This window comes from Cyclobacterium jeungdonense (genome assembly GCF_010994275.1).
Lineage (GTDB): Bacteria > Bacteroidota > Bacteroidia > Cytophagales > Cyclobacteriaceae > Cyclobacterium > Cyclobacterium jeungdonense.
In genome coordinates this window covers 230,205-287,875 of the sequence record NZ_WMCD01000002.1, presented here as the reverse complement: position 1 = coordinate 287,875, position 57,671 = coordinate 230,205, and the positions used below count along the sequence as shown (strand labels likewise).

The 57,671-nt window shown below is 43.7% G+C and carries 45 protein-coding genes and 1 tRNA gene (2 of these 46 cut by a window edge); 30 read left to right on the top strand and 16 right to left on the bottom strand.

Going from position 1 to position 57,671, the window contains the following annotated elements:
* From GKS34_RS06285 to GKS34_RS06200, 18 genes are all read left to right on the top strand, one after another.
* A protein-coding gene (locus GKS34_RS06285; protein WP_163383959.1) for a SusC/RagA family TonB-linked outer membrane protein crosses the window boundary here: on the top strand, positions 1-33 show its 3' end. 3,189 nt of this gene lie to the left of the window's left edge; the window shows 33 of its 3,222 coding nt (coding positions 3,190-3,222); its start codon lies beyond the left edge, outside the window; its stop codon occupies positions 31-33.
* Between the two features lie 27 nt (positions 34-60).
* Positions 61-1,545 (top strand): RagB/SusD family nutrient uptake outer membrane protein, encoded by a 1,485-nt coding sequence (locus GKS34_RS06280; protein WP_163383958.1) that lies wholly within the window; start codon positions 61-63, stop codon positions 1,543-1,545.
* 34 nt (positions 1,546-1,579) lie between these two features.
* The gene (locus GKS34_RS06275; RefSeq protein WP_163383957.1) at positions 1,580-2,740 is read left to right on the top strand and encodes a sialidase family protein; all 1,161 of its coding nucleotides are present in this window, start codon (positions 1,580-1,582) and stop codon (positions 2,738-2,740) included.
* A gap of 43 nt (positions 2,741-2,783) precedes the next feature.
* On the top strand, positions 2,784-3,884 hold the full coding sequence (locus GKS34_RS06270) for a sialidase family protein (RefSeq protein WP_163383956.1): 1,101 nt from the start codon (positions 2,784-2,786) through the stop codon (positions 3,882-3,884).
* An 11-nt stretch (positions 3,885-3,895) separates the two neighbouring features.
* On the top strand, positions 3,896-5,065 hold the full coding sequence (locus GKS34_RS06265) for a sialidase family protein (protein ID WP_163383955.1): 1,170 nt from the start codon (positions 3,896-3,898) through the stop codon (positions 5,063-5,065).
* A 53-nt stretch (positions 5,066-5,118) separates the two neighbouring features.
* Positions 5,119-6,615 (top strand): sulfatase family protein, encoded by a 1,497-nt coding sequence (locus tag GKS34_RS06260; RefSeq protein ID WP_240459212.1) that lies wholly within the window; start codon positions 5,119-5,121, stop codon positions 6,613-6,615.
* A 365-nt stretch (positions 6,616-6,980) separates the two neighbouring features.
* Positions 6,981-8,117: a sialidase family protein gene (locus tag GKS34_RS06255; protein ID WP_163383953.1), complete on the top strand. Its 1,137-nt coding sequence runs from the start codon at positions 6,981-6,983 to the stop codon at positions 8,115-8,117.
* A gap of 61 nt (positions 8,118-8,178) precedes the next feature.
* A complete protein-coding gene (locus GKS34_RS06250) occupies positions 8,179-8,940 on the top strand; it encodes an SGNH/GDSL hydrolase family protein (protein WP_163383952.1) in 762 nt (253 codons plus the stop codon).
* 16 nt (positions 8,941-8,956) lie between these two features.
* Positions 8,957-9,859, top strand: coding sequence for a succinylglutamate desuccinylase/aspartoacylase family protein (locus GKS34_RS06245; RefSeq protein WP_163383951.1), 903 nt, complete (start codon positions 8,957-8,959; stop codon positions 9,857-9,859).
* A gap of 1 nt (position 9,860) precedes the next feature.
* A complete protein-coding gene (locus tag GKS34_RS06240) occupies positions 9,861-10,685 on the top strand; it encodes an SDR family NAD(P)-dependent oxidoreductase (protein ID WP_163383950.1) in 825 nt (274 codons plus the stop codon).
* Positions 10,686-10,711: 26 nt separating this feature from the next.
* The gene (locus GKS34_RS06235) at positions 10,712-11,776 is read left to right on the top strand and encodes a pyridoxal-phosphate dependent enzyme (RefSeq protein WP_262888550.1); all 1,065 of its coding nucleotides are present in this window, start codon (positions 10,712-10,714) and stop codon (positions 11,774-11,776) included.
* 27 nt (positions 11,777-11,803) lie between these two features.
* Positions 11,804-12,730, top strand: a complete 927-nt coding sequence (locus tag GKS34_RS06230; RefSeq protein ID WP_163383948.1) for a dihydrodipicolinate synthase family protein — start codon at positions 11,804-11,806, stop codon at positions 12,728-12,730.
* Positions 12,727-13,386: an RraA family protein gene (locus GKS34_RS06225; RefSeq protein WP_163383947.1), complete on the top strand. Its 660-nt coding sequence runs from the start codon at positions 12,727-12,729 to the stop codon at positions 13,384-13,386. The genes GKS34_RS06230 and GKS34_RS06225 overlap by 4 nt, the downstream gene beginning before the upstream one ends.
* A gap of 50 nt (positions 13,387-13,436) precedes the next feature.
* A complete protein-coding gene (locus GKS34_RS06220) occupies positions 13,437-13,814 on the top strand; it encodes a RidA family protein (protein ID WP_163383946.1) in 378 nt (125 codons plus the stop codon).
* Positions 13,804-15,297, top strand: coding sequence for a M81 family metallopeptidase (locus GKS34_RS06215; protein ID WP_163383945.1), 1,494 nt, complete (start codon positions 13,804-13,806; stop codon positions 15,295-15,297). The genes GKS34_RS06220 and GKS34_RS06215 overlap by 11 nt, the downstream gene beginning before the upstream one ends.
* 5 nt (positions 15,298-15,302) lie before the next feature.
* Complete coding sequence (locus GKS34_RS06210; RefSeq protein ID WP_163383944.1) at positions 15,303-16,172, top strand: SMP-30/gluconolactonase/LRE family protein; 870 nt, start codon at positions 15,303-15,305, stop codon at positions 16,170-16,172.
* Positions 16,173-16,189: 17 nt separating this feature from the next.
* Positions 16,190-17,200, top strand: coding sequence for a Gfo/Idh/MocA family protein (locus GKS34_RS06205; RefSeq protein ID WP_163383943.1), 1,011 nt, complete (start codon positions 16,190-16,192; stop codon positions 17,198-17,200).
* Between the two features lie 5 nt (positions 17,201-17,205).
* On the top strand, positions 17,206-19,764 hold the full coding sequence (locus GKS34_RS06200) for a sodium:solute symporter family protein (RefSeq protein ID WP_163383942.1): 2,559 nt from the start codon (positions 17,206-17,208) through the stop codon (positions 19,762-19,764).
* Between the two features lie 66 nt (positions 19,765-19,830).
* Here GKS34_RS06200 and GKS34_RS06195 read toward each other — a convergent pair whose 3' ends face one another.
* Positions 19,831-22,329, bottom strand: coding sequence for a mechanosensitive ion channel domain-containing protein (locus GKS34_RS06195; RefSeq protein WP_163383941.1), 2,499 nt, complete (start codon positions 22,327-22,329; stop codon positions 19,831-19,833).
* A 289-nt stretch (positions 22,330-22,618) separates the two neighbouring features.
* On the opposite strand from GKS34_RS06195, the gene GKS34_RS06190 reads away from it, so the two are divergent.
* Entirely contained in the window at positions 22,619-24,100 is a 1,482-nt protein-coding gene (locus GKS34_RS06190; RefSeq protein ID WP_163383940.1) for a Do family serine endopeptidase, read from the top strand.
* 128 nt (positions 24,101-24,228) lie between these two features.
* Here GKS34_RS06190 and GKS34_RS06185 read toward each other — a convergent pair.
* Positions 24,229-24,303: transfer RNA gene (locus tag GKS34_RS06185), tRNA-Val, on the bottom strand.
* Positions 24,304-24,524: 221 nt separating this feature from the next.
* On the bottom strand, positions 24,525-26,357 hold the full coding sequence (locus GKS34_RS06180; protein WP_163383939.1) for a TonB-dependent receptor plug domain-containing protein: 1,833 nt from the start codon (positions 26,355-26,357) through the stop codon (positions 24,525-24,527).
* A 248-nt stretch (positions 26,358-26,605) separates the two neighbouring features.
* Here GKS34_RS06180 and GKS34_RS06175 point away from each other — a divergent pair, with 248 nt between their 5' ends.
* Positions 26,606-28,558 carry a M1 family metallopeptidase gene (locus GKS34_RS06175; RefSeq protein WP_163383938.1) on the top strand — a complete coding sequence of 651 codons (1,953 nt, stop codon included), beginning with the start codon at positions 26,606-26,608 and terminating at the stop codon, positions 28,556-28,558.
* 63 nt (positions 28,559-28,621) lie between these two features.
* Here the strand turns inward: GKS34_RS06175 and GKS34_RS06170 are convergent, their stop codons facing one another.
* Together GKS34_RS06170 and GKS34_RS06165 are read right to left on the bottom strand one after the other, a co-directional pair.
* Entirely contained in the window at positions 28,622-29,020 is a 399-nt protein-coding gene (locus tag GKS34_RS06170; RefSeq protein ID WP_163383937.1) for a VOC family protein, read from the bottom strand.
* 153 nt (positions 29,021-29,173) lie between these two features.
* The gene (locus GKS34_RS06165; RefSeq protein ID WP_163383936.1) at positions 29,174-30,805 is read right to left on the bottom strand and encodes a S41 family peptidase; all 1,632 of its coding nucleotides are present in this window, start codon (positions 30,803-30,805) and stop codon (positions 29,174-29,176) included.
* Positions 30,806-30,981: 176 nt separating this feature from the next.
* On the opposite strand from GKS34_RS06165, the gene GKS34_RS06160 reads away from it, so the two are divergent.
* From GKS34_RS06160 to GKS34_RS06145, 4 genes are read left to right on the top strand one after another with little or no spacing between them, the layout of a single operon-like run.
* Positions 30,982-31,740, top strand: coding sequence for a hemerythrin domain-containing protein (locus tag GKS34_RS06160; RefSeq protein ID WP_163383935.1), 759 nt, complete (start codon positions 30,982-30,984; stop codon positions 31,738-31,740).
* Positions 31,740-32,153, top strand: a complete 414-nt coding sequence (ruvX, locus tag GKS34_RS06155) for a Holliday junction resolvase RuvX (protein ID WP_163383934.1) — start codon at positions 31,740-31,742, stop codon at positions 32,151-32,153. The genes GKS34_RS06160 and ruvX overlap by 1 nt, the downstream gene beginning before the upstream one ends.
* Positions 32,150-32,701, top strand: a complete 552-nt coding sequence (gene def, locus GKS34_RS06150; RefSeq protein ID WP_163383933.1) for a peptide deformylase — start codon at positions 32,150-32,152, stop codon at positions 32,699-32,701. Before ruvX ends, def begins: the two co-directional genes overlap by 4 nt.
* Positions 32,702-32,738: 37 nt before the next feature.
* Entirely contained in the window at positions 32,739-33,530 is a 792-nt protein-coding gene (locus tag GKS34_RS06145) for an amidohydrolase (protein WP_163383932.1), read from the top strand.
* Between the two features lie 3 nt (positions 33,531-33,533).
* Here the strand turns inward: GKS34_RS06145 and GKS34_RS06140 are convergent, their stop codons facing one another.
* Positions 33,534-35,666, bottom strand: a complete 2,133-nt coding sequence (locus GKS34_RS06140; protein ID WP_163383931.1) for an FG-GAP-like repeat-containing protein — start codon at positions 35,664-35,666, stop codon at positions 33,534-33,536.
* Positions 35,667-35,845: 179 nt separating this feature from the next.
* Between GKS34_RS06140 and GKS34_RS06135 the strand changes: the two genes are divergently transcribed.
* The gene (locus GKS34_RS06135) at positions 35,846-37,138 is read left to right on the top strand and encodes a UDP-N-acetylmuramoyl-tripeptide--D-alanyl-D-alanine ligase (RefSeq protein ID WP_163383930.1); all 1,293 of its coding nucleotides are present in this window, start codon (positions 35,846-35,848) and stop codon (positions 37,136-37,138) included.
* Between the two features lie 247 nt (positions 37,139-37,385).
* Here GKS34_RS06135 and lpdA read toward each other — a convergent pair whose 3' ends face one another.
* The 7 genes from lpdA to GKS34_RS06100 all read right to left on the bottom strand — a co-directional run bounded on the left by lpdA (position 37,386) and on the right by GKS34_RS06100 (position 49,487).
* Positions 37,386-38,783, bottom strand: a complete 1,398-nt coding sequence (gene lpdA, locus GKS34_RS06130; RefSeq protein ID WP_163383929.1) for a dihydrolipoyl dehydrogenase — start codon at positions 38,781-38,783, stop codon at positions 37,386-37,388.
* Between the two features lie 63 nt (positions 38,784-38,846).
* A complete protein-coding gene (gene odhB / locus GKS34_RS06125) occupies positions 38,847-40,406 on the bottom strand; it encodes a 2-oxoglutarate dehydrogenase complex dihydrolipoyllysine-residue succinyltransferase (RefSeq protein ID WP_163383928.1) in 1,560 nt (519 codons plus the stop codon).
* A gap of 87 nt (positions 40,407-40,493) precedes the next feature.
* Positions 40,494-43,286 carry a 2-oxoglutarate dehydrogenase E1 component gene (locus tag GKS34_RS06120; protein WP_163383927.1) on the bottom strand — a complete coding sequence of 931 codons (2,793 nt, stop codon included), beginning with the start codon at positions 43,284-43,286 and terminating at the stop codon, positions 40,494-40,496.
* Between the two features lie 303 nt (positions 43,287-43,589).
* Entirely contained in the window at positions 43,590-44,408 is an 819-nt protein-coding gene (locus GKS34_RS06115) for a Rossmann-fold NAD(P)-binding domain-containing protein (RefSeq protein WP_163383926.1), read from the bottom strand.
* A 132-nt stretch (positions 44,409-44,540) separates the two neighbouring features.
* On the bottom strand, positions 44,541-45,170 hold the full coding sequence (locus GKS34_RS06110; protein ID WP_163383925.1) for a sterol desaturase family protein: 630 nt from the start codon (positions 45,168-45,170) through the stop codon (positions 44,541-44,543).
* 142 nt (positions 45,171-45,312) lie between these two features.
* Entirely contained in the window at positions 45,313-46,455 is a 1,143-nt protein-coding gene (gene bshA / locus GKS34_RS06105) for an N-acetyl-alpha-D-glucosaminyl L-malate synthase BshA (RefSeq protein ID WP_163383924.1), read from the bottom strand.
* Positions 46,456-46,517: 62 nt separating this feature from the next.
* Complete coding sequence (locus tag GKS34_RS06100; RefSeq protein WP_163383923.1) at positions 46,518-49,487, bottom strand: serine hydrolase domain-containing protein; 2,970 nt, start codon at positions 49,485-49,487, stop codon at positions 46,518-46,520.
* A 248-nt stretch (positions 49,488-49,735) separates the two neighbouring features.
* Between GKS34_RS06100 and GKS34_RS06095 the strand changes: the two genes are divergently transcribed.
* From GKS34_RS06095 to GKS34_RS06080, 4 genes are read left to right on the top strand one after another with little or no spacing between them, the layout of a single operon-like run.
* Positions 49,736-50,149 carry a hypothetical protein gene (locus tag GKS34_RS06095; RefSeq protein WP_163383922.1) on the top strand — a complete coding sequence of 138 codons (414 nt, stop codon included), beginning with the start codon at positions 49,736-49,738 and terminating at the stop codon, positions 50,147-50,149.
* Positions 50,142-51,989, top strand: coding sequence for a DNA mismatch repair endonuclease MutL (gene mutL, locus GKS34_RS06090; RefSeq protein ID WP_163383921.1), 1,848 nt, complete (start codon positions 50,142-50,144; stop codon positions 51,987-51,989). The genes GKS34_RS06095 and mutL overlap by 8 nt, the downstream gene beginning before the upstream one ends.
* A gap of 19 nt (positions 51,990-52,008) precedes the next feature.
* On the top strand, positions 52,009-52,800 hold the full coding sequence (locus GKS34_RS06085; protein WP_163383920.1) for a rhomboid family intramembrane serine protease: 792 nt from the start codon (positions 52,009-52,011) through the stop codon (positions 52,798-52,800).
* Positions 52,801-52,806: 6 nt separating this feature from the next.
* On the top strand, positions 52,807-53,733 hold the full coding sequence (locus GKS34_RS06080; protein ID WP_163383919.1) for a rhomboid family protein: 927 nt from the start codon (positions 52,807-52,809) through the stop codon (positions 53,731-53,733).
* Between the two features lie 6 nt (positions 53,734-53,739).
* On the opposite strand, the gene GKS34_RS06075 is transcribed toward GKS34_RS06080, so the two are convergent.
* The 3 genes from GKS34_RS06075 to GKS34_RS06065 form a co-directional block, all read right to left on the bottom strand.
* Positions 53,740-54,357, bottom strand: a complete 618-nt coding sequence (locus GKS34_RS06075) for a TetR/AcrR family transcriptional regulator (protein WP_163383918.1) — start codon at positions 54,355-54,357, stop codon at positions 53,740-53,742.
* Between the two features lie 69 nt (positions 54,358-54,426).
* A complete protein-coding gene (gene rlmN / locus GKS34_RS06070) occupies positions 54,427-55,476 on the bottom strand; it encodes a dual-specificity RNA methyltransferase RlmN (protein ID WP_163383917.1) in 1,050 nt (349 codons plus the stop codon).
* A gap of 81 nt (positions 55,477-55,557) precedes the next feature.
* The gene (locus tag GKS34_RS06065) at positions 55,558-57,027 is read right to left on the bottom strand and encodes a sulfatase (RefSeq protein ID WP_240459210.1); all 1,470 of its coding nucleotides are present in this window, start codon (positions 57,025-57,027) and stop codon (positions 55,558-55,560) included.
* Positions 57,028-57,244: 217 nt separating this feature from the next.
* Here GKS34_RS06065 and clpB point away from each other — a divergent pair, with 217 nt between their 5' ends.
* On the top strand, positions 57,245-57,671 hold the 5' portion of the coding sequence (gene clpB / locus GKS34_RS06060) for an ATP-dependent chaperone ClpB (protein WP_163383916.1). The gene runs 2,189 nt beyond the window's last position; 427 of the gene's 2,616 nt are visible here — the first part of the coding sequence; the start codon lies at positions 57,245-57,247; its stop codon lies off the right edge, out of view.

Sequence of the window (57,671 nt, the reverse complement as noted above, 5' to 3'; positions counted from 1 at the left end):
AATATCATGTTAGGTATCAACCTTTCGTTTTAATAAAGTCCTGATCAAACAGAAAATGTCATGAAAAATTTACTCAATAAAAAGTTTTGCTTACTTGGAATTGTTGTATTCCTTCTTCATTATTCCTGTACCGAGCCCTTGGAGCTGGCCCCGATCAGCTCTATCGGAGCCAACTCTTTTTGGCAATCTGAACAGGATGCTACCGGAGGAGTAATCGGCATGTACAACCAGTTTAGAAACATGGCTTCCAGGTCCTTGTATTATATGGGAGAGGCCCGAAGTGAGGTGATGAGTTTCGGTCTTCAAAATGCAGATTTCAGAATTAAATATTTTGAAAATGATATGAATGAGGGCAATGCGGATCTGGATTGGTTGCAAGCCTACAGAATTATCAATTATGCCAACCTGGTGATAAGAAATGTGCCGGATATTTCTTTTCCTGATGAAGACAAAAAAAATGATCTGCTGGCGCAGGCCTATTCCATGAGGGCATTTCTCTATTTTGTGCTTGCGAAAACATGGGGTGACGTTCCTTTGGTAACGGAACCTGTCGAAGGCTATGATGCGCAGACCACCTTTCAGGAGAGAGTAGCTGTTTCTGCTGTTTTTGACTTGATTAAAAGTGATCTGAATGAGGCCATCAACTTGTTTCCAAACAATGAATTTCCTGCAGGCCGGGCCATGTGGTCAAAGCCTGCGGCCAATACACTAAAAGGGGATGTTTATTTATGGACTGGTAAGACAATGGGGGGAGGAGAAGCTGATATTACCACGGCTTTAAGTGCTTTAAATGAGGCAAAATCCGCGAACCTGGGTCTTTTGGATGATTACTCCCGCATTTTTGATTTTGACAATAAAGGAAATCAGGAAATCATCTTTGCCGTACATTTCAGCGATTTTGAATCTTCTAATAACATGTATTCAGATATGTATATCAATGCATTGGATATAAGGGATACCTATGACCAGCAGACACTGGAAACGATCGGAACCCCTGGAGGATTCAATTGGTGGGCGCCATCTGCCACTATCAGAAATCAGTTTACTGAGGATGATAGCCGAAAGTCAGCTAGCTTTCTTGAAGTATTTTCCAATGAGGAGGAAAATACCTTCATTACCTCAATCGTACTGAAGGGAAAGGGCTATTCTGAGGGCGGCACCAGACGGTTCTTGGATGATATCGTAATTTACCGGTATGCAGAATTACTACTGCTTATAGCCGAAGCCAAAACCGCGCTTGGACAGGACCCATCCACAGAAATAAACATGGTTAGAAGTAGAGCCTACGGGGAAAATTTTGCAATGTATGAATTCGCCAATGGTTCTCAACAGGAAAACGATGAGGCTATTCTGCAGGAGAGGCTATTTGAATTAGCCTTTGAAGGAAAGAGATGGTGGGATCTTATCCGCTTCGACCAGGCCTTTGATAAAGTACCCTCCTTGCAAGACAGGGTGGGACAGAATTATTTGATGTTATGGCCGATAACCCTGGAGACCATCAGTCTTAATTCCAAAATAACCCAAAATCCAGGTTACGAACAATAAAAACGTTGCGGTATATTCAGCAAATAAAATACCCATGAAGGTGACCCACAAGCTCTTTTTTACCACCCTAATTTCGGTCATTCACTGCTTTTCCGGAGAATCCCAACAGGCTTCGCTAAGTGTTGAAAACGGGAAACCGATCTCTATAGGAGCATTGGTTCCCCAGCAGGTAGATGAAATCGAAGGCATGGTGATGGGGCCATTTGTCAAACTGGACAATGGAAATATCCTAACGGTCGATGGAACGGATTGTATTATTAGTAATGACAATGGGAAGACCTGGGAAAGGAGGCCGGTTTTTGAGCAACCTGAGAAATTTCTGATTTCTGATGAACGTGCGATTTTGAAGACGAGCAATGGGGTCATCATCCTCGCTTTTATGAATTTGAAGGAACGGGCCAATTGGAATTGGCAGGAGGCTATTTCTGATTCACCTGGTGCCAGGCTCCCGACTTATACTGTAAGAAGTTTGGATGGTGGTAATACCTGGCAAGACGTACAAAAACTCCACAATGAATGGACCGGTGCTATCCGCGACATGATCGAAACAGAGAATGGGAATGTGGTATTCACCTCCATGATGATGAGGCACTATCCTGGCCATCATACCGTCCTAACCTATAAATCAGGAAATGAAGGAAAAACCTGGGAAAGATCAAATATCATTGACCTCGGTGGTATTGGCCATCACAGCGGGGTGACTGAAGCCACTATCGAATCGCTTGAAAAAGGTGAATTATGGCTTTTAATGCGCACCAACTGGGGAACATTCTGGGAAGCGTTCTCTATGGATGACGGGAAAACCTGGGAGAATATCCGACCTACGAACATTGAGGCTAGTTCTGCTCCCGGGATGCTAAAAAGACTCCAAAGTGGTAGATTGATACTGGTTTGGAACAGAAGATTTCCAGAAGGCACCCGCGAATATCCCCTTAGTGGAGGAGATAATCAATGGTCGGAAGTCGCTGCAAGCAATCACCGTGAAGAGTTATCCATTGCGTTTTCTGATGACGAGGGGCATACCTGGTCTGATCCAAGGGTGATTGCAAAAATAGACAGCCTTCGAAAAATGGATCCGCCGTTGAGAAGGATTTCCTATCCCTATGTCTTTGAAATAAATCCAGGGGAATTATGGATCACTACCATGCAGGGAGGCCTAAGGGTCACACTCAGAGAGGATGATTTTATACTTTAAATCGCACATTAGTGCTAAAGCTAGCGTGACAAAAAAAAACAGATTGTACGCATATGTAGGGTTTTTTCTTGCGATTGTTGTCAGCCCTTCCTTTGCGCAGGAGTTGCTGAACCCATCTCAGGTTGTCCTTCATATAGGTAAGGGTGGGGAGAATCCCCGGAATAGCGAAGGGAGCTTTATCCAATTGGACGAGGGTAAGATTTTATTTGCCTATTCTAAATTTGAAGGAGGGGCGGGTGATCATGCAAATGCCTATATCGCTGGTCGGTATTCTATTGATGGAGGAAATACCTGGACAGATGAGGATAAAGTTATCGTTTCGAATGAGGGCGGAATGAATGTCATGTCCGTTTCTTTTCTTCGCCTACAGGATGGTGCGATTGCACTTTTTTACGCCCGAAAAAATTCGCTGGACGATTGTACCCCGTTTATGCGTCTTTCCCATGACGAGGGCCGTACCTGGTCAGCGCCGGTAGGTATTATTAATGACAGTGAAGGCTATTATGTATTAAATAATGATCGGGTGATTCAGCTTCCCGGGGGAAGACTGTTAGTGCCCGTTTCCCTTCACAAAGTAGCAGGTGAAGATTTTAGGATGCGCGGGCGAATTTATTGCTATTTTTCCGACGATAATGGCAAAACCTGGCAGCGTAGTGTGGAATTGCCAAACCCAAAGGAAGTGGTGGTTCAGGAACCCGGAGTGGTTCTACTTAAAAATGGTACGATTAAAATGTGGCTTCGGACAGATCGTGGGGTTCAATACCTCAGTGAATCTCATGATAAGGGTATGACCTGGGAGGAAGTCTATCCCTCGAACATTCCCTCACCAAGATCCCCGGCATCAATTAAGCGGATTCCTGAGACAGGAGACCTCATGCTTATCTGGAATAACAATGATGGGTCAATAGAGGAGCGCGCCTCTTTTAGAACGCCACTAACAGCTGCTATTTCCAAAGATGAAGGTAAAAGCTGGGTAAACCTTATCACAATAGAAAATGACCCTGAGGGATTCTTTTGCTACACAGCGATCTCTTTTAAGGGCAAGGAGGTCCTCTTAGGATATATGGCTGCCGAGCGTATTGGGCTTAAAGAAAAAATACCTTTAGTGCTGCGGAAAATGAGCCTGAAACAATTTTATGAATAAATGATATGGATATGGTGAAAACTAAATTGAATGGAGTGTTCAGAATACTTCTTTTGACAATGCTGGTAGCATATGGTTGCGGAGGAGATAATAAAAAGGGAGATCAGATAGCTATGGAAAGTAACCCGGAAGAAAATGATAACGGCATTAATAGGACCTTGGTGCTTAACCCAAGCGACAATAATCCCAGAAATAGCGAAGGGGATTTTATTCAACTGAAAGACGGCAGAATACTTTTTGTTTACTCGCATTATTACGGTGAATCTTCCAGTGACCATGCTACCGCCTATCTGGCTGGTCGGTATTCTTCTGATCAGGGAGAAACCTGGACAGAAGAAGATGTTGAGGTGCTTCCCAATGAAGGTGGAATGAACGTGATGTCGGTCTCACTACTTCGTTTACAGAATGGGGATATAGCTATGTTTTACCTTAGGAAAAACGATACGGATGACTGTATTCCTTATATGAGAATTTCGGAGGATGAAACCCAAACATGGTCCGAACCGAAGGCTGTTATCACAGATAATCAAGGTTATTTTGTTTTAAACAACGATCGTGTCATCCAGTTGGAAGATGGGAGGTTATTACTGTCAGTGGCCAAACATGCTGGTCCGGACATGGAATGGAGCGCTAAGGGTGATATTTTCTCTTATTATTCAGATGACAATGGACAAAACTGGCAAAGCAGTAAAGAAGTCCCCAATCCAGAGGATATTGTTCTTCAGGAGCCTGGTCTGGTTGAGTTGGAAGATGGAGCTATCCTGATGTTTATCCGGTCCAATGCCGGAGTCCAATGCTATTCTTATTCCCAAGATAGGGGTGAAACCTGGTCTACGGTGGAAAAAAGCACGTTAGTGTCTCCCGTATCTCCGGCCACCATTGAAAGAATTCCAGGTACCGGAGACCTTCTGGCTGTTTGGAATAATAATTTATCTGACGATCCGGAGATCTCCAAACTCAGAACGCCTTTAAATGCAGCGATCTCAACGGACGAGGGAAAAACATGGAAAATGACAAAAACCCTGGAAGATGATCCCGAGGGTTGGTATTGTTACATCGCTATGGAGTTTGTCGGCGACGAGGTATTATTGGGCTATTGTGCGGGTAACAGACCCGCAGGCACTGGCCTTTCAGTTACTAATGTCAGTAAAATCAGTAAGGATTGGTTTTACGAAAATTAGTTTTAATCATATAACATTAGATGGGAATGGGGCATAGGTTTTTATTTTTGTGTATGGTAATTTCGGTCAGTTTATGTGGCTGTAATTCGGATCAGACTTATGCTGGGAACACACAGCCAAATATTATTCTTATTGTTTCAGAAGATCATGGACAGGACCTGGGATCCTATGGTAATCAGATTGTAACAACTCCACATATTGACTCATTGGCAGCTAATGGAGTCATGTTTCTCAATGCCTATACCACCTATTCTGTCTGCAGTCCCTCAAGGGGCTCCATTTTGACCGGGCTTTTCCCTCATCAAAATGGTCAAATCGGGTTGGCAACCCATGGTTTCGAAATGTATAAGGCATTTGAGAACATACCGTCTTTTTTAAAAGAAAGAGGCTACAGAACCGGATGTTTGGGGAAACTACACATTAATCCGGAATCTGCATTTCCATTCGTTTTTCATGAAATTGAAAGTTCGAATTTTGCTAAGGAAAAAATGAAAAATTATGCCATCAAAGCTTCTGAGTTTATCAAATCAGGAGCAGAACAACCATTTTTTCTTATGGTCAATTTTCCTGATGCCCACTTCCCTCTATTAAGGAAGGTTGAAGGTTTACCCACAATTGAAGTTACTGGAGATGATGTCCTGGGTACCCTTCCTTTTGTCGGTGCAGATACAGAAAGACTTCGAGGACTTACCGCTGACTACTTCAGTCAGATCAATAGATTGGATGAATCCATAGGAATGCTGTTAGATTCAATAAACGCTACAGGTAAAGCAGAAAACACCTTAATTATTTATCTCAGTGATCACGGCGCTCAGTTTTCAAGAGGTAAAACCACCAATTATGAAGCAGGGTTAAAGATACCTTTAATCCTAACCTGGCCGGAGGGCTTAAGCGGAGGGAAGGTGATCGGGGATCAGATGGTATCTGTTATCGACATATTCCCGACTATCATCGATGCTGTTTCAGCTCAGCCATCCCGAGAGTTGCCGGGAAGATCACTGATAAAGATAGCCGATGGCCAATTGACTGGACATGAGTATATCTATGCAGGAGGGATGATAGGAACAGCAAAATATTTTTATCCTAGAAGAAGTGTTCGGGGTAGTAGGTATAAGTTGATTCATAATTTGTTTAGTGGTGAGCCAGATCCCTATTTCCCGGTATATACTGATCATATTTACCCGACGGTTTTGTCTGGTACCTCGAGGGAAGAAATAGCTTCATTGGCGGTTGAACTTAAAGATGTTTATGATAGATGGGAGAATCCACCGGTTTATGAACTATATGATCTGGAAAATGATCCGTGGGAGTTTAACAACTTAGCAGATGATCCCAATCATCAGGAGGACTTGGAGAGGTTAAAGACTGTTCTTAATGATTGGCGGGTGAATACCAGCGATCCCTTTATGGATTCGGTGAATTTTAATAAGATCAGAGCGGAAGTTGACTCAATAAACAAGTATTACCCGGATCATAGCTATCAAAAAGATACAGCCTTTCATTGGGAGTATCCTGACTATTTTGGAGATTATGTTTTAAATACAAAGTAGGAGATTAAAAGTTTCAGGAATGGGTAAGCATGGAACAAAACCTATCGTGAGTACCGAATGAGAATTATTTGTGTTTCTCTCTTTACATAAACTTTTAGGTTGTTCAGAATCAAGGCTAGCAAAGGAAAACTGTCTTGCAATTGGGTCTAAATAAAAATCGGGCTGAATTCAGTGATGGAATGGTGGCAAACAAGCCCCAGGAGTACCAGACTGTTAATTCCTCCTTGTGCGAGTTGTTTGAGGGTATTGGTGAAAAATTGATTTAAGTGCAAAAAGAAGAGGAAAAACGAAGAGAATGAAACCTTTACTAAGACAATGGCTTGAAGTAAATAATGCGAAATTTCCCGAAGAAGGAATTATAAAGCATGAAAAAAATCAACTTAATTTATTTAATAGTGGTTAGCAGCCACTTTCTGGTAAGCATGGAGTGTATGTACGCACAATCTTCTAAAAGTAGCGATATCCGTATGGTGTTAGAACTAAATCCGGGCGAAAACAACCCCAGAAATAGTGAAGGAGATTTCATCCGCTTGAATGACGGTAGGATCATGTTTGTTTATACCCATTTCACCGGCCGATCAGCCAATGATTTTGGTTCTGCGTATTTGGCGGCGAGGTATTCAGAAGATGATGGTCAAACCTGGACGAGTGAAAGCGAGACAGTAGTCTCTAATGATGGGGGAATGAATGTGATGTCTGTTTCTTTATTAAGGCTACAGGATGGAAATATTGCCTTGTTTTACGCCCGGAAAAACAGTATAAATGATTGTATTCCCCTAATGCGGATTTCTAAAGATGAAGGGGAAACCTGGTCAGCCCCCAAACCCTGCATTACAGATAGGAAGGGGTATTTTGTGCTCAATAACAATAGGGTACTACAGCTGGACAATGGCCGGCTGATTATGCCTGTTGCATTGCACGAGACTTTGGAAGGAGACGAATTCAACGATAAAGGGCGCTTGTTTACCTATTTTTCAGATGATAATGGGGCAACGTGGCAGGCGGGGAAAGAGGTAAGGAACCCAAAAAAAGTCACCTTACAGGAGCCTGGTCTGGTTAGCTTAAAAAGCGGGAAATTAATGATGATCATCCGTACTGATGACGGTGTCCAATTTGCCGCCTATTCCAAGAACTCAGGAGAAAAATGGACGGCTGCAAAAGCCACGGATATTCCGTCCCCGCTTTCACCGGCCACAATTACTAGGATCCCGTCCACAGGAGACCTGATGATGGTTTGGAATAATAATGGGGTGAAAAAGGGATTGTACAAAGGAAAACGGACACCATTAAATTTAGCCATCTCTAGAAATGATGGAAAAACCTGGGAAAACGAAAAAGTGTTGGAAGATGATCCCGATGGCTGGTATTGTTATACCGCTATCCAGTTTGTCAATGAGGACAAGGTGTTGTTGGGTTATTGTGCCGGTAACAGGGCGCAGGGCACTGGCCTGTCCATCACTAAAATAGCGCTATTGGACCTTGCCTGGATTTATAGTGACTAAGCATCGTTGTGGTTTATTTCGATCGGGGATTTTGGCATCAAACATTAAATTAAATGAATTAATGCATCTTATAATAGTAGTGTTTTTTCTTAAAGTATTACCACTGACGGTCGTCGGAAATCATTTCGATAACCATTCTGCAATTCATTTAGGTTTAAAAGTTGAAACCGGTCTGTTGCAGGAAAAGAAATTAAAAGTGGTGGCTTTTGGTAATTCCATTACAGCAACAAGGAAAACCATTCGCCAGGTTTATGCACAAAGGCTGCCAAAAATTTTGGCTAAAAGCGGGTTGACGGCTGAGGTGATCAACGCTGGTGTACCGGGAAGTCATACCGGTAGTGTCTCAGACCATTCCCTGTTCAAGATACAACACGGTAGGGACAGAATTAATTCTGACGTATTGGCCCATCATCCCGACTTGGTGATCGTAGGCTTTGGGACGAATGATGCCCACATTGATGGCGAAGACCCCGAAGGTCCATCGCGGATTCCGGTAAAGGATTATGAGATGAATCTGACTTCTATGATAAGAAAATTTCAGGAAAATGGAATTAAGATTATCCTTTTGGCGCCCAATCCATTAGGGGATAAATTCCCCGATTATCAAAATGACAGGTTGATACTGTATGTAAATACAGTAAGGGCACTTTCCAGAAAATACCAAACCGGATTAGTGGATAATTTTAAATTATTTATGGAATATCCTAAAAACGCAGGTATACCAATGGACGATTTATTATTGGATGGCATACACCCCAATGATTTAGGCCATCAATTAATAGCCGGGGCATTGGGAAATGAAATCATCCGAATAATAAATTAGGATTTAAGAGAAATATATGTCGAATCTATTTCCCATTACGACCATTCGCGGGTCAAAACCCGGTCCTGACGGACTTATCATTGCCGGTGTCCACGGTGATGAATATGAACCAATCAGGGCTGTAGTACAACTTTTAAAAGAATTGAGGAATACCTTGCTTTGCGGGTCTCTGACTTTGGTGCCCATAGTAAATATAAGTGCCTACCTGACTGCCTCACGGCTGGGAGAGGATGGCCTTGACCTTGCCAGAACCTGTCCCGGAAACAAATCCGGAAGCATCACAGAAAAGGTGGCCCATGAAATCAGCAATTTGATTAGGAAGACTGATTTTCTAATTGATATGCATACAGGTGGGAATTTATTTGATATCTCACCTTTATCCGGATATATGTTGCACCCTAATTTGGAAGTGCTGGAAACCCAGCGGGCTATGGCTGAAGCATTTAATTTACCCATTATTTGGGGCACAAGTCCGGAACTGAATGGAAGAACCTTATCAGTGGCCAGAGATGAAAATGTTCCGGCCATCTATACGGAGTACAGAGGAGGAGGATTTTATCCGGAAGGAATTACGGATTTAGCAGACGGGTGCAAAAATGTATTGGCCTATTTTGGAATGCTGCCTTTAGAAAAAGGGGTTTCCAAAGTAGCGCTTATCATCGAAGACAATCATCCGGGAAGTGGTCATTTGCAGGAAATGTATCCAGCCCCGGAGGAAGGAATCTTTGTTCCAGAGGTTAAATTGGGACAAGAGGTTAAGCGAGAAGAAATCTTGGGACATATCTGGGACTTTACCGGAAAGAAAAAAACCGACATCTTCGCCCAGCAGGAGGGAACAGTTTTTTTGATCAGGGCAGTGCCTATGGCCAAAAAAGGGGATGCCCTGGCCGGGATTTTATCGAGTGTAAATAAAGATTAGCATGGAGGAATTGGATCGTTTTCGGCCTAGAGTCATTATCATTACAGGCGCTTCCCGGGGAATTGGCAGGGCGGTAGCGCAAAAATTCGCTTGCAAGGGAGATTTTATTGCTTTGGTCGCAGACCAAAAGGATGAATTAGAAGAAAGCGCGGCCCTGATAAAAAACGCCGACAACTATCTCCTACTTCATGGAGATTTGGCCGACGATGACTTCCTAAAACAAGTGGTGGATGATACCCTTGCCAAATGGGGAAGGATCGATGTTCTGGTCAATAATGCAGCATGGAGAACTCTGGAAACCCTGAGGACCATTTCCTTGGAAAATTGGGAGAAAACGCTTAAAATCTGTCTCACAGCACCGGTATTCTTGAGTAAGTTAGTGGCTGCTAATATGGAAAAAAATGGGTCCAAAGGTGTGATTATCCACATCAGCAGCATCATGGCAGACAGAGCCGGAGGGACCAGTCCTGCTTATGTTGCTTCAAAAGGAGCGTTGCTCAGTATTACCTATGAAATGGCCGCTTTGTATGGTCCTTCCGGTATCCGGGTAATTGCCATTTGTCCTGGTAATGTCCACACCAGGATGAGTCAGGATTTTACCGATAGTGAAGGTGAAAATATCAGTGAGGGTCTGGTAGGCGATATGGAAAATTTGACTCCGCTGCAAAGAAGTGCCACCCCAGAGGAAATTGCCAACGGGGTGTTTTGGCTTTCATCTGAAGAAGCCTCTTTTGTAACAGGAACCTCCCTGGTGATTGACGGCGGATTCACACATAACTTTAGCAGTTATAAAAACAAACATTCACAATTTCCCAAAGAGTTTTGAAAGGAATCTGGAAGTACAAAAATATCATGGATCTGCCAGCGGAGCTCCCTCCATTTAGTTTGGGAGAAGGTAGCACACCCTTAATACAATCTAAAAATATAGGTCCGAAAATGGGTATGGACAATTTATTTTTTAAGCTGGAAACCGCGAATCCCTCCGGATCTTATAAAGATCGCTTTGCGGCTTTTGCCATTGCCGAAATTCTGGATAAAAAAAGTAAAATCTGTTTGGCTACAACCAGTGGGAATACCGGGGCTGCGCTTGCTGCCTATGCGGCTGCGGCTGGTTTGCCTTGTAAAATTGCCATTGTGGAGGGTGCTCCCGAGGGAAAGCTAAAGCAAATGAGAGCTTATGGGGCAAAGTTATTCATGATAAAGGGTTTTGGAATTAGCAGTGAAATAAGTGAAAGGGTGTTTGACAAGCTCGCAGAATTGGCCAAGCAAAACCATACCCGGATTCAGGTAAGTGCATTTAAATATTGCCCGGTAGGAATGAAAGGCGTGCAATCCATCAGTTTTGAATTAGCAGAGGACATGCCCGAAGCGGAAAATATATTTGTTCCCGCAGGAGGAGGAGGGCTGGCACTGGCAGTGGCCAGAGGCTTCCAGCTTTGGAGGCAAAGATACCCTGGTTTTGAAGTTCCCAGGATACATTGTGTTCAACCTGAAGGCAATAATACCATTGCTGGCAATTTAAGATTAGGCCTGGATTATGCCCAACCCGTAACAGATGCCGCTACAAAAATTAGTGGGTTGCAGGTGGCCAATGTAATCGACGGGACTGATACGTTAAAAGCTTGTAGAAATACGAAAGGTAACGGTTACTTGGTGACGGATGAGGAAGTGTATGAATGTCAGCGATTACTTGCTGAAAAAGAGGGGGTTTTCGCGGAGCCTGCCGGCGCCGTTTCTCTGGCAGGCTGGTTGAAGGCTGTCCGGTCAGGGGAGTTGAAATCCAGGGATAAGTCCGTATGCATCGTTACGGGAAATGGGTTCAAAGATCCCCCCTCTACAGAAAATTTGATAAAAATGAATCCTGTAAAATACCTGGATGATGAAAAAACAATGGATCACTATTTTGGACTGGAATGATTGAAATCGAAATAATAACAAAATAACATGAATGAAAAACTAAAAGGGGTATGGCCTGCGATGTTAACCCCATTGAATGAAGAGGGAAGGCCAGATATAGGTCAGTTGGAAAAGTGGTTGGAAGTCCTCATTTCACAGGGGATGGACGGGCTATATTTGCTTGGATCCACAGGCCAGGGTTTTTTATTGAGTGAAGGCGATAGAAAGAGGGTCACAGAGGTGTCGGCAGCCGTCAACAGCGGAAGGGTTCCGATTATTGTTCAGGTAGGTTCCATGACTACTAATGAATCGGTAAGACTGGCGAAACATGCAGAAAGCTGTAAAGTAGATGGAATTTCCTCGGTTGCTCCGGTTTATTACGGTTCTTCTGATGGCAGCTCTGCCATGGCGCTGAAGCATTATGAGGAAATTGCCAAATCCACTGATTTGCCCTTTTTTCCCTACCAATTAGGATCCACGGGTTTTTCAGATGGGCTGGTGGGCTTTGTCAATAAACTACTCCAACTTCCCAATATGGCTGGGATGAAATTGACCACTAATAACCTACTGGAAATCAGTACTATTTCGTATAGTTCACGGGGAAAGTTAACCCTTTTCAGTGGGGCGGACGAGTTGATGTGCCATGCGGCACTTTGTGGTACTTCTGGTGCTATTGGTTCTTTTTATAATTTATTTGGTCCGGAATGTCGGTTCGTTCGCAATTCCTTTTTAAATGGCAATGTTGGGCTTGCAACAGACTTTATGCTGGTTTTTCAGGAGATGATTGCAGAGGTATTGCCCAATATATGGACCTTTTTCAGACAGGCCATACAATTCAGGTATACCGTGGATATCGGGCCAGCTATACCCCCGGTGGGGAATACCAACAAGCCCTGGGAAAAAGAAAAAATCGAGGCTTTGGTAGAATTAATTATTGATGCTTCCAGGATTAAAGAATCCCAACACTCCAAATGAAAAAAACAAACTATTCCCTACAGGAGATGGAAGAAAAGCTTTACGTGGCGGTAATCTCGGATGCCTTGGATGGTCTGGGGTTTACGGCTCAATCTCCGGACATCTCCTTTTCCATTCATACAGGAAAGGTTAAACTAGTAGGACGGTGCAAAACCACCCTTTGGTCTGACCTGTACCATATGGATCCCAACCCCTATGAACTGGAACTGAAGGCCGTGGATGACTGCCAGCCAGGTGAAATTTTCATTGCAGCAGCAGCAGGTTCTAATCGATCTGGCATTTGGGGAGAATTATTATCGACCGCAGCGCGTAACAGTGGCTGTACCGGAGCATTAGTGGACGGGAGCATTCGTGATATTTCCAAAATCAACGATATGGGTTTTACGGTTTTTGCCAAAGGGAAACGGGTATACGATAGCCAAAACCGACAGCGGGTAATTGATATCGATGTCCCGGTTGAAATTGGCGGGGTCCGGTTCTGCCCGGGAGATTTGGTGTTCTGCGATGAAGACGGGGTAGTGGTCATACCGCAAGAGGTGGAGGAAGCTGCCATTGAAAAAGCCATGTTAAAGGTAAATGCTGAAAACATCACCCGGGATGAAATTAAAAAGGGGATGAAAGCAACGGATGCCTATAAAAAATATGGTGTATTGTAAATCGATCTATTTATGGGCTTAACAAAAGCCTTTTTTTAAACCAATTAATTATGAAGAAAGAAGTTATTTCGGGGGAAGGAGTACCTCAAAGTTCCTTGCCATTTTCTCCGGCTTTAAAATTAAATAACCTTGTTTTTGTCTCCGGACAAGCTTCTGTGGATGAAAAGGGAAACATTGTGGAAGATGACTTTGAAGGAGAGGTACGAAGGTCTTTTGAAAATGCCCGGAAGATTCTGGCTGGCGCAGGTCTGGATTTTAGTCACGTGGTTCAAGTCAGAAATTATGTTGCCCGGCAGGAGGATCTGGGCCAATTCAACCAAATCTATAAAGAATACTTTCAATCCCCTTACCCTGCCAGGACCACGCTGATCGGGTGCTTGGGAACATTGTTGAAATTTGAAGTTGATTTGATAGCCTATGCAGAATAAACAGCCAAAACGGATCGGTATTATGGGTGTTTACCATGAGTCCAATACGTTTTTGGAGAAACAGACTAATTGGGAGGATTTCCAAAATGGTCATCTGCTTTACGGCCAATCCCTTATTGAAGAATACCGGGATGCCTATCATGAGATCGGAGGAATGGTGGAGGTGCTGGATAAGGAACCGGATTTGGAGATCGTTCCGTTGTTTTACGCAGAAGCCACCCCTGGGGGAACTATTTCGGGGGAGGCAGCAGACCGGTTATTGATGGAAGTGAAAACTTCCTTAACCGATGCAATGCCTTTGGATGGATTAATGGTGGTGCCCCATGGTGCGGCTGTCAGTGCCTCCTATATGGATTTTGATGGTCACTGGCTGAAAATGGTCAGAAAAATGCTAGGACCAAACGTTCCTATCATCGGGACCATTGACCCACATTGCAACTTAAGTGATGCCATGGTGAAGGCCGTGGATGCCTTGATAGCTTATAAGACCAATCCCCATGTAGACCAGAGAAATGTGGGAATAGAGGCGGGAAGGCTGATGATAGACACCTTAAGCGGGAAAATCCAGCCTACCATGCAGGCCGTCCAAACCAAGGTAGCCATCAGCATTGAAATGCAGCATACCGGTTCCAGCCCATGTAAAGAACTGTATCAACTTTCCTCAAGAATAGGCAGCAGGCGTAAAATTTTGTCGGCAAGTGTCGTTCTGGGCTTTCCTTATGCCGATGTTCCGGAAATGGGTACCAGTTTTATTGTAGTTGCCGATGGTGACGAGATGTTGGCTCGAAATGCGGTGAATGAATTGAATGAGTATATTTTTAATAACCATTCGAAATTTTCAGGGGACAAAATCGGTCTCGATCAGCTTCCAGATGAAATCCGCAAAGCGCAGAAGCCTCTCCTATTATTAGATATGGGGGATAACGTGGGGGGAGGATCCCCCGGCGACAGCACTTTCTTATTGGGAATGTTGGAATCACTGACAGGGCAAAGGAGTTTTATTTGTATTTATGATCCGGAAGCGGTTAAGATTATCAAGGAAAGATCGAGTAACGACCCTTTTCTTACCTTAAGTATAGGTGGAAAGACCGATCAGCTGCATGGAAAGCCGGTTGAAGTTTCTGTGGAATTGATTTCCCTGGTGGAAGGCAGATTTTCTGAAAAAGAACCCAGGCATGGAGGGCAGGTCAATTTCAATATGGGAGAAACAGCCATTGTAAAAACCAAATCGGGAAATACGCTGATGCTTACTTCCCTGAGAACAGTACCTTTCAGCCTTCAGCAACTTTTGCATTTCCACATTGATCCGTTTCAATTTGACATCATTGTTGCCAAGGGAGTTCATGCTCCATTGGCTGCCTATCAGTCTGTTTGTAAAAGTATTATTCGGGCAAATACCCCAGGAGTAACCCGGGCGGATATGATTAATTTACCTTATCAGAACAGGAGAAAACCGTTATATCCCCTAGATGATTTAGCTTAAATTAAATGATGCATACCCCAGATAGAAAGTCACTTCCCGACCCAAAAACCACTCATTCAGAGCAGATACTCGAATTGAAATACTATACCGAAGGTCCGGCTGTTGATCATAAGGGTTCCTTTTATTTTACCGATTTGGCAGGTAAGGGAATTCGAAGTTTCCACGGTGGACGTTCATTGGTTTGGGGGAAGGGAGAAAGACCCAATGGGCAAGCCATTTTGCTCAATGGAGATCATTTGGTATGTGACAGTTTTTCTGCCTGCGTTTTGAAATACAGTGCGAATGGAAAACTATTGGGTAGCGTTTCCCCGGAAACCATTGAAGGACATCAGGTTCTTTGCCCCAATGATATTGCTATTGATCCGGACAAGGGTTTTTATTTTACGGATTCTGTCAGGAAGGAAGGAATGGTGTATTTTGTTGGGTGGGACGGATCAGCCAGAATCGTGGCCAAGGGAATAGATTTCGCAAATGGCATCGTTTTTCAAAAGAAAAAAAATGTTTTATGGGTAGCTGAAAGTTATAAAAACAGGATTTTAAAAGTGGATTTAAATGCCCATTCTAAAGATGCCGATTATATGACCGTCTTTGCATCTCTGCCATTCAATAAAAACAACACAGAAACCGGCAACCTTCCTGATGGGATGGCTTTGGACAGGGAGGGCAGGCTTTGGATTGCCCACTATGGGATGCAGGCTGTTCAGGTACTTTCTGAGACCGGAGAGCTTCTGGCAACCTATGATTCCGGCATCCCCCTGACAAGTAATCTATGTTTTGTAGGGGATGAAATCTGGATAACAGGAGGAATTGCAGAGCCGGGTCCCGGAAGGCTGGCAAAAATGAAGGTAGGAATTGAAGGGTATTCCCTTTTGTAAATCGAAAAACTTCTTATATGATATCAATAGGGATTATTGGAGCAGGAAATTTTAGCGTCAAGCATATTGAGGCCATAAGAAAGTTACCTAGCCTTCGGCTAAAGGCGATTTGTAGACGAGATCCTCTCGCCTTGAACCATCAAAAGAAGACTTATGGTGTAGAGGGATATACGGACTATAAAGAGCTGCTGGAGGATCCCACCATCGATGCGGTATTGATTGCTACACCGCATCACCTCCATGCAACAATTGCAATTACAGCCGCAGGTGCAGGGAAACATATATTATTGGAAAAACCGATGGCTTCTACATGGGAGGATTGTCTGGCAATAAATGATGCCTGTGAAAAAAACAACGTGAAGTTGATGCTTGGACAGGTAGCGCAATTTTCCCCGGCCTTCGTAGCAGCCAAGAAATACCTGGAAGCGGGTGAACTGGGCGTTATTCATATGGCGAGGGCTACTTCGGTTTCCTTTTGGAAACATGCAGAGCGGCAGGATTGGCACTTAACGAAAAACACCGGTGGTGGGTACCTGTTGTCCGTGGCAGTTCATCAGCTGGATTTGCTTTGTGCTTTGATTCCATCCCGAGTGCGAGGGGTATATGCGATGATTTCCAATCGTTTTCACCGGGATGAAGTTGATGATGGCGGCATCATTATCTTGAAATTCAGTGACGGACAGCAGGCTTCTTTACATTTCTCTGGATTCCAAAACGGGGTGAATCAAGTGGATGCAGAATTGTATGGAGCAAATGGGATAATTAAAATTAGTCATTCCCAGGGGACTTATCTGGGGAAAAACCAAAAATGGGAATTATTACCTGAATCCTATACCGAAAACTGGATGGCGGATGCTCTGGAGTCCGAGTGGAAAGATTTTGCCCGTGCGATTGAGTTAAATCGGCAGCCCAAGGTGTCCGGAGAACACGGTTTGTATGTAATGGAGGTATTATTTGCCGCTTTAACCTCTTCAGTATCCGGCAAGGAAGTTGCCCTACCCATAAATTTTAAATCAAATTCAAATTAACCCGAATGATTCCAATCAAACCCTTATTGACAATCGCCTTCTTTCTTATGAGTGTATGGGTAACTAGTTTGTCGGCCAAAGAAATTCAATGGAAAGAACTGCCTTCCATTCCCGACAAGGAAGGTTATGCAGGGATGTTTGCCGGGGTGAGCAATGGCGTGTTGGTGGTCGCTGGTGGAGCCAATTTTCCTAATAAGAGACCATGGGAGGGAGGAGAGAAAATTTGGTATGATCACATTTATTTATTAGAAAACAAGGATGAAGTATGGCAATTGGCTGAGCAACGCCTTCCACAACCGCTGGCCTATGGCGTTTCGGTCACTTTCAATAACAAAATTTGGGTGATTGGGGGGAATGATGCGCAGGGACATTACGATAAGGTTTACAGTATATCTTATCAAGCTGGTGAAATTGTAATAGACGTAAATTACCCTTCCCTGCCTGTGGCCCTGGCCAACATGGCGGGAGCGGTGGTGGATGGTGTAGTCTATATTCAAGGGGGTCAGGTAAGCCCGGGAGGGGTTGGTGAGGATTCCTTTTACATACTGGATTTGAAGCAACCTCCATCAGAGATGAAATGGGTGGGGGGGCCGGCTTTTCCAGGTACATCAAGGATTCAGGCAGTAGCAGCCGGCCACAACGGAGAATTTTATGTTTTTAGCGGTTTCCATTTGCTGAAAAACGAGGATGGAGGGTTGGACAGGCAGTTGCTGATTGATGCTTATCGGTATTCTCCCGGCGATTCGTCCGTTAACGGGAAATGGGAACAGCTGGAGGATTTACCAAGAGGGGTGGCGGCAGCCCCGTCCCCTGCTTTTAGCATGGGTAATTCCCATATTTTGATTCCCGGGGGATTGGATGAGGAAACTTTGAGGTTTACAGATCCTTCTACTCATCCTGGTTTTTCAGACAAAATGCTGGCCTATCACAGCAAAGCTGAAACATGGGTAGAAATGGGTGATATGCCGGATGGTATTTCAAGGGTGACAGCACCCACGGCTTTTTGGAAGGGTTACTGGATCGTACCTAATGGAGAAAAAGGACCTGGAGTCAGATCGCCCAAGGTTATGGGAATGGAAACCAAAAATGCTTTTGGTTGGGCTAATTGGACTACTTTAGGGATTTACCTTTGCGGTATGTTGGGAATCGGATTTTATTTTTCTAAAAGAGAAAATACGACTGATGAATATTTTCTTGCAGGGGGAAGGATCCCTTGGTGGGCAGCGGGTTTGAGTATCTATGGCACGCAGCTAAGTGCGATCACTTTCATGGCCATACCGGTAATTGTATATGCCACCAATTGGCGTTTGGCGCTGGGTTCGTTTATGATATTCGCCATTGTGCCCATCATCATCAAATATTACCTGCCCTTTTTCCGCAGGCTGAACATCACCACCGCCTACCAATACCTGGAGCTTAGATTCAATATCCATGTCCGGCTACTTGGCAGCGTGACCTTTATTATGTTGCAATTAGCCAGAATGGGGGTGGTGGTCTACCTCCCTGCAATTGCCATTTCATCCGTCACGGGAATGGATATTTTACTTTGCATTGGAATCATGGGCCTCTTTAGTACGGTGTATACTGTAATGGGAGGAATGGAAGCAGTAATCTGGACAGATGTGATTCAGGTTTTGGTATTGCTGGGAGGAGCATTGCTTTCCATTTTTATCGCTATTGCCAATATTGAAGGGGGATTGGGAACAATTTTTCAGGTGGCCACGGAGCACCAGAAATTCAAATTGATCGATTGGTCGTGGGATTATACGCAGTTGGTTTTCTGGGTAGCCATTATCGGATTTTTCTTTTTGAACCTGATTTCTTATACCTCCGATCAGGTGGTCATTCAGCGGTACCTCACCGTTAAAAATGAGGATGAAGCGGCTAAAAGCCTTTGGACGAACGGCATCATCACGTTGCCCGGAATACTATTATTTTTTGGTTTAGGGACGGTGCTTTATGTTTTTTATTATAGTAATCCCGATAAGATTGGAAGCGTCAACCCAGAAGAATTGCTGCCTTATTACATCGTGGCAGAGCTTCCCGTTGGTATAGCAGGACTGGTGATTGCAGGGATATTTGCCGCAAGCATGTCTTCACTGGATAGCAGTATGAACAGTATTTCAACCGCCTATATCACCGATATCCATAAATTTTTCAACGCAAAACTGGGTGATCGGGAATATCTGAAATTGGCGAAAATCACTACGGTAGTGATGGGTGTTTTTGGTACACTTACAGCTATGTGGATAGCCGTATCTGAGGTAGGGTTTATCTTTGACCTTTTCCAAAAACTGCTCGGAATGATTGGCGGTAGCCTTGCTGGGGTCTTTGTGCTGGCCATTTTTAGCCAAAAGGCAAATGCAACAGGTGTGATTATCGGCACCATTTCAGGTGCGTTTTGTACCTTTCTGGTAAGCAGGTTTACCGACATAAACGGCTATTTATATGGAGCTATCGGCGTTTTAAGTTGTGTGCTTATTGGCTATACCTTCAGTCTACTTTTTCCCAAAGGGAAAAGCCAGCCCCAGGGTTTTACCTATAAATCCATTGTAAAAAAATGATTTATTCAAAAAGAAAGTAGCAGGAACTGAAAGGAGAGTTTAGAAAACAGCTGGTTTATTCTTCCTTTACCCCTCGCTTTTATTATTGGGAGGTTTTTTTTGGAGTTGTTCCGTTTTAATATGCAAATCCCGCTGGGGAAAAGGGATTTCAATTTTTTCAGAGGCGAAAGCCTGGTAGATCTCACGAAGAACTTGATTTTTTACCTGTAGCCATTGATCAAAATTGGCCACCCAAAACAATATTCGGAATTCAACAGCACTGTCGCCAAAATTGTGAACGAAAATATTTGATTTAGGGAAAGAAAGAATTCCTTCTTGATCAAGAATTTTATCAATGACTTTATGGACCTTTTCTAGATCCGTACCATAGGCCACTCCTATCATTAGTTCTATCCGCCTGCTTTTATTCGATAAGGTCCAATTTACGAGATGCTGTGAAAGGAGATCTCCGTTTGGAATGATCACTTCAGAACCATCATAGGCCTGAAGGGTACTGGACCGGATTCCTACCTCCTTCACTACTCCAGACCGGTTTCCTACCTCAATGGCGTCACCTACTTGAATGGGGCGCTCAAAGGCAAGGATGATTCCCGAGACAAGATTGTTGACAATGGTTTGTAGTCCAAATCCTATTCCTACACTAAGAGCTCCCAATACAATGGCTACCTTATCCAGGGATAAACCGGAAGCAGCTATTGCCAGGAAAAAGCCAATAGTAAGAATGGCGAGCCGAATAAGCAATATGGAGGAACCCAGGCGTTTATCTCGCTGCTCCAGGTTTTGATTGTCACGAATGGATGCGAAATAGGCAATGTTTTTTGCGAGTACCGAAGATACCCAAATCAACAGAAAAAAGGTTAAGATACTCCCATAAGTAAAACTCGTGTTACCAAATGATCTGTCTTTCTGCAGGAAGGTAATCAATTGATCTCCCAGGGTTTGGTTAAGAGATATATTTACAAGCAGTAAATAAAGCCACATCAGCAAGGCCAAAAAGGAGAAAATCTTCTTTAAGCGACTGTAAATGGCTTGGTAGTTAAGGAAATTGGCATAGTCTTTTTGGTTTTCCTTACTTAATTCGGATTGCAGATAAATTCCTTCCATAACCACCAGGACAAATACATATAGGGATATGCCTTGCATGGTACTGAGTGTGGAGGCAACTCCCAATATTTTCCCCAGGCTAAACCTTCCTATGATATGAAACGCAATAGACATGAGTTGCATTGCAAGGAAAAAATAAATCAGGTAGGGTAAATTTACTGGAAACAAATGCTGTTTTTCTTTGATCAGTTTCAAAAGCTGAATTCCCATAATGATACCCACCATAGAGAAACCCAGCAGGTACCATTTTTCCTGGTGGGCCAATTGGGTAATAAGATTACTAGACCCGAATACCAAAAAGGAGACTACCATTACCGACCATAGGACCATGGAAGGGCGATCGAGGACTATACGAATAAGAAAAGTAGTCACCAAAACGCTACCAAACAAAAAGCTTAGGATCAATAAATAAGGGGGGAAACTAAACAGGTACGGGCCAACCGTCAAAAGAATAAGGGCTGTTCCCAAGAAGGGGGAATACCTCAGGTATTTGCTACGTTGAAGGATAAGGCTGGAAAAATCTTTGGTTTGACTGATTTTTTCAATCATAGTTCGAATCCAGAAGTAAATAAGTAAAAAAGCAGCTATCAAAAAAATAAGCCAACCATACTTGGTTTCCAGATAATGTTTCAAAATCACCCGGTTGAGAATCAGGGTTTCGTGAATAACCTCTGAAAATGGTTTTTCCGAAGCAATGGCATGAGATTGCCAGAGGTAAGGACTGTCTCTTTTCAAAAGATCCCGCCTGAATTCGGCTTGTCGCAAGCGTACCGACTCCAGCAGTTCGTCCAATTGAATTTTTATTCCGGAAAGTTGCGTCTGAATCCGAAGCCCTGCAAATCGCTTTATCCTGTACAGGCTGTCTACGGTATGGAACTTTTTCTCTAGCGCTTCCTTTTGCTGGGAATAGCCCTGCAAAGATTCCGGTTCACCCTTACCTATATCCTCATTTAAAACCTGGTTAATTCTGGTTAGCTTTTCTTCAGCATCAATTAAGTCGGTTGATCTTTTATTGATGCTTTCTTGCCATTTGTTTACTTGTTGGTTATACCCAATAATCAGGTTTTCCAATTCATTCAAAAACCGTAGATTCACTGTGCTTTGCTCCGTCAGGGATTGTTCGCGAATCCGATTGAGTACCATTTCAATGACAGGAAGCTCTTCCTGAAGGAAGGAGGTATCCTGAGCCTGCCGCAACCTTGACTGTATTTCTTGCAAGGTATTCAAGAATTTTTGGTTCTGCTGGATGCGTTGCCCCATACTCAACGGTTCTTTTCCCAGTGAGTCAGTCAGATTGACAGTGTCATTTTTTACTTCCGGGATTAGATCAAGAAGCTGATTACTATTTTGGGAAAAGGCAGAAACCGAACTAATTATACAAAAAAGGCAATAAAAAAGACTGTAGTATACTATCCTCACTTTTTTTGAAGTAGCTGCTAAGATGGAGGTATGCGTGCTCATAAGTTGAATTGAAAGTAGAGCAAAAGGAAAACCGACATATTTTAATTAAAATTAATAGAAAAATATCGGATCAGGTGATTTAATTCAACAAGATTTTTGTTTAGAAGAAGCGCTAAGGGTTTTATCGACTTGAGTAGTTGTCATTTTATTGGTTTCGAACCATTAAGAGAAGAATGTATGTTAATTGCTGTTAAAATCATTTGATTTTAGTGTAGTGGCATTGTTTTGGCAGCAACTAATTGCAAAAAAAGTCGTGTATAATTGATGTAATCTAAAAGAAAGGTATACAATGAATAGAAAACAATTTTTCCTGGGAATGATCCTGGCTTCCCTTATTGGTGGTTTAGTAGCCATATTGGGTGTCAGTTTGTTACAAAACAACCAGGACTCATCCACCAATTTTACAGAAAAACAAGACACAAGTTTCGTTAATTGGTTGGCAGATGACCGATTTGTGATTCCAGAAGGAATCAACTTTGTGGCTTCTGCAGAGCAGGTAACTCCGGCCGTGGTGCACGTAAGAAGTACGGTTACCATGGGTAGTAGAGAAAGTGGCGTGGATCCAATGGAAGAATTCTTCGGATTTCGGTCTCCGAGAGGGGAAGCTCCGCCAAGACAGGGAAGGAGTTCCGGATCCGGAGCCATCATTTCTGAGGATGGATACATCGTGACCAACAATCACGTGATAGAAAATGCATCCAAGGTAGAGGTTACCCTGGAAGACAACAGGCGTTTTACAGCAAGAGTGGTTGGGACGGATCCAACGACTGATTTGGCATTGCTAAAAATAGAAGCAAATAATTTACCATTTATTCCATTTGGTGATTCGGATCAGGCTAAAATAGGCCAGTGGGTATTGGCAGTAGGGAATCCTTACGAGCTGAACTCCACAGTTACTGCCGGGATTGTCAGTGCTAAATCCAGAAATATTGGTATTCTGCGGGACGAGAGTGGCCTCCAGGTAGAATCATTTATTCAAACTGATGCAGCTGTGAATCCGGGAAATTCCGGAGGACCGTTGGTGAATTTGAATGGAGAAATCATCGGTATCAATACGGCCATAGCTTCCAGAACGGGAGGTTTTAGCGGTTATTCCTTTGCAGTTCCTAGCGCGATTGCCAAAAAAGTGATGGATGACTTGCTTGAGTTTGGAACGGTCCAAAGAGGCTTGTTGGGAGTAATCATTATGGATGTTAATGCCGATTTGGAGGAATTCATCGGAGAAGAGGTATCTGTGAATAGAGGAGTTTATATAAGAGAGGTCAACGAAGGCAGCGGGGGAGAAGAAGCCGGGTTGCAAAAAGGCGATATCATTATCGGTGTAGATGGTTTTGATACGTACACTACTTCCGCTCTGCAGGAAAGGGTTGCCAGAAAACGTCCAGGAGATCAGGTGGAAGTAACCTTCTTGAGAGATGGAGAGGAAATGACAACCAAGGCTACCTTGAAAAATATTTCTGGTGATACGAAAGTCGTCATTAAAGAATTACCAAAAACGACCTCGTTTGAAGGAGTGATTTTTGAGGATTTGAATGCGACCATTAAAGAAAGGCTTGAACTGGAAGGCGGAGCATCCATTTCGGTAATTGATAATGAAGCCTGGCGAGAAGCGGGTGTTAATGAAGGATTTATCATTACCAAAATTGGCAGAACCAAAATCCTGAGTGGAGCAGATGTGTTAGAAGCACTCAAAAACTATAAAGGCGAAGAAGTAACCATACTGGGAGTTTATCCCAATGGTCAAAGGTCCTACTACGAGCTGGACTTATAATTATTGAAGCAATAAACATTAAAGAGGCTGTTCTGTAATTCGAACAGCCTTTTTTTTTTTACTTTCAGGAAACCGGATAAAAAGTAACGAAGCATAACAAAAAAAAGCCTCAGAAAGGAGGCTTAATGTGGGAGTTGAGGGATTCGAACCCCCGACCCTCTGCTTGTAAGGCAGATGCTCTGAACCAACTGAGCTAAACTCCCAAAATATCAATAAGTCAATTGGTTTTTCCGGGATTCGAACCCCCCAACCCTTCCGATGGTCATCGGAATGTGCTGAACCAACTAAGCTAAACTCCCAATATATCGTCGTCAAAATAAATCTAAAACGTTTGATTTGGTTTCGTCTAAACCAGATTGGAATGCAAATGTATGTTTAAATTTTTCTGATGCAAAACTTTGAAGCCTTTTTTTGTATTGTCTTTTTATTTTTTACTTAGATTAACAGAAAGGCCTCCTCTGGCCCATCTTCCAGGCATTTGAACGGTACCTGCTTCTATATAGTCGGTGTTGCTTAGATTTGATATTTCTGCAAAGAAACCCACCTTTTTCAGGCGATTGTAATCTAGCCTGATGTCTAAAAGAAAATAGGGGTCCAGTTTCATTCGTTCTATGTAGCGGCTTTTCACTGTTAATTCCAGGCTTTCTTTAAAGGAAGCCTGAAGACTGCCTATTAGCTGATGATTTAGTGCATTTAGGGAGTATTGCGTTTCCTGACCCTCACGTTCCACCAGGTTGGCATCTATGTAATTGTAACTGATTGAGATTTCATCCATTTTAATAGTTCTGTCCTGATCCCCGAAAGAATAATGGAGGCCCGCTTCCAATCCTTGAAAGACGACCTCATTAAAATTTTGGGGTTGCCAGGGTGCGTCAGCGTCTGGTCTGGCCCATTCTATCAGGTTTTTGGTATGCCGATTAAAATAAACCAGTTCAGCCTGAATTCCTTTTTTAAATAGTTTAAGGCCCCCTTCGTAATTCATGGCTTTTTCGGGCTCCAACTTATCGTTACCGATGTTGGTGGGGCCTTGGTAATACAGATCTGTATAAGTGGGGATCCGAAAACTGCTACCAAAATTGGCGTAAGCCCTAATCCATGGTTGGAGTTGGTATCCCACTTCTGCACCCGGGAAATGTTTCCAGCCATATTCAGAGTAGTAATTGGAATAGATCCCGGCTCGGATGTCTCCCTTCTCCGCAAATTCAAGGCGATGTTCAAGGAAAGCACCCATTAGGGTTCTGTCCCTTTCGCCCAGATTATTGCTATCAATACTTTCCTTTCTGCCTTCTAGTCCCAAACCAAGGGTACCCACCGCGAGCTCCCTCCGTGCGTTTATTTCAAGGGCGACCACGTCCGTGGTATGTTGGTTTTTAAAAAAATCAGGTTCGTACCTACGCAACCTGAATTCATCCTGATTTTTTCTCCAGTAGGTACGTGTTTGAACGTAGGTTTTGTCGTTTTCAAAAGTATGGCTTAGGGAAGCCAGGGTAGTTTGAATGCTTTCCCATTGGTCGGGGAAAGAACTGGTATAAAATCCATTTGCACCAAAATCTCTGGTGGCATAGGCAATCATGGTTTTTATTTCCTGGTAAGGAGTTAGTGAAAATCCTCCTTCATAAAAAAGGTTGGTAATCCGGTAATCGGAATTGTACCAATGACCCTCACTTCCATCATGGGAGATTGCCAGACTTTGTTTGTATTTCCCCAGCGGTAGACCGAGTTGAATGGTTCCGCCCCGCATACCAAAATCTCCACCATAAACACTGCCATGGAGATTAAACTTCTCGGGTAGTTCGGTGATGATATTGATAGCTCCGGCATACGCGTTTTGTCCATAAATTCTTGAAGCGGGACCTTTGAGTACGTCGACACGCTGAATTCCTGCTAGCGGAACAGGAATATTGACCATGTGGTGACCGGTCTGGGGATCGGAAAGTTTGATCCCATTGACCATCATCAGGGTTTGTTCAAAGGACCCGCCACGAATGCCGATATCTGCTTGCACACCACTTACTCCTCTTTGCCGGACGTCAACGCCTGGAGTGAAAGAAAGGATTTCTTGAAGGCTCCTTGCGGGAGTGGTTTCGATGGCCTTTCTGTGGATAATATGGATGTTTCGTGAACTTTTGGAAAAGGGAATTTCCATTCGGTTTTCTTTAATAATGACTTCATCCAGAGTGTGGGAAACACTGTCTTCTTGCCCCAGTAGCGGCATGAACGTTCCAGCAAAGACGAACATCAGGAGAAAATATTTCATTGGTAGATTCAGGTTAGGTGGGCCAAAGTACTTTCCTAAAAAGCAAAAATACAAATCAGAAAAAGAAGAAGTTTTAATCCGAGTAAAATATTGAGGTAGTAGGATAGTGAAAAATAGAATAATATATCGAATAAGGTTTTTTTAATACACAAATTGAGGGAAAACCACTTCGTTTCCGATGGATATTTCTTGCGTTGGATCTTTCTCTTTTTCTGCGTAAATCTATTAAATTAGCAAAAAGAAAAATTATGACGAATACGCACTTCGGTAAATGGCTGGTTGTGATAATCCTGTTTTCCGCCAATTTGTTGTCGGCTCAGGAGACCGAAAATAACCAGGAAGATTTCAATGACTTTATGTACAAACGAGGCTCTGCCTACCGCTCGGCATCAGGTGTGCCGGGACCTGAGTACTGGCAGAACGGGGCGGATTACCTGCTTGAAGTTAGCCTGGATGAAACGGAACACGTTCTGGCGGGGAGGGTAGTCATTTCCTATACCAATAATAGCCCGCATTCCCTGCCTTTCATCTGGTTGCATTTGGAGCAGAATCGGTTTAAAGCAGATTCAAGAGGCTCCCTAACTACACCTATTCAAGGAAATCGCTATTCAGGAGATATGGATGGGGGATATGCTATTAGCAATGTATCTGCTCAATTGGACAAAAGGGGAAGCAACCCTTCTTCACGATATCTGATTAATGATACTCGCATGCAGGTTTTTTTCGATGAGCCTATTTCAGCCAATGGAGGAAAAGCCAGCGTTTCCATGAATTTTGAGTTTAAAATACCTGAGAAGGGAATGGACCGGATGGGCCGACTGGCAGTGGAAGACGGCACCATTTATGCCTTGGCACAGTGGTATCCGCGAGTGGCCGTGTTTGACGATGTGGTAGGATGGAATATTGAGCCGTATCTCGGGGCTGGAGAGTTTTACCTTGGATATGGTGATTTTGAGTACAAAGTGACGGTCCCCTACGACCACATTGTGGTAGGTTCCGGAGCACTTCAAAATCCAAAGGAGGTGCTTAGCAATGAATTGCAGGAGCGAATGGAAGCAGCAGGCAATAGCGATACAACGGTTTATTTGGTTCGGCCCGAAGAGATAACTCAACCAGAAATTACCCGTCCTAAGCAAGAAGGAACGAGTACCTGGCATTTTAAGATTGAGAATGCCAGGGATGTGGCATTCGCTTCATCCAAAGCCTTTATCTGGGACGCGTCCATGATTCGCTTACCGAGTGGGAAAAAGGCCATGGCACAAAGCGCTTATCCTAAAGAAAGTGATGGCCAGGAGGCCTGGGGAAGGTCTACTGAATACAGCAAGGCATCCATAGAGCATTATTCTCAAAAATGGTACGAATACCCTTATCCGGTAGCCGTAAACGTGGCTGCCGATATCAATGGGATGGAGTATCCGGGCTTGAACTTTTGCAGTTATAAAAGTACAGAGGGATCTCTTTGGGGAGTGACAGATCATGAATTTGGGCACAACTGGTTCCCCATGATTGTAGGTACGAACGAAAGAAGGTATGCTTGGATGGACGAAGGGTTCAATACCTTTATCAATCATTACAGTTCAGAAGCTTTTAATGATGGAGAATATGGATCCAATTTGGAACAGACCCGTCGTTATGTAAATTGGCTTACCAATCCAGAGAGAGAAGGCATCGACACCTATCCCGATGTGGCCAATACTTCTAATTTAGGCATGATTGCTTATATGAAACCCGCCATGGGGTTGCTCATGCTTCGGGAGTACGTTTTAGGACCGGAGCGGTTTGATAACGCTTTTAAGGCTTATATTGAAGCCTGGGCCTACAAGCACCCACAACCCAGTGATTTTTTTAACATCATGGAAAACGTGGCAGGTGAAAATTTATCCTGGTTTTGGAAATCCTGGTTTTACGGCACCGGCAATATTGATTTGGCCATCGAAAGTGTGGTGTCCTACGGAAACGACCAGGTGATTATCCTTTCAAACAAAGGAGAAGTACCCATGCCTGTAAAACTAGGCTTAACGTACGAAGATGGGTCCAAAGAGACCGTCATGCTCCCTGTCGAAATTTGGCAGCGAGGAGATCGATGGAATTACCAGCACCGATCGGAGAAAAATGTAACGAAAGTAGAGATTGATCCGGATAAATTGCTTCCAGATGTAAATATTGCCAATGATTCCTGGCCAGCGGCTATTTATGAATAGTTTTCCCAACAAATAAAAAAGGCTGAACCATTGTTTGGTTCAGCCTTTTTTATTGAGATTTGATTAGTATTCATCGTTGATTTCAATCCAATATCCATTCGGGTCTTGAATGTAGATTTGCCGAACTCCATCCGGACGAATGTTAATTTTGCCCTTGTTGTCTACGGCATCTTCAAAGGGGATGTTGTGCCGGCCAAGTTTTTCAATAAAACTTTCCAGGTCTTCCACACTAAAGCAAAGATGATTTGTTTTGTCTATTACCGGTTCCTTCCAAGGCTTTTCCCGTTCAATGAGGTGCATGGAGAGCCCATACCCTATGTCATACCAGGCATGAAGTCCGTCTTTAAAAGGCTCCTCAATAGTAGTCAAGCCCACAACCTCTTCGTAAAATTTGCTACTTTCTTTGAGGTCTTTGGCATACACGGCAAAATGATTGATTTTGGTTTGACTGTATGCGTTCATAGAAATGAAAATTAATAAAATGATTACCGAAGCAATACTGCTTTTCTGATTCATGGCTTTTGGGTGTTGTTCAAATTAATGTACAACACCAAATCTAAGAAATAAAAAAAGCCAGGAGGGCAATTCCTGGCTTTTTTTAAATGTTATCCTAGATTATTCGTCGAAAAATGCCAGGTTTTCCGCTTTGTCCAACAATTTAATTGCTTGCTGATAAACTTCGTTGATATCATTGATAACTTTATAAAAGGCATTATCATCGTAGATGTTTCGAGCCATGTGAGCTTTGAGAAGTATTTTCAAATAAACTTTCGATTTATTAAAATCTTTCTCGTTGTAAGTAACATCGTATTTCTCTCCAGTTTTCACCAAGGAATTCAGCATGGCATCCGACACGTTAAAATCGTTGTCGAATTCTTCAAAGGACATGTTCTCGAACGTTCGTTTATTTGTATCCAGGTAATCCAGAATGAACTCTCTCCAGGATTCAGAGCTAAATAATCTACTTACATAAGAACTAGTCATACTGGTGTCCAGCGGGACAAAGTAATCTGGCATGATCCCTCCACCACCGTACACGGTTCTTCCTTTTACTGTCTCGTATTTCAAACTATCGTTAAATTCTATACTATCAGCATTGAAAAATTCTCCATGCTCCAAGCGGTTATAATAATCCATGGCATATTCTTCTTCATCTTCACCATAGGGCTTTTGAATGGATCTGCCCGATGGGGTATAGTATCGGGCTATAGTGAGCCTCAACTCGGCGCCGTCCGACAAATCTATGGGCATCTGCACTAACCCTTTTCCAAAAGTCCTTCGGCCCACAATTAACCCTCTGTCGTTGTCTTGTAAGGCACCGGCAACAATTTCTGAAGCTGAAGCACTTCCTTCGTTTACAAGTACTACCACGGAACCATCTTCAAAGGCTCCGGGTCGTATAGCCCTTGCTTTTTGACTGTAGCGTTTGAGTTTGCCCTCTTGAGATACAATAACTGCATTATCACTTAAGATTTCATCGGCGATGTTAATGGCTGCCCCCATGTATCCTCCGGGGTTGCCCTGAAGGTCCAGAATTAGGCGTTCCATTCCCTCTCCTTTAAGTTCCTGTAAAGCCGATCGGAATTCCTCGTGTGTATTGGCAGCAAATCGAGTTATCTTAATATACCCGGTTTCATTGTCAATCATATAGGAAGCATTGACACTGTATTGAGGGATTTTATCTCTGATAATTTTGTATTCGAGCAGGTCGGATTCGTTTTTCCGTTTGATATCAATCACAACCTCACTCCCTTTAGGACCCCTCAATAGATCGAAAACGTCCCGGTTGGTAACCCCGGTGCCCGCAACCGTTTCACCATCTACTTTTACGATCTGGTCGCCCGGCAATAGGCCGACTTTTTCGGATGGTCCTCCCGTAAGAGGTGAAACAACGTAAATGGTATCTCTTAAAATACCGAATTCGATTCCAATTCCATCAAATTCTCCTTCCAATTGGGATTTGGCTAAAGCGGCATCTTCGGCAGGAATGTAGCTGGAATGTGGGTCCAGCTTTCCCAACATTTTTTCTATGCCAAATTCCACCAACTCGTTGGTGTCCACACTGTCCACGTAATCTCTGTTGATATAGGTAATGATTTCTTGCACCTTGTAAATAGCCGACTTTAAATCATTCCTGTCTGTTTTGGGTTCTGCAAAGGTAGCTCCTATCCAAATTCCTGCTGAAATACCCAGTGCAAGAAATAGGGGAAGTCTGATCTGTGCTTTGGTGTTTTTCTCTATACTCACGTTGTCTCGGTTTTATTTTTACTATGCAAGGAAATGCATCGTTTAATTTAATTGATTTTAATCGAATATACAATTAAACATGCATTGAATGCGTTTCGTTTAAATTAACGCAATTAAATTCAAATCGATGCCGCAACATCCCTTTTTTTACGTTAAATTATTTTAATTTTGTAACCATGCATCCCTTTGAAGACAACCATAAAAAATCCGTAGCGGATCTAGTCAGTGAAAACCACATTCTGGCGGGGGTATTGCATTATTTTGGAATTAGTTTTTTTCAGCATGAAACGCATTCCTTGGAAGAGGCTTGTCAGGCTCATAAAGTAAATCCCGCACAGGTGATAGCAGCCCTGGAAGACTGGGCGTCCAGAAAGGAGCCTACCAAAGAAGAATTATACCTGCACCCCATTGAGCTGGTAGTGGGTTACCTAAAGAAAAAGCACCGGTATTTTGTGCGGCAAGCCCTTCCCTTTTTGTCAAGTATGGTGGACGGGATCGAATTGGCTACGGGACACAAAAACCTGATGACGGACCTAAGGTTGATGTTTCCTCTTTTTGTGGATGATTTTATACACCATATCCACGAAGAAGAAGATACCCTATTCCGGAGAATTGACCTTTTACAGGATATTGATGCTGCTGTATTACCACTTGCAGAGGCCATTCAGGTATTCACCCTGCCTTCAATTGCGATCATGGCCTCTGATCACGAAGCCCATGACGATGAAATGGAGGGTATACGGAAACTCACCAATGATTACCAGATACCTGTTAGTGCTACGGTGTCTTTGAAAGTTCTTTTCCATGAATTGCAGCAGTTGGAAAAAGAGCTGAAAATCCATGCAAAAATTGAAAATGAACTGCTTTTCCCCAAAGCAATTGAGTTGGAAAAAGAAGTTAAGCGTAAAATCACCCTCCAAATTAAAAGTAATTGATGGGCAGGATACTGGCCATAGACTTGGGGACTAAGCGAACAGGTCTTGCCGTTACTGACCCCCTGGGCATGGTTGCCAATCCATTGGAAACTATCCCAACTCATAATTTGTTGGGTTATTTGAAATTATATTTGGAAAAGGAAAAGGTTACAGCCATAGTAATTGGTTTTCCAAAATCGTTGGACGGGAAAGATACCCAAATGACCCAGCCAGTGCTGGCTCTGGAAAAAAAACTAAAACGAAGCTATCCAGCAGTCGAGGTAATCATGGTGGATGAACGCTTCACTTCCAAATTAGCTATGCAAACCATGATTGAAATGGGAAGCAGAAAAAAGGACAGAAGAGAAAAGGCTGGCAATCTGGATAAAATAAGTGCTGCCATTATATTACAAACTTACCTGGAAAAGAAATGATATATCCCATAGTCGCGTATGGAAACCCTATTTTGAAAAGAGAAGCCGAAGAAATTCAGGAAGGTGACGATGTAAAAGGATTAGTCAAAGACATGTTTGAGACCATGGGATTGGCAAGCGGAGTAGGGCTGGCCGCCCCTCAAATAAATAAGGGAATCCGCTTGTTCGTAATCGATAGCAGTTTGATGCTGGATGAGGGTGACACTGAAAAGGGAGTAAGAAAAGCTTTTATTAACCCCATCATTCTGGATGAATACGGTGATAAATATGTTTTTGAAGAAGGATGCCTGAGTATACCTGAAGTACGCGCAGAGATTACTCGTCCCGAAAAATTGACCATTGAGTATTTTGATGAAAACTGGAATCTGAAAGAGGAGGAATTTTCAGGCATGACCGCCCGGGTGATTCAGCACGAATACGATCATCTGGAAGGGATTCTCTTTATTGATTACCTCAAGGGGTTAAAAAAACGGATGGTTAAAGGGAAATTAATGGATATCAGCAAAGGAAAAGTTCCTACTGACTACCGCATGGTCTATCCCGGCTAACAGGCCGTCGTACTTATTTATTAGTAGTGATCCGTTTATGGAAAATATTACCTTAGCTTTATTTCAAACCGAGCTTCATTGGGAAGATTCTGCGGCCAACCTGGCCATGTTTGAGGAGAAAATATGGCGTATGGAGGATAAAGCCGACCTATTGGTCCTTCCCGAAATGTTTACGACAGGCTTTACCATGAATACCGCTAGTCAGGCTGAACCGATGAACTTGCACAGTACCCGGTGGATGCAGCAAATGGCTGGGCAAATGAGTGCAGTAGTTACCGGAAGTATAATTATCAAAGATGGGAAGGACTTTTATAATCGCCTGCTTTGGGTCGAACCCGGTGGAAAAGTATCCTGTTACGATAAAAGACACTTGTTTCGAATGGCTGACGAAGACGACTTTTATTCGATGGGCACCAAAAACGAGTTCTTTTCGCTGAAGGGCTGGAAGATACGCCCGCAGGTTTGTTACGACTTACGATTCCCGGTCTGGTCCCGAAACCAGGCCTCCAAGGAGGGGGTTATGGACTACGATCTGATCTTCTATGTGGCTTCATGGCCTGCTCCCAGGGTTCAGGCATGGGATATTTTGCTGCAAGCCAGAGCGGTGGAAAACCTGTCTTATTGCGTGGGTGTCAATCGTGTCGGTCAGGATGGAAACGGAGTAAATTATTGTGGCCACTCCGCAGCCTATGATTTTAAGGGGAATTGCCTGGCCAGCGGGGGAGAGAAAGAGGGAATTGTTCGAGTTACACTTGAGGGCGACGCGCTTATCGAATACAGAAAGAAATTTCCTGCCTGGAAAGATTCGGATACCTTCATTTTAAAATAATGCCTAACGGCGCAACCACAGCTTTTTGTAAAGCCTTGGATGGTTTGGAGCAACAAATTCCAACATATACAATCCCGGAGGGAAACCCCAGAGTTCAATTTCATTTCTTTCGTTTTCAGTAAGTTCAAAGCCCGATTTTATAAGCTTTCCGTTGCTATCATAGACCGACAAGATTACGTTAGGTTGATTGACAATCAATTGAATCTTTTTTCCATTGCTGGGGTTCGGAAATACCAATGCATCCATACGTTCGGGAAACTCATTATCGGGATTCTGAATCCTGCTTAAATATTCCAGCCCTCCCGCCCGGTTCCCTACGATCAGGTCGGCTTCCTCTCCCAATAGTCCCGGGACAAAACTGAGCCAGGTATTTCTACCGTATCGGGTGTTTTCAAAGGTCTGCTCCTTTACCTGAATGGAAACCGGAGTGATTTCCGGCATTCCTAAAATATCCGCCGCAGCGTACAATACTCCCCGTTGATCAATGGCCACCAAATGGGGCTGGGGACCGGAACTCACAGCTACCGAAAGGTTTCTGCTTACCGGATTATCCGCAAAATTAAGAAACTCCCGCTCCAGTAGTTTTACCTCCGGAACGATGTCACCGGAGATTGAAAACAAAACCAATTCCCCCGTTTGACGGGCCAATAGTAGGTAATTATCCCTCGAATCATGAAACAGGTATACCTGATCTGATCCCCGCAAGGTGAATTCAGGCAATGAAATCTCTATTCTTTCTTCAGGAGAGGAAAAGGGAGAAATCCATAGTTTTTTCTCCGGAATCTGATTGGTATATACTTCTACACTGAGGACATGAAATGCTTTGCCAGAGGCATTGGTGAATTGCTGATACCCCGGTTCCAGGACGGTCGTTTTTGACAATTCCATATGGTCATCGTTAATCAGCCGAAGGGTATTATCTTTCAGCTCAAATTCAAAAATCCGGCCCTGAACGCCTTTATTGGTAAGCAGGTTCGCACCTACATATAAATTTCCCTGTAATCTATTTCCTGTAAAGTAGGGACGAGAATTTTCTCCAAAATCCAACATTTGCTCTTGTAAAAAAGCCGAAGTTTCAACGGGGTCTGACTGGCCAGGTTGAAGCAAATACACGCTTTCCGAAAAATCTGCTCCGCTATTTAGAGCAGGTTCTGAAGAATGACTGGAAACTACCAACTTTTCTTCTAAAGGAAATGCACTATGAAAAATCGGAAATTCAGGTAAAGTGCCAAAATCCGGAAGGGATTTGGAAAAAGTTTCGAAAAGAGGCTCGTTGTCTGTCGCCTTATTTGGAAGAAAATACAGGGTTTGGCACAAATCCTGGCCGATGAGCAAATCTCTGGTCCCATCTTTATTAAAATCCTGATAAAGCAGGGTATGGCCTCCGGAATGCATGGTACGGAGCGAGGTCGGAGGGAAATTCTCAGTGATGGGCTGTCCGCCACAGGTCACTCCAAAACTAATCGCATCACAACCGCAAAACTCAAAATTTCCCCATCGATTTACGGCAGAGGCAAAACCGTCAATCCCCGGTGCTCCGCTGCGCTCTACACTGGAATTTCGGTAATATTCCAGGTAATCCCCGGTAGCAAAATTAAATGTGAGTACATCCAGGTCTCCGTCCCCGTCCAGGTCTTCGATCAGTGGTACATCCAGTATATTTGCCGTCAAATTGGACCCGTTTTCCAGCCTTAGGAACTCTTCAGCCACTTCCCAGTTAGGAAATGGCCCCTCGCCGGTACTAGTGTTTCGGTATGCCTTGATACCAAAGGGAGAACCGGTAAACAAATCTTTTTTCCCGTCTTGGTCAAAGTCTGTCAGCAGCAGAAAGCCATTGACGTCCTCCGGAAAATAGTATTCCGCTCCGCGAAAATACCCGTACCCGGTATCCGTTTTCTCATACGCATGAATTCTCCCCGCATTGATATCCCAAATTACCAATTCTTCCACTCCGTCATCATCCAAATCAAATTGCTGGAATTGCGCGGCGTTGATGCCTCCGGCAAAAGGCATGGTTAGCTCTTCTTCAGCGGTGGAAATAACCCGGATGTTGGAATCTATCTGAAATACATCCTGGGACTGGGTCTTTATTACAAGCCCTATTGCCAGAAAAAGGAGTAGGTACGTTCGACGCATCAAGAGTTTGGTGTCTGTTGGTAGTTTTTAAGCTTGGAGGTGAAAGTAATGGTTTACCAGCCATTATTATAGTTATTTTTGTTCTTTAACGATAAAAATTGAAAACGGATATATTACTTTTGCCTGAAAGGGGAGCTATACATCCCTAATTTTTAGCATTTGGAAGCAAAGAACCAGCAATGGAAAAGATTACACAATTGTACAGCCACTTTCAGGCAGCAAAAGGAGCCTGTACGGATACGCGAAAACTACAAGTAGGGGAACTGTTTTTTGCCCTCAAGGGACCGAATTTTGATGGGAATCGTTACGCAGCAAGGGCTTTGGAGCGTGGCGCCTCTCTGGTGGTCGTAGACGATCCGGAAGTAGTGGCAGGAGAGCAGTATTTTCTGGTAGAAGATGTGCTGAAAGCGCTTCAGGACCTTTCTACTTTTCATAGAAAAAAATTCGATGTGCCCGTCATTGGCCTTACCGGGTCCAATGGAAAAACCACCACCAAAGAATTAATGCAGTCGGTCTTGTCGCGTAAATTTCAGGTACATGCGACAGTGGGCAATCTGAATAACCACATCGGAGTTCCATTGACCTTGTTGGGTATTACAGCTGAAACAGAAATGGCAATCATCGAAATGGGAGCTAATAAACAGGGGGATATAGCAGAACTATGTCAAATCGCTTTGCCAACCCATGGATTGATTACCAATATTGGGAAAGCCCACCTGGAAGGGATGGGAGGCCCGGAAGGTGTTTTGAAGACCAAAACCGAACTTTTCCAGTTTCTTCGGAAATCAGAAGGGACGGTATTTATCAATACAAGACAGCAGGTTTTCTCGCAAATGATCCGACGGTTTAAAGATCCGGTATTATTTCCGGGCACGGATGATTTTTGTTCGGTAACCATGTTGGATGCAGATCCTTACGTGAGGTTTAGCGTTGGAAGGGATTCGCAGTCCTATACTTCCGGTCTGATAGGAAGTTATAATTTTGATAATATAGCAGCCGCCATTTGCGTAGGTACTTTTTTTGGTGTTCCGGCCGAGGAAGCTGCCAAAGCAGCGGCAGGCTATGTCCCTGCCAACATGCGCTCCCAGATTATGGAAAAAAGGAGTAATTGGATTTTTCTGGATGCCTACAATGCTAATCCTTCCAGTATGGAAGAAGCCCTTAAAGCTTTTGAAAAACTGAATAAGCGCCGTTATAAAATGGTAATTCTCGGCGACATGTTAGAGTTGGGCGCCCATACCAGGGAAGAACATGAAAAACTAGGAGAATTGTTGCAAAGGATGCCACTGGATAAGGTCTGCCTGACCGGCGAACAAATACATCATGCCTTACCGAAGGTACCCAAAGCACTGTACTTCCCGGACCCTTTTTCCTTGAGAAATTGGCTTCAGGATTCTTCCCTGGAGGACTATCAGATTCTGATCAAGGGCAGCCGGGGAATGAAACTGGAAATGCTTATGGATTTTATCTAATGTTTCACCAACTTTACCGGTTAAATTTTTGAAGTCTTTCCCTTTTTTCACCAGTTGAGATAAGTCTCCAGGCTCGAAATTACTTTTCTGTAATTCATTTTGAAGGGGAGAAGTTCGATAGTTGGAATTTTAAGGGTTTTTATTTTGACAGGTCACTTTCCCAAAGATTCTTGATGCTTAGTCTTTGAATGGATTATAAAAAAAAGCCCTTGATTGGGTCAAGGGCTTTTGATCAAAGTCGGGAATTTTACACATGAAGTGCCCGGTTATCCGTAGCTGCCAGGCAAGCTTCTCGAAAAGCTTCCGTATAAGTAGGATGGGCGTGGGACATTCGGGAAATGTCTTCAGCAGAGGCCCTGTATTCCATGGCCACCACTGCTTCCGCTATCATATCTGCAGTACGGGGTCCGATCATATGCACCCCTAAAATTTCATCCGTTTCCGCATCTGCCATCACTTTTACAAGCCCGTCGGTATCTCCGCTGGCCCTAGCTCTGCCAGAAGCCATGAAGGGGAATTTTCCGCTTTTATATTTAACACCCTTTTCCTTGAGCTGTTCTTCTGTGTAGCCCACAGAAGCTACTTCCGGCCAGGTGTAAACCACACCGGGGATCAACAAATAATTGATATGCGGCTTTTGACCTGCCAGTTTCTCAGCTACAAAAACGCCCTCTTCTTCTGCTTTGTGGGCAAGCATGGCCCCTTTTACCACATCTCCGATAGCGTAGATGTTGTCTGCCGATGTTTTAAGGTGTTCGTCTACTTCTACCTGACCCTTATCATTCACTTTTACACCGGCAGCTTCTGTATTCAAACCTTCGGTATAGGGTTTCCTTCCGATGGAGACCAGTACATAATCTCCTTTGAGATTCACTGTTTCCTCTTTCGAAGTCTGGGCCGTAACGGTCACTTCTTTGCCCTTTTTTTCTACTCCGGTCACTTTGTGCTTGAGGTAGAATTCCATTCCTAACTTTTTGAGGGATTTTTGGAGTTCTTTGCCCATAGTTTTGTCCATGGTGGGGATAATGCTGTCCAGGTACTCAACAACCGAAACCTTAGCTCCCAGTCTTGCATATACAGAACCCAGTTCCAAACCAATAACGCCTCCTCCAATGATAATCAAATGCTTGGGTACCTCTTTTAGCTCAAGTGCCTCGGTGGACGTGATGATTCTTTCCTTGTCCAGCGAGATGAAAGGCAAGCTGGCAGGCTTGGAGCCGGTAGCGATGAGAATGTTTTTACCTTCAATCTCTTCCTTTTTACCATCCTCTTTGGCGATGCTTACTGTGTTTTTATTTTTAAAAGACCCTAACCCCTGAAAAACATCAATTTTGTTTTTTTTCATCAGGTACTGGATACCTTCCACATTTTGCTTGACAACCTCCCGCTTCCTTTCGATCATTTGTTTGAAGTTCACTTTCAAGTCCTTCAGGTCGATGCCATGATTTTTGAAGGTATGGGCCGCATTGTGGTAATGCTCGGACGAGTCCAGCAAGGCTTTGGATGGGATACAGCCGACGTTCAGACAGGTGCCTCCAAGCGTGGAATATTTTTCGATTATGGCGGTTTTCAGGCCAAGTTGAGCAGCCCTGATAGCAGCTACATAACCACCTGGTCCGGAACCGATTACGATTAAATCATACATACTTGATCGTGGTTTAAGTCCCTGCCTTAACGACGTGTCTGGGCAGGAGTACGTGAGAAAAAGTTAAATACCTAGTAATAATCGGGAAGGATCTTCCAGTAGTTCTTTCACACGCACCAGAAAACTTACCGATTCCCTTCCGTCAATAATTCGATGATCGTATGAGAGAGCCAGGTACATCATGGGAAGAATCTGAACTTCACCATTCACAGCCATTGGTCTTTCCACAATATTATGCATACCCAAAATGGCGGCTTGCGGAGCGTTGATGATTGGTGTGGACATCATGGATCCAAAGATCCCCCCGTTAGTTAAGGTAAAGGTGCCTCCGGTCATTTCATCAATGGTCAGTTTGCCTTCTCTCGCCTTAATCGCCAGTCGTACCACTTCTTTTTCAATCTCTGCAAATGAAAGTTGCTCTGCATTTCGGATCACCGGAACTACCAGCCCTTTGGGGGAGGATACGGCAATGGAAACGTCACAGAAATCATGGTAAATGATTTCATTGCCATCTATTTGAGCATTGACTGCAGGCCATTCCTTCAAGGCGATACATACCGCTTTGGTGAAGAAAGACATGAAGCCCAGATTTACTTCATACCGCTCTTTAAATTTATCTTTATATTGCTTTCGCAGATCCATGATGGGTTTCATGTTTACCTCGTTAAAGGTGGTTAACATGGCCGTTTCATTTTTTACCGAAACCAGGCGCCGGGAGATGGTTTTTCTAAGCGAACTCATTTTCTCCCTCCGGCTATCACGCGTTCCCTTTTTAGCTGACGCAACAGGTGGTTGCTCAGATTTATCCTTTTCAGCTGATGGAGATTTGCCGGGGCTTGGTGTTGCTTTCGGTTTCTCAGCTTTAAGCGCATCGTCTTTGGTGATACGACCATCTTTGCCCGTGCCATTTACTGATTTGGGATCGATGTCTTTTTCGGCCAAAATTTTTGATGCAGCAGGTGAAGCATGGCCGGTGGCATAATTTCCGTCCTTTTTGCCACCAGCATGGTCGGATTCCTGCTTGCTTTTTTCGTGCGTTTTTCCCTCGTCTTCATCAGGAACTCCGTCCGTTACCTCAATTTTACATATCAGTCCCCCTATTTCCAGGGTATCTCCTTCTTTCGCTACCTGCCTTAATATACCGGTTGCTTCTGCCGGGAGTTCAAAGGTAGCTTTATCGGAATCCACTTCAGCGATAATATCGTCAAGGGATACATGATCGCCATCTTCTTTGAGCCAGGTCGCCAGCGTTACCTCGGTAATGGATTCGCCCACTGTGGGGACCTTCATTTCTTTAACTTCCCCGGATTTTTTCGGGCCTTTTTCACTTTTTCCGGAGGGTTTGGTTTCTTCTTCAGCTGGTTTTTGGGATGCAGCGGATTCTGTTCCTTCCGGATCGATTTCACAAATGACTGCTCCTATTTCCAGGGTATCCCCTTCTTCAGCTTTTGTGTGTAGCGTTCCCGCCGCTTCCGCAGTCAACTCAAAAGTAGCTTTGTCAGATTCCAATTCACATAGAACTTCATCCATTTCTACAATATCGCCATCATTTTTAAACCACTGCCCTACAGTAACCTCAGTGATGGATTCGCCCACGGCAGGCACTTTGATTGTTATACTCATCGGTTATTTGATTTTTACCGGATCATGCATAAGTTCCGGTTAGCATTTATCTCGATTAATGTTATAAACTGAAAATGAAAAGGGAAATTAAGAATTAATTTTTAAAGCTTTTTCCAAAATTTGCTTTTGTTCTTCCAGATGGACCTTATGATAGCCGGTAGCGGGAGAAGCACTTGGCTTTCGGGCTATGACATCCATGTTGAGATCTTTAAATAAATTCCTGACAATAAAGGCCCAGTAGCCCATGTTTTCCGGCTCCTCCTGAACCCAAATGGTTTCGGCTTTCTTTCCGTATTTATTTACGGCATCTAATAGCTGGTTTTTGGGAAGTGGGTGGATTTGCTCCAGGCGAATGATAGCCACATCTTCTACCTTTTCTTTTTCCCGCATCTCAATTAGGTCGTAATAGATCTTTCCCGAACAAAGGACGATGCGTTTTACTTTTTTTACATCGACCTGATCGTCTACCAGGACTTCCCGAAATCCACCCTTGGTGAATTCTGCAATCGGGGACATTACTTTAGGATGTCGTAGCAGAGATTTGGGAGACATGACAATGCAGGGCTTTCTGAAATTCCACGCCAGTTGACGTCGCAACAAATGGAAGAAGTTGGAGGGTTCCGTGATATTGGCAACGATTACGTTGTACTCTGCTGCCAACTGAAGAAAACGTTCCGGTCGGGCATTGGAATGTTCCGGACCCTGCCCTTCATACCCATGAGGCAAAAGCATGACCAATCCATTCATTTTTTGCCACTTGGATTCCCCTGAGGTGATGAATTGGTCGATCATGGTTTGGGCACCGTTGGCAAAGTCACCAAACTGGGCTTCCCAGACCGTCAGTGCATTCGGGTTTGCCATGGCATACCCGTATTCAAAGCCCAAAACAGCGTATTCTGATAACAGTGAATTGTAAATGTAAAATTTCCCTTTACTTTCTTTGAGTTCTTTCAGGGAATTATGTGGCTTGTTGGTGTTGGCGTCGTGTACTACCGCATGCCGATGGGAAAAGGTGCCCCGTTGGCAATCCTGACCGGTAATTCGAACGGTTTTGCCATCCAAAAGCAAGGATCCATAGGCTAATAGCTCCGCCGCCGCCCAATTCAGGGTTTTGGTTTGGAAAAACATTTCCTTTCGTTGCTTAAGCTGGGCTTCAATCTGCTTGATGGGTTTAAAGCCTTTTGGCAGATAGGTAAGTGCTTCGGCGACTTTTTCAATATATTCCAGAGGAATGGCCGTTTCCGGGGATTTCTCAAAATCCTCCGGTTTGGCCCTTTCTAACGCTTTCCATGCTTTTTCAAAAGGGGAAAAGGTATAGGGCAAGGGTTTTTCTTTGACCATATTTAATCGATCCTGAAGCAGTTGCCGAAACTCTTTATCCATTTGCTTGGCCAGCTTCGCGTCTACCTGCCCCCTTTCGAGTAAGGTTTTATTATAAATCTCTCTTGGGTTGGGGTGTTTGGAAATCAGATTGTATAATTCCGGCTGCGTAAATTTGGGTTCATCCGATTCGTTGTGACCGTGTCTTCGGTAGCAGACCATGTCTATAAAAATGTCCTGATTGAATTTCTGGCGGAATTCAACAGCAAGTTTGGCAGCATAAACCACCGCTTCCGGATCATCTCCATTCACATGAATGACCGGGGCATCAATGATCTTGGCTACATCCGTACAATAAATGGAACTTCGGGCATCGTCAAAATCCGTCGTAAACCCTACCTGGTTATTGATAACGAAATGTATAGTACCACCGGTATAATAGCCTTTTAGATTCGCCATTTGGGTAACTTCATACACGATTCCTTGTCCAGCTACGGCGGAATCGCCATGAATCAGGATCGGAATCATTTTGTCTTCGTCACCCTGGTAATGGTCGTCGATTTTAGCACGTACAAAGCCTTCTACTACTGGGTTGACCGCTTCCAGGTGGGAGGGGTTTGGCGCCAGTTTCAGGATCATCAGCTTTTCGTTTTTAGCAGGAACCTCGGAAGAAAACCCCATATGGTACTTCACATCCCCATCCCCCATGGTCAGGTCCGGTTTTGCCGTTCCCTCAAATTCCGAGAAGATTTGCTCATAGGTTTTTCCCATGATGTTTGCCAGGACATTCAGACGCCCCCGGTGGGCCATTCCGATCATCACTTCATCCACTCCCAGATCAGCCGCTTTATTGATAAGGGCATCCAAAAAAGGGATGGTGCTCTCTCCACCTTCCAATGAAAATCGCTTTTGTCCCAAATACTTGGTATGGAGAAAATTTTCAAAGACAACAGCCTCATTCAGCTTGGATAAGATTCTCTTTTTATCCTCCAGAGGAGGATTGAATTCCAGGGCTTCCTTTTCTACTTTGATCCGAAACCAATCCAGCATTTCGGGATCGCGTATGTAGAGGTATTCAAACCCCATGGATCCTTCATAGATGATTTTCAGGGATTCAATGATTTTGGATAGCTTGGCATCACCTATACCGATCTCGTTCCCGGCCTGGAATACAGTGTCCAGATCATTCTTATCTAACCCAAAATCATCCAAATCCAAAAGCGCCTTCCGGTCTCTTCTTTCCCTTACCGGATTGGTTTTGGAGCGCAAATGCGCCCGGGAACGGTAGGCATGGATCAGCGCTCTGACTTTTATTTCCTTTGGCAATCGCTCCATGTCCATGATGGTGCCTTTGGTAGCCAGGTTGCCATTAATGGCAGTACTGCTCCCTGCTTCGGCACCACCATTTTCATCTTCCCCGTATTTGTTTATTGCAAATTCAAATCCATCGAAGAATGCCTTCCAACTGCTGTCAACGGATTCTGGGTCCGTTCGGTAATCTTCATAAAGCTCGTCGATATAGGCTACATGGGCATTGGAGATATAAGAATATTTATCCATAGTTTGATATGTTCAGAAATCAAAATTAAGTCATTATGTTATTTAATAAAAACCGCATATGCGGTTATACAAATATTACTGATAATCAGCATTTCCGTTTTTTGGTGTCCATATAATAGTTTGTATTTATAAATATGGTAGTATATCCTTTTTTTCTTATGTCTTTCGTAAAAGTTGATTCTGAATTCCTTGATATCAGGACTAGGATTGAGTCAAAAAAAGATAAGATTTTCAGAAATGGGCTGATTTCGGGGTAATAAACCCGAAGGGGATCGTGGGTCGGGAAATGAATGCCTGGCATCTTTATCCGAAATAGGAAAAATCCAAAGGGTTTGGATATTCAAACTGAAAACCGGTTTGCTGCCATTTTTCACTGGAAATTTCTTTCCATTTTTGCGCAGGAGGACTTTCATAACTGGCAGGAGGCGGAAAGCCTAGTTCTGCTGCATTTTTTTCGAAAAGGACTTTTTTAGCGGGGTGCTCGGGGCTGACAATGTTAAATGTTTCATTCCAGAGATGTTGGTCGATTAGCCAATAAATGGCCTGGACCGCATCTTTTCGGTGAATGTAATTGACCGGAGGGTGCCCGGGAACTTCTTGTTTTCCGGAGAAATACCTTCCTGGAACGCGGTCATCCCCCAATAGTCCTCCAAACCGAATAACCGAAAGGTCATAGGTTTTTTCTTCCCACAAAAGCCGCTCGGCATGCCATAAAGCGGGGTTACCCGTAGTTTCCGCAGTAAGTGGATCAGTTTCTCTGGCGATTTGGTTTTGGCTGGGGTAAACGGAGGTAGCACTCACATACACTACTTTTCCAATGCCAAATTCCCTGATTACTTGCTTAAGGTACTGAATTTGCTGCGGATGAAAATCATCTGACTTGGTGCGGCGAGCTGGAGGGATATTAATAAATAATAGATCTGTCTCAAAAAGCCTGGAGGGAAAGGTTCCCTCCAGGTCGGGATTTAGAGACAGTTGGTCCGCCACAATTCCCTGACGATCCAGTTGCTCCTTTTTGTTTAGGTTTCGGGTACTTCCCTTTATCGAAAACCCTTTCTGCTGAAGAAATTTGGCGAGAGGCAGTCCCAACCAACCTAATCCAATTATACTTATCGTCGTCATTAATAGTGTTGAAAAAATGAGCAATTTCTTTAGAAATCGGGATTGATGATTTGACCCATTTTGAAAAGACCATCACAAACACCTTTATGAATGATCAAATTCAGCCCCAGTGTATTGGCGATAAAGTGCTTTTTATTTAGTGTTTTTCGGAGCAGTGCCAAATACATAATCCCAAAGCGGGGTGCTAACCCCAAATGCTACGTCTGGGTCTTTGTAATGGTGAATGGCATGATTGACCCATAAAATTTTTAGGAAATTTTTTGGCGGCTGGTAAGCGTGGACTGTATAATGGACCCCCAGGTACAGCGCGTAACCCAATAAAAATCCAGGAAGAAAATAAAAAACCATCTCTCCCATGATGAAATCAAAAAGGAAATATAGGATAACCGCATATAGGCTGGAAATAAGAGGAGGCATGGCCAGCCGGTCTTTGTCTTTCGGGTAGTCGTGGTGTACCCCATGGACGGAATACTGCAATTTGTCCTTCCAGTGGGTATCGGGTACCATGTGATAAAGATATCTGTGCAACAGGTATTCCACGAACGTAAAGAACAAAAAGCCACTCAATAGTAATCCTGCTCCTGTCCAGAAGGAGATGGTGGATGTAAAAACTCCAAAATACAGCGAAAAAACACCTACACCTATAAAAATGGCGATGGGTATGCTGATATGGGTTCTGCTAAGTTTTTCCAAAACTGGATTGGTAAACATTTTGGCGGAACCGTTATTATCTGGCCGATCCAATCTTCCAATTTTTTTCATTCTTTATATAACTTTTGGTCAATGTGCGTTCTTTTACTAACTAATGTAGGCATTAAAACCATCATTTGGTATTATTTGTCAATTTAACGTATTGAGGACCGCAGCTGGTTTCAAAAAAAGCAAAAAACATACCTGATTTTAATCATTGATTTTGCGCAAGCAACGTATTTTCTATCGTTTTTGTGTAAAATGCCTCGTATAAGGGTAAAACTGCAGAAACATCGAATTTCTTGGCTCTGGCAAGGGCATTTTTTTTAAAAACAGGAAGGTTTTTATCGTCCAGAATAATGAGTGCTTTTTCGGTCATTTCTTCGATATTTCCGACTTCGCATAAAAAACCGGTTTCTCCATTAATATTCAATTCTGGAATTCCGCCAACATTACTGGTCAACAAGGGAACTTCACAGGCCATGGCTTCCAAAGCGGCCAATCCGAAACTTTCTTTTTCGGAAGGCATGATAAACAGATCTGCAACAGAGAGCACTTCTTCTACAGCCTCCAATTTACCCAAAAATCGGATATCATCGCAGGTACCCAGTTGTCGGCATAGCCTTTCCATTTTATCTCTTTCCGGACCATCCCCGACCAGTAAAAGTTTGCATGGGATGGCCTTTCGTACTTCAAAAAAAACCCGGATCACATCATCCACCCGTTTCACTTTGCGGAAATTGGAGGTGTGCACCATGAGTTTTTCATCATGTGGGCAAATGGCCCGCTTAAAATGTTCTTTCTTTTGTTTTTTAAATCGGTTCAGGTCAATAAAATTGGGGATAACTTCTATGTGATTGTCTACATCAAAATGCAGCAAGGTGTCTTTTTTTAGGTCTTCCGACACGGCTGTTACGCCATCCGATTCATTGATGCTGAAGGTGACAACGGGTTCATAGCTTGGGTCTTTTCCCACTAGCGTAATGTCTGTGCCATGTAAGGTAGTCATTACCGGAATGATAATTCCCTGCCGCTTTAAAATTTGTTTGGCCATGTAGGCCGCAGAAGCATGGGGAATCGCGTAATGAACGTGAAGCAAGTCCAATTGTTCGTATTTTACTACGTTTACCATTTTGCTGGCCAGTGCCAGTTCGTAAGGGGCATGTTCAAAAAGTGGGTAGCTCTTTATATCCACCTCGTGGTAAAAGAGATTTTCGCTAAAAAAATCTAGTCTGGTTGGTTGGCTGTAGGTAATAAAATGAATCTGATGACCTTTAGCGGCTAGCGCTTTGCCTAATTCAGTTGCGACTACTCCGCTGCCACCGAAGGTGGGGTAACAGACGATCCCGATTTTCATCCTATAAGATTTTTGTGAAGTCTATTTTATCCCTGATCAACACACTAACTATATTGTTTTGTTCATTTTCCAGCCAAAAGGAACTCACTTTTTATGGATTTATAGATAATGTCTTGAATATCTGAACGAATGTTTTCTCGTAGCAGGCGGTTGTTTCCTGCGTCGGGATGCACCCTGTTGGATAGGAAAACATAAATCAACTGGTTTTCCGGATCGGCCCAGGCAGCGGTGCCTGTAAAACCGGTGTGGCCAAACGTACTTAAGGAAGCCAGATTACCGGTGGGCCCTTTGTCTTTTTCCGGGTCCGGTTTGTCCCAGCCTAATGCACGTCGGCTTCGAAACGATTGTTTGCGGGTGAATTTTTCTATCGTTTCCGAACTAAGAAGTTCTACCGGACCATATTTTCCGCCTTGAAGCATCATCTGCATCATTTTGGCCAGGTCATTTGCCGTGCCAAAAAGTCCCGCGTGACCTGCCACCCCGCCATATAATGCTGCTCCGGGGTCATGAACGTATCCCTGGACCAGGGTTTTTCTAAATATTCGATCGTCTTCCGTAGGAGCTATTTCATTTGGATCGAATTTTTGCAGGGGTAAATAACCAAACCGGTACATACCCAATGGATCGTAAAAATGTTGTTCCAAAAATTCATTCATAGGTTGGTTTACCCGGGTCTCAATCAAGCGGTGTAGCAGGTACATGCCCACGTCTGAATACCGATAACTGTATCTCCCGTTTCTGGGTCGGGCATACCTCAGATTGGATGCAAGGGTCCATTTCCATACACTGTCCGGCAGGGCATGATGAGCAAAAACCCCCTTGGCTACAGGAATGGTATACGGGGACTTCCTTTCATTGCTATAGTATTCTTTCTTCCATTCGGTCCCTTCCAGGGTATTGGTGAAATGGGGTATGTAAGGGACCAAGCCGGCTTCATGGGTCAAAATATCCCGGATGTGTAGCGGGGCTTTGTTGGTTCCTTTGAGTTCTGGAAGGTATGTTTGTAACGGTTCATCCAAATCAATAAATCCCCGGTTTTCTAAAAACATGATGGCTTGCGTGGTAGCCAAAACCTTGGTAAGAGAAGCCAGATCGTACATGGTTTTGTCCGTGACGGGCAAGTTCTGATCGTAATCCAGGTGTCCATAGAATTTTTCGAAGACCACCGCACCATTTTTAGCGACGAGAACGGTGCCTCCAGGTGTAGCTCTCGTTGAAATAGCCTTCTCCATCAGGTCATCAATTTGTATTAACACCCTGCTGTCCATTTGCTGGGCTTCGGGGGTGCTGTAGGCCAATCGGTCCAGATGCGGTGTGCCTATGCCGTGCCCCTGACTCCAGGCTTGCGTGGTACTAATAGGGAGTCTTCCTGTTGCTGCTCTTCCCCCAAAAATTACCTGCGGCGCAAGGCTTTCCGTGAAATCATTTTCCTCATAGGCTAAAATCAGATTTTCCTGGTCCTTGAAATTTCCTGCTGCATAGGCATTACCGAAAACCACTGTGATAACCGTGTGGTCGTTCTGTAAACGGTTAATGAACTCGATTTCCTCCGTATTTAATCCAAAGTTTCTCCTAGGGTTATTGCTCATGCCCATCACGCCTACTACTATGGTGCCGAAATCCTTCAAGTTTCGCTCCATTGCAGCGTAATTGTCCCTATTACTGTTGGAACGTAAAGTGAAATGAGTGAATTCAGTGTATTTATCCAGATAGTTTTTAAACGTTTCTCCCCTGCCTCCAAGAGTAAGGGATGCCATATGTTCCATGTCCAGATGCCTCACTGGGATGGCTTGTTCCTGGTTGTTTACTACCGTGATGGAAGCAGCATAGAGCTGTTCTATCAGTGCCTGCGTTCCAAAATTACTGATCCTTTCTACCAGTTTTTGAGTAGCAACCTCTTGTTTTTGATGCAATCCGGCCCAGTATTTGGCATGCAGTATTTTTCGTATACGAAGATCTATTTCATCCTTGGTTATTATTCCGGATTCCACTGCTTCCAGAATAAGGGCTTTGGACTTGGGTACATCCTCCGCATAAAGCAGGATATCATTCCCAGCTAGCAGGGCCTTTAAGTCCACCTGCCCAGGCTTGTACAGGTTGCTGACCCCTTTCATATTTAGGGCATCTGTGAAAATCAGCCCCTTAAATCCCATTTCTTCCTTCAGTAATTCGGTGACGACCTTTGGTGACAGGGTGGTAGGAAGGTTTGCTTCACTTCCCAGACTGGGGATATGCAGGTGGGCTACCATGATGCTCATTAATCCCCCATCGATTAGCTCCCGATAGGGATATAAGTCAATATCCAAAATCCGTTCCTTACTGTTGTAAATTACAGGAGTGGTATAGTGAGAGTCCGCATTGGTGTCCCCATGTCCCGGAAAGTGTTTTGCATTGGCCATTACGCCATTATCCTGCATGCCTTTCATATAGGCCAGGGATTTTCTACTAACCAGGTTTTTTTGTTCACCAAAAGACCGGTAACCAATAACCGGGTTCTCCGGATTCGAGTTGACGTCTACTACCGGGGCAAAATTAATATGCATGCCCATTTCCTTAAACTGCCTTGCGATTTCCTGACCCATTTGGTATACCAATCCATCATCTGTGGCCGCACCCAGTGTCATTTGCTTTGGGAATTGCAAGACGCTGTCCAGGCGCATGCCCATGCCCCACTCAGCATCCATGGCTATAAAAAGGGGAGTTTTAGCCAGATCCTGGTAATGGTTGGTCAGATGGGCCTGTCGGACAGGACCTCCCTGGAAAAATATCAAGCCTCCCAAATTTTCCTCGCGGATCAGGCGAGAAAGTTCCTCTTTGTGTTCCGGGCCTTTATTCGAATAGGCTGCCACCATAAATAGTTGCCCTAACCTTTCTTCAAAAGTCAGTGAATTAAAAATACTGTCAACCCAATGCTGCTGTTTAGGGGTGTTTTCGTTGGGAAAAGGATCGGAAGCGGCACGCAACCCATCACCGGTAATCGAAGCTAGCAGCAACAGGAAACAAAAAGACAATGTATAAACTTTTTGACACATGGGGGTGTTAAAATTTTATTGATTATAATAATAAGAATAACTTTGCAGTCAATTAGGCTAAAGAGTTAATCAAAATTACATAAATTCCGATCAGCTACCTACTTAAAAGTGATGAGCAGAATTTATTTTATTCAAAAAACAATAGTTAAGTAAGTTCGGTTTCAGACTCTTTTGGTTTGACCTTCAGGGCAAGAGAAAACCTGAGGTAATTTACGCTGGCAAATCACGGGCATTCAACCTTTACAACCATGAAATTTCCATCTATATTCCGGACCAACCAACCCAGAAGATTTCAAATAAATCCAAGGCATTACGATCCTGTAAGAGAAGAAATTGATCAAAGAACGCAAAGCATCAAAAGGGAATTGGAAGCCAGAGGAGTTCTTGAATCCGAACAAAAATTGAAGGAGGATAGGGGGTACCGTCACGGATCCAGTATCAGGGGTGCGTTCACAAGTGGAAGCCCTATCAAAAAGCAGCCCTCTTCAGTGATGCAAAGTGCCGGCTTGATGCGAACGATCATTTTTGTTCTGCTGGTTGGAGGCTTCGGAGGGTACCTGTACCTGGGTCCCGATTTTTTCTATTACGTGTTATACCTGGGAGTCTCAGTGGCCTTACTCATTGGCTTGTTTAAATTAAAACCCAAAAAAGCGAATGAATGACCTGATTCAGCTATTGCCTGATGCGATTGCCAATCAAATTGCCGCTGGCGAGGTGGTGCAGCGCCCGGCTTCTGCTTTGAAAGAATTATTGGAAAATGCCATTGACGCCAAGGCAAAGAACATTTCCGTGGTGGTAAAAGACGGTGGTAAATCGTTGATTCAGGTAGTGGATGACGGCATGGGGATGTCCATCACCGATGCACGGATGTGTTTTGAAAGGCATGCGACCTCCAAAATCAGAAAATCAGATGACCTGTTTGCCATCCGAACTCATGGATTCAGAGGAGAGGCCATGGCGTCTATCGCTGCTGTGGCACAGGTAGAAATGAGGACCAAACGCGCAGAAGACGAATTGGGAACCTGCATCGTCATTGAAGGATCTATGGTGAAAAAGCAGGAGCCGGTGGTTTTTCGCGACGGTTCTTCTATTTCAGTCAAGAATTTGTTTTTCAATGTACCAGCCCGAAGAAATTTCCTAAAGTCCCATGCCGTTGAAACCCGACATTTGGTCGAGGAGTTTCAGCGCGTAGCGCTGGCTTATCCGGAAGTAGCCTTTTCATTCTTTCAAAATGACCTGGAACTCTTTAACCTGACCGAAGGAAAACTCAGCAAAAGAATAATCGGAATTTTTGGCAAGCAATATCGGAATCAACTCATTGCTTGCCAGGAAGAATCACCCCATATTTCCATAAAAGGGTATATTGGAAAACCAGAACAAGCCAAAAAGACCAGGGGGGAGCAATACTTTTTTGTCAATAATCGGTTTATTAAAAGTAACTACCTGGCCCATGCCGTGCAAAATGCGTTTGAAGCCCTGATCAGCTCCGATCAACACCCGTTTTACGTGTTGTTTCTGACAATAGATCCCAAACACATTGACATCAACGTCCATCCTACCAAGACCGAGATCAAGTTTGACGATGAACGAACCATTTACGGAGTAGTCCGATCTGCAGTCAAACAAGCCCTGGGAGCACATCATGTAGTCCCCATGATTGATTTTAGCATGGATGTGAATTTAACCGACAACTGGAGTGCCGATGGAGCGAAAAGACAGGAAATAGGAGCTGAAAACGATTACCGGACATACAGAGGGCCTGCGTTGGCAAACAAAAATGCCAAGGGTTGGGAGCAGCTATTTCGCCAGAATCCGGAGGACCGTGCCCTACAATTTGACCCGGATAAAGGCGATCCGGAAGAGGGGCAGTTGATGACCTTTCCCAGTAAAGCAAATGAAAAGGAGGACTCCCAATCGCCTTCCCGGGAAGTATCCATGGGATACGGAAAGACCTTTCAGGTAGAACAAGCTTACATTATAGCGCAGACTTCCTCTGGATTACTTATCTTTGACCAACAGGCAGCTCATCAGCGCATATTGTACGAACGCTATTTCCGGCAGCTAGAACATTCCGGAGGAGCTTCTCAGCAATGCCTTTTTCCACAAACTATTACGTTGAGTCCTGCAGATTTTGCGCTGGTGATGGATTTAAAAGAAGAACTAAGTGATTTGGGGTTTCTGTTGACGGTTTTTGGCCAGCATTCTCTATTGATTAACGGGGTTCCGGCAGATATTTCGATATCCAGTGAAAAAGTGTTATTTGAAGAATTGCTGGAGCAATTCAAACATTTTAAAAATGAACTTTCGCTCGGGAGAAAGGAAAATCTGGCAAGATCCTTGGCTAAGAAAACGGCAATTAAAAAAGGGGATTTGTTGAAAACCCAGGAAATGGAAAATCTGGCTGGACAATTATTTGCCTGCCAAAATCCAAATTACAGTCCGGAGGGCATAAAGACCTTTGTTAAATTAGATGTAAACAAAATAGAGCAATTTTTCTATTGATTAAGTAAAACGGAATCCTATGTTTAGAGCCCTCACCCCCATTGTGAAAAACTTGCTATTAATCACCGTGGGGATGCATGTAATTGCTTCCTTTTTTATCCCACAGTTAAAAAACCTTTTTGCACTCTATTATGTAGAAAGCAGGTTTTTCATGCCTTTTCAGTTTGTGACGTACATGTTTATGCATGCTGACTTCTGGCACTTGATTAGTAACATGTTTGGGTTGTTTATTTTTGGCCCGCTGCTGGAGCAATTCATGGGGCCGAAAAAAATACTGATCCTTTGGATGGTGTGTGGCATAGGGTCCGGTGTCTTGTATTCCGGATACAATGCGTACAAAATGGGAAATTTAAACGACCGGATAGAAGCCTTTACTAACGACCCGGACCCGGAAACATTCAATCGCTTTGTTTCCGACAATCGGCATTTGTTCAATCCAGCTATCTATGACTTTGTCGACAAATACAGCAGAAATCCGGAAAGTACAGAAATGGTATCCGCAGCCAAGCGAACCATGCTGGATATTCGTGATCGTCAGGTGAACGTGCCTATGGTGGGGGCTTCGGGAGCATTGTTCGGTATTCTTATTGCTTTCGGCATGCTTTTCCCCAATACCCAGCTATTTTTGCTTTTTCCACCCATGCCTGTAAAAGCAAAATACCTTGTTTTGTTCTATGGACTATACACGGTTTATAATATATTTGTATCGAATCCGACGGATAATGTGGCGCATTTTGCGCACCTATCGGGCTTGGTCATTGGTGCGGTCTTGGTCACCTATTGGAAGAAGGACAGGAGAAATTTCTATTAACAAATCATGTACGGAGGATTTTGGTATCATATCAGGCATGCCTTTGACCATAAAGACAATGGTCTGTATAAAATCATAGCCATAAACTTGCTCGCTTTTCTGGTTTTGATGATCATGCGGGTTTTTCTCACCATTGGAGGGGCTGAGGACCTGTACCGTTCCATCGTTTCCTATTTTATGATGCCTGCTTCCTTGCCCAGATTGTTGACCCAACCCTGGACGATGTTAACCTATATGTTTTTGCATGAAGGGTTCTTCCACATCATTTTTAACCTGCTTTTTCTATACTGGTTTGGCTTGTTGGTTCAGGAGTACCTGGGGAATAGAAAATTGGTCAATCTTTATATTCTAGGAGGAATAGCAGGTGGTTTGTTATATGTAATTCTTTACAATATTGCACCTTTTTTTAGTGATAGGGTTGATGGTGCCTTGATGCTGGGAGCCAGTGCAGGGGTGTATGCCATCGTGGTAGCCGCCGCAACCCTCAGACCGGATACCCAGTTTCACCTCATTTTGATAGGCCCGGTAAAAATAAAATACATCGCTATATTTTATGTGTTGATTGCTTTTGCCAATTCTGCCGGCTCAAATGCTGGTGGGGAATTAGCTCATTTGGGAGGTGCAGCCTTGGGATACTTTTATATTTTACAACTCCAGAAAGGAGTCGATTTGGGGAAGCCTGTTCAAATCGTCGGGATGTTTTTTGAAAACCTCTTTTCACAAAAATCTAAGGTAAAAGTAACCTACAGGAGGAGCCCGGAATCCACCAAAAAGAAAGGCAGTAACAGCTCAAGTACTACGACTTCGGGTGGAGGAAAAAGTACTCAGGAAGAAATCGATCGTATTCTCGATAAAATAGCGGAAAAGGGATACGATAATCTGAGCAAAGAGGAAAAACGGAAGTTATTTGATTTTAGCAATAAAGACGTATAAGCCCTGCTATCGGTCGTATCCCAAGATTTTTTTGTATAGTCCCAATCCACTTTCAGTCAGAAATGGCAATACCATGGAAAAGACCAGTTTGCTGTAATACTGATAATGGAAGGTTTCCTGACCAAAAATTATTTGGTTATGGCTGGGCCAATAATCGGAAAGCATGGTCATCTGGTTGGCCAGGTTTTCATAACTCCCGGTAAAATTTTCTTTTTTAAAAATATGCTCTTCTTTCAGTTTTTGAAAGAGTTGGATCAGTTGCGCTTTTCGTAAAGAAATCAATTCGAAATAACGGTCTTTTACCCTTTCATGCCGTTGGATGACACTTCCCAGGTCCGTGAACAAAAAATGATATTTGACCTGTATACGGTAGGAACTAATAATACTGGAATATAAAATCTCAAGTGAAGGGCTGGATTTATCAATGGCTGCCGATGCTGCATCTGATTCGTTGCACAAGCTGTAAAATATCCGTACGATTAAATCATCAAAGTCCCTTATGTCCCGGTAGAAATCCGATGGCCTGACCTGCAGATTTTCCAAAAGTCGGTCGATATCCATGTCGTGATACCCACGTTCATTAAATATAATAAGTGATTTTTCTATGATGGTTTGAAGATTCATTCCTGTACTTTAATACGTATTTCAAAGTTAAAAAAAAGGAATTCATATCCCCTATAAGTAAGCCTCTAATTACCAATCAATTTTGTTGGCCAATTGCCCACAGGCCGCATCAATATCCTGCCCCCGGGACTTTCGTACCTTAGCGACAATACCGGAATCTTCCAGTATCCGCAGGTAAAGAGAAACTTTTTCCGGAGACGCTTGCCGATATTCCCCTTCGTCAATCGGATTGTATTGAATGATATTCACCTTCGAAGGTATGTGTTTGCAAAATTTAGCGAGCGCCCGGGCGTGTCTTTCGTCATCATTGATGCCATCCCAAATGACGTATTCAAAAGTAACCTTTCTTTTGGTTATCGAATACCAGTATTTCAATGCTTCCGCCAACTCTTCTACGGTATTGGTCTGGTTAATAGGCATGACCCGGGTTCTGGTTTCATTAATTGCCGAGTGAAGGGAAAGTGCCAGATTGAATTTGACTCCGTCATCAGCTAGCTTTCGGATCATTTTCGCAATACCTACCGTTGACAAGGTAATGCGTTTTGGCGAGATCCCCAAGCCTGTAGGAGAACAGATTCTCTCAATTGCTGCCAGCACATTCTGATAGTTGAGTAAGGGCTCCCCCATTCCCATAAAGACAATATTGGTCAAAGGGCGGTCAAAATATAAACGAGCCTCTTCCTGTATAGCTACTACCTGATCGTAAATCTCATCCGGATTTAGGTTACGCATTCGCTTAAGCCTGGCCGTAGCACAAAAATTACAATCCAGACTGCATCCAACCTGCGAGGAGACGCAAGCGGTAATCCTCTTTGAAGTAGGGATTAGAACCGACTCCACGATTTGATGATCAAATAGTTTAACGGCGTTTTTGATCGTCCCATCACTGCTCCGTTGGAACTGGTCGACTAAAATGTGGTTGATATCAAAGTTTTCTTTTAAATGCTCTCTGGTGGCCTTCGATAGATTTGTCATGTCATCAAAGTTTTTAAGAGATTTGCTCCATAGCCATTCATAGACTTGTTTGGCTCTGAACCGTTTTTCTCCCACCGATTCAAAATACTGCTCTAACTCCTGAAGATTTAATTTACGAATATCTTGTTTGTTGACTTGTTGCATAATTTTCTTTTCATTCAGGATTTCTAAAAACAAAATACCCCGGTAAATTGGTTCAAATGCCTCTCCCTGATACCTGAAATTTCATTTCTCGCGGATCTTGCGCTGCGGAAACCTGGCCCCCGTTTCTTTCAAATGTCGCATCAGACTGTACTGCATGGCATCCGTTTTTTGCGGATACACCTTAGCCAGATTTTCCGTTTCCCCCGGGTCTTTTTCCAGGTCAAAGAGTTCACTTATTCCCGATTCATAAAAGTGAATTAATTTCCACTTACCTTCCCGAATGGCAGATCCAGGTTTCCAGGCACTTCCATGGTAGTGCGGATAATGCCAAACCAGTGATTCCCGTTCAATTTTATCATTGTTACGGATCAGTGCTGACAGATCCTTGCCATCGTTGGCGTCGTGAGGAATTTGGGCCAGACTAAGCAGGGTGGGGAATAAATCCATGCTGACCACTGGAATTTCCGATACCCTTCCAGGGCCGGAAAGCCCGGGACCCTGAATGATCAGCGGCACCCTGATACCCCCCTCATAGCACCAGCCTTTGCCAGCGCGTAAGGGCCCATTTGCTGTAGGAGCCCCTTCATTAAATAAAGTGGATAGTCCTCCGTTGTCGCTGGTTAAAATTACCCAAGTATTTCCATCCAATCCTTCCTCTTCGAGCGCCTGTAGGACTCTTCCAACATTTTCATCCATAGCGGCAACCATAGAGGCGTAGGCCGCATTGTCCTGTATGAGTTTCGTCTTTCCTTCGCCCTCCTGCCGGTAAGTTTGCACTCCTGGTGCTTTGGCCATGTTTTCTTTTTTACGAAGGAAATAATCGTACTTTTTAGGGGCTGGCTGAATGGGCGTATGGACGGTGTAAAAGGAAAGGTATAGAAAAAAGGGATCCGTTCCTTTTTCCCGGATAAACCGGATGCTTTCATCGGTAAGTCTTTCCGTTAAATATTCGCCATCCGGACCGTCTTCCAGCCTGGGGTTTCCATAGGGAGCGTAATAGCCGTTAGCTACCCCTTTCTTTAACTGAGGAGCGCCTACACTCCACCCACCCATATTCTGCTCGAAGCCCTGGTGCTCGGGCCAATACTTATCTTCTTCCCCTAAATGCCATTTGCCTGCGAAAAAAGTTTGATACCCGGCTGCTTTAAATTTTTCGGCAAGAGTTATTTCTTCCAGGGCCAACTGATGGCTTATCTCCGGCGTGGATAGCGGCCAATCTTCCTTATTTCTGCTAAAGCCAGGGATCCAGTCGGTTATGTTTAGTTTGTTGGGATGTAATCCTGTCATTAATGCCGCTCGCGTGGGACTGCAAACCGGATGTGCCGCATAGGCCTGGGAAAAACGCAAGCCATTGGCTGCCATCCGGTCAAGGTTTGGGGTTTCGTAAAAGGTATCGGGGAAATTGGCTCCTACATCTGCCCAACCCAGATCATCTACCAGAATTACCAGAATATTTGGTTTTTCTATTTCCTTTTTTTTACAAGAGGAAAGGCAAAACAGGCAACAGAAAAGCAACACACCTTTCATCGAATATGGGATGGCTTTTTTCACCTTGTAAAGATATAAAAATGAAAGAATAGATGTGATTAACTTCTCTTGATTTTCTAATTACTACAACCTGAAATCCTGCCAAAAAGTCTGTAAATTCATGTTTTTTGTTCGAAAACGGACATTTTTTCAGGTTTTTAAAGGAAAGCCGGTTTGGTTACATATTTGATTCAGATATTGAAAGGAAGAAAGAACAACAAAAAACATAACCCAAACCACTATGGATTTTAAGCAATTTACCATCAAGTCTCAGGAAGCCATTCAAAAGGCGCTTGAGCTATGTACAGCCGAGCAGCAGCAAATTATAGAACCCGCGCACCTGCTCAAGGGGATCATTCAGGAAGATAGCAACGTTACTGACTTTTTATTTAAAAAGTTAGGAATCAATTCAGGGCTGATTGTTCAGAAGTTGGAGGAAATCATCCATCAACTCCCAAAGGTAAGTGGGCAGCAGCCTTATCTATCCAATGCTACCAATCAGGTATTGGAAAAAGCAAAGGGATACTTGAAAACCTTTGGCGACGAATACGTGGCTGTGGAGCACCTGGTATTGGGTGTCTTGGCAGGTTCGGATAAAACCGCCCAATTGCTAAAGGATCAGGGATTAAATGAAAAGAAGCTTATCGAAGCCATTAAAGAACTTAGAA

Coding starts and splice junctions, on each gene's coding strand:
- GKS34_RS06280 (WP_163383958.1), top strand. CDS start 61: ATGAAAAATTTACTCAATAAAAAGTTTTGCTTACTTGGAATTGTTGTA.
- GKS34_RS06275 (WP_163383957.1), top strand. CDS start 1,580: ATGAAGGTGACCCACAAGCTCTTTTTTACCACCCTAATTTCGGTCATT.
- GKS34_RS06265 (WP_163383955.1), top strand. CDS start 3,896: ATGGTGAAAACTAAATTGAATGGAGTGTTCAGAATACTTCTTTTGACA.
- GKS34_RS06260 (WP_240459212.1), top strand. CDS start 5,119: ATGGTAATTTCGGTCAGTTTATGTGGCTGTAATTCGGATCAGACTTAT.
- GKS34_RS06255 (WP_163383953.1), top strand. CDS start 6,981: ATGAAAAAAATCAACTTAATTTATTTAATAGTGGTTAGCAGCCACTTT.
- GKS34_RS06250 (WP_163383952.1), top strand. CDS start 8,179: ATGCATCTTATAATAGTAGTGTTTTTTCTTAAAGTATTACCACTGACG.
- GKS34_RS06245 (WP_163383951.1), top strand. CDS start 8,957: ATGTCGAATCTATTTCCCATTACGACCATTCGCGGGTCAAAACCCGGT.
- GKS34_RS06240 (WP_163383950.1), top strand. CDS start 9,861: ATGGAGGAATTGGATCGTTTTCGGCCTAGAGTCATTATCATTACAGGC.
- GKS34_RS06235 (WP_262888550.1), top strand. CDS start 10,712: ATGGATCTGCCAGCGGAGCTCCCTCCATTTAGTTTGGGAGAAGGTAGC.
- GKS34_RS06230 (WP_163383948.1), top strand. CDS start 11,804: ATGAATGAAAAACTAAAAGGGGTATGGCCTGCGATGTTAACCCCATTG.
- GKS34_RS06225 (WP_163383947.1), top strand. CDS start 12,727: ATGAAAAAAACAAACTATTCCCTACAGGAGATGGAAGAAAAGCTTTAC.
- GKS34_RS06220 (WP_163383946.1), top strand. CDS start 13,437: ATGAAGAAAGAAGTTATTTCGGGGGAAGGAGTACCTCAAAGTTCCTTG.
- GKS34_RS06215 (WP_163383945.1), top strand. CDS start 13,804: ATGCAGAATAAACAGCCAAAACGGATCGGTATTATGGGTGTTTACCAT.
- GKS34_RS06210 (WP_163383944.1), top strand. CDS start 15,303: ATGATGCATACCCCAGATAGAAAGTCACTTCCCGACCCAAAAACCACT.
- GKS34_RS06205 (WP_163383943.1), top strand. CDS start 16,190: ATGATATCAATAGGGATTATTGGAGCAGGAAATTTTAGCGTCAAGCAT.
- GKS34_RS06200 (WP_163383942.1), top strand. CDS start 17,206: ATGATTCCAATCAAACCCTTATTGACAATCGCCTTCTTTCTTATGAGT.
- GKS34_RS06195 (WP_163383941.1), bottom strand. CDS start 22,329: ATGAGCACGCATACCTCCATCTTAGCAGCTACTTCAAAAAAAGTGAGG.
- GKS34_RS06190 (WP_163383940.1), top strand. CDS start 22,619: ATGAATAGAAAACAATTTTTCCTGGGAATGATCCTGGCTTCCCTTATT.
- GKS34_RS06180 (WP_163383939.1), bottom strand. CDS start 26,357: ATGAAATATTTTCTCCTGATGTTCGTCTTTGCTGGAACGTTCATGCCG.
- GKS34_RS06175 (WP_163383938.1), top strand. CDS start 26,606: ATGACGAATACGCACTTCGGTAAATGGCTGGTTGTGATAATCCTGTTT.
- GKS34_RS06170 (WP_163383937.1), bottom strand. CDS start 29,020: ATGAACGCATACAGTCAAACCAAAATCAATCATTTTGCCGTGTATGCC.
- GKS34_RS06160 (WP_163383935.1), top strand. CDS start 30,982: ATGCATCCCTTTGAAGACAACCATAAAAAATCCGTAGCGGATCTAGTC.
- ruvX (WP_163383934.1), top strand. CDS start 31,740: ATGGGCAGGATACTGGCCATAGACTTGGGGACTAAGCGAACAGGTCTT.
- def (WP_163383933.1), top strand. CDS start 32,150: ATGATATATCCCATAGTCGCGTATGGAAACCCTATTTTGAAAAGAGAA.
- GKS34_RS06145 (WP_163383932.1), top strand. CDS start 32,739: ATGGAAAATATTACCTTAGCTTTATTTCAAACCGAGCTTCATTGGGAA.
- GKS34_RS06140 (WP_163383931.1), bottom strand. CDS start 35,666: ATGCGTCGAACGTACCTACTCCTTTTTCTGGCAATAGGGCTTGTAATA.
- GKS34_RS06135 (WP_163383930.1), top strand. CDS start 35,846: ATGGAAAAGATTACACAATTGTACAGCCACTTTCAGGCAGCAAAAGGA.
- lpdA (WP_163383929.1), bottom strand. CDS start 38,783: ATGTATGATTTAATCGTAATCGGTTCCGGACCAGGTGGTTATGTAGCT.
- odhB (WP_163383928.1), bottom strand. CDS start 40,406: ATGAGTATAACAATCAAAGTGCCTGCCGTGGGCGAATCCATCACTGAG.
- GKS34_RS06120 (WP_163383927.1), bottom strand. CDS start 43,286: ATGGATAAATATTCTTATATCTCCAATGCCCATGTAGCCTATATCGAC.
- GKS34_RS06115 (WP_163383926.1), bottom strand. CDS start 44,408: ATGACGACGATAAGTATAATTGGATTAGGTTGGTTGGGACTGCCTCTC.
- GKS34_RS06110 (WP_163383925.1), bottom strand. CDS start 45,170: ATGAAAAAAATTGGAAGATTGGATCGGCCAGATAATAACGGTTCCGCC.
- bshA (WP_163383924.1), bottom strand. CDS start 46,455: ATGAAAATCGGGATCGTCTGTTACCCCACCTTCGGTGGCAGCGGAGTA.
- GKS34_RS06100 (WP_163383923.1), bottom strand. CDS start 49,487: ATGTGTCAAAAAGTTTATACATTGTCTTTTTGTTTCCTGTTGCTGCTA.
- GKS34_RS06095 (WP_163383922.1), top strand. CDS start 49,736: ATGAAATTTCCATCTATATTCCGGACCAACCAACCCAGAAGATTTCAA.
- mutL (WP_163383921.1), top strand. CDS start 50,142: ATGAATGACCTGATTCAGCTATTGCCTGATGCGATTGCCAATCAAATT.
- GKS34_RS06085 (WP_163383920.1), top strand. CDS start 52,009: ATGTTTAGAGCCCTCACCCCCATTGTGAAAAACTTGCTATTAATCACC.
- GKS34_RS06080 (WP_163383919.1), top strand. CDS start 52,807: ATGTACGGAGGATTTTGGTATCATATCAGGCATGCCTTTGACCATAAA.
- GKS34_RS06075 (WP_163383918.1), bottom strand. CDS start 54,357: ATGAATCTTCAAACCATCATAGAAAAATCACTTATTATATTTAATGAA.
- rlmN (WP_163383917.1), bottom strand. CDS start 55,476: ATGCAACAAGTCAACAAACAAGATATTCGTAAATTAAATCTTCAGGAG.